The 56804-nt window shown below is 64.4% G+C and carries 50 protein-coding genes and 5 pseudogenes (2 of these 55 running past the window's edge); 28 read left to right on the plus strand and 27 right to left on the minus strand.

Features of this window, described 5'->3' with window-relative positions:
- The 6 genes and pseudogenes from OKW27_RS36020 to OKW27_RS36045 form a co-directional block, all read right to left on the minus strand.
- Nucleotides 1-1293, minus strand: partial view of an acetyl-CoA C-acetyltransferase gene (locus tag OKW27_RS36020; protein ID WP_184066838.1) — the 5' portion only. It extends 9 nt beyond the left edge of the window; 1293 of the gene's 1302 nt are visible here — the first part of the coding sequence; the start codon lies at nucleotides 1291-1293; its stop codon lies beyond the left edge, outside the window.
- A gap of 59 nt (nucleotides 1294-1352) precedes the next feature.
- Nucleotides 1353-2285 carry a MaoC/PaaZ C-terminal domain-containing protein gene (locus OKW27_RS36025; RefSeq protein WP_090804158.1) on the minus strand — a complete coding sequence of 311 codons (933 nt, stop codon included), beginning with the start codon at nucleotides 2283-2285 and terminating at the stop codon, nucleotides 1353-1355.
- Between the two features lie 14 nt (nucleotides 2286-2299).
- Nucleotides 2300-3724 (minus strand): 3-oxoacyl-ACP reductase, encoded by a 1425-nt coding sequence (locus OKW27_RS36030; protein WP_429336253.1) that lies wholly within the window; start codon nucleotides 3722-3724, stop codon nucleotides 2300-2302.
- A 144-nt stretch (nucleotides 3725-3868) separates the two neighbouring features.
- Nucleotides 3869-6367 (minus strand): acyl-CoA dehydrogenase, encoded by a 2499-nt coding sequence (locus OKW27_RS36035; RefSeq protein WP_429336254.1) that lies wholly within the window; start codon nucleotides 6365-6367, stop codon nucleotides 3869-3871.
- 213 nt (nucleotides 6368-6580) lie between these two features.
- Nucleotides 6581-7444 carry a TetR/AcrR family transcriptional regulator gene (locus OKW27_RS36040; protein WP_429336255.1) on the minus strand — a complete coding sequence of 288 codons (864 nt, stop codon included), beginning with the start codon at nucleotides 7442-7444 and terminating at the stop codon, nucleotides 6581-6583.
- A 332-nt stretch (nucleotides 7445-7776) separates the two neighbouring features.
- Nucleotides 7777-9028: pseudogene (locus OKW27_RS36045) on the minus strand (MFS transporter).
- A gap of 372 nt (nucleotides 9029-9400) precedes the next feature.
- On the opposite strand from OKW27_RS36045, the gene OKW27_RS36050 reads away from it, so the two are divergent.
- Both OKW27_RS36050 and OKW27_RS36055 read left to right on the plus strand, forming a co-directional pair.
- Entirely contained in the window at nucleotides 9401-10810 is a 1410-nt protein-coding gene (locus OKW27_RS36050; protein WP_429336256.1) for a 3-deoxy-D-arabino-heptulosonate 7-phosphate synthase, read from the plus strand.
- 118 nt (nucleotides 10811-10928) lie between these two features.
- Nucleotides 10929-11174 (plus strand): hypothetical protein, encoded by a 246-nt coding sequence (locus OKW27_RS36055; RefSeq protein WP_429336257.1) that lies wholly within the window; start codon nucleotides 10929-10931, stop codon nucleotides 11172-11174.
- Nucleotides 11175-11209: 35 nt separating this feature from the next.
- Here the strand turns inward: OKW27_RS36055 and OKW27_RS36060 are convergent, their stop codons facing one another.
- Nucleotides 11210-11611, minus strand: coding sequence for a DUF6566 family protein (locus OKW27_RS36060; protein WP_429336258.1), 402 nt, complete (start codon nucleotides 11609-11611; stop codon nucleotides 11210-11212).
- Between the two features lie 224 nt (nucleotides 11612-11835).
- Here OKW27_RS36060 and OKW27_RS36065 point away from each other — a divergent pair, with 224 nt between their 5' ends.
- The 3 genes from OKW27_RS36065 to OKW27_RS36075 all read left to right on the plus strand — a co-directional run bounded on the left by OKW27_RS36065 (nucleotide 11836) and on the right by OKW27_RS36075 (nucleotide 12813).
- Nucleotides 11836-12210 (plus strand): phage holin family protein, encoded by a 375-nt coding sequence (locus tag OKW27_RS36065; protein WP_429336259.1) that lies wholly within the window; start codon nucleotides 11836-11838, stop codon nucleotides 12208-12210.
- Nucleotides 12207-12509 (plus strand): hypothetical protein, encoded by a 303-nt coding sequence (locus tag OKW27_RS36070; protein ID WP_429336260.1) that lies wholly within the window; start codon nucleotides 12207-12209, stop codon nucleotides 12507-12509. Before OKW27_RS36065 ends, OKW27_RS36070 begins: the two co-directional genes overlap by 4 nt.
- A gap of 115 nt (nucleotides 12510-12624) precedes the next feature.
- Complete coding sequence (locus OKW27_RS36075) at nucleotides 12625-12813, plus strand: hypothetical protein (RefSeq protein ID WP_090805701.1); 189 nt, start codon at nucleotides 12625-12627, stop codon at nucleotides 12811-12813.
- A 229-nt stretch (nucleotides 12814-13042) separates the two neighbouring features.
- Here the strand turns inward: OKW27_RS36075 and OKW27_RS36080 are convergent, their stop codons facing one another.
- Nucleotides 13043-13345 (minus strand): DUF4148 domain-containing protein, encoded by a 303-nt coding sequence (locus tag OKW27_RS36080; protein WP_184029736.1) that lies wholly within the window; start codon nucleotides 13343-13345, stop codon nucleotides 13043-13045.
- A 292-nt stretch (nucleotides 13346-13637) separates the two neighbouring features.
- Nucleotides 13638-14073: pseudogene (locus tag OKW27_RS36085) on the minus strand (SDR family oxidoreductase); the annotation flags it as partial.
- 1 nt (nucleotide 14074) lies between these two features.
- Between OKW27_RS36085 and OKW27_RS36090 the strand changes: the two are divergent.
- From OKW27_RS36090 to OKW27_RS36100, 3 genes and pseudogenes are all read left to right on the plus strand, one after another.
- Nucleotides 14075-14242: pseudogene (locus OKW27_RS36090) on the plus strand (LysR family transcriptional regulator); the annotation flags it as partial.
- 292 nt (nucleotides 14243-14534) lie between these two features.
- Nucleotides 14535-15551, plus strand: coding sequence for a phosphate ABC transporter substrate-binding protein PstS (gene pstS / locus OKW27_RS36095; protein WP_429336632.1), 1017 nt, complete (start codon nucleotides 14535-14537; stop codon nucleotides 15549-15551).
- A gap of 106 nt (nucleotides 15552-15657) precedes the next feature.
- Complete coding sequence (locus OKW27_RS36100; RefSeq protein WP_184066858.1) at nucleotides 15658-16086, plus strand: YciI family protein; 429 nt, start codon at nucleotides 15658-15660, stop codon at nucleotides 16084-16086.
- A 156-nt stretch (nucleotides 16087-16242) separates the two neighbouring features.
- On the opposite strand, the gene OKW27_RS36105 is transcribed toward OKW27_RS36100, so the two are convergent.
- Nucleotides 16243-16974, minus strand: coding sequence for a GlcG/HbpS family heme-binding protein (locus tag OKW27_RS36105; protein ID WP_090804175.1), 732 nt, complete (start codon nucleotides 16972-16974; stop codon nucleotides 16243-16245).
- Between the two features lie 354 nt (nucleotides 16975-17328).
- On the opposite strand from OKW27_RS36105, the pseudogene OKW27_RS36110 reads away from it, so the two are divergent.
- The 9 genes and pseudogenes from OKW27_RS36110 to OKW27_RS36150 form a co-directional block, all read left to right on the plus strand.
- Nucleotides 17329-17460, plus strand: a pseudogene (locus tag OKW27_RS36110) (tautomerase family protein); the annotation flags it as partial.
- 132 nt (nucleotides 17461-17592) lie between these two features.
- On the plus strand, nucleotides 17593-18525 hold the full coding sequence (locus OKW27_RS36115; RefSeq protein ID WP_090804177.1) for a hypothetical protein: 933 nt from the start codon (nucleotides 17593-17595) through the stop codon (nucleotides 18523-18525).
- A gap of 184 nt (nucleotides 18526-18709) precedes the next feature.
- Complete coding sequence (locus OKW27_RS36120) at nucleotides 18710-19138, plus strand: YybH family protein (RefSeq protein ID WP_429336261.1); 429 nt, start codon at nucleotides 18710-18712, stop codon at nucleotides 19136-19138.
- Nucleotides 19139-19231: 93 nt separating this feature from the next.
- Nucleotides 19232-19633, plus strand: coding sequence for a GFA family protein (locus OKW27_RS36125; RefSeq protein WP_429336262.1), 402 nt, complete (start codon nucleotides 19232-19234; stop codon nucleotides 19631-19633).
- A gap of 450 nt (nucleotides 19634-20083) precedes the next feature.
- Nucleotides 20084-21205: an AI-2E family transporter gene (locus OKW27_RS36130; RefSeq protein ID WP_429336263.1), complete on the plus strand. Its 1122-nt coding sequence runs from the start codon at nucleotides 20084-20086 to the stop codon at nucleotides 21203-21205.
- A gap of 29 nt (nucleotides 21206-21234) precedes the next feature.
- Nucleotides 21235-22776, plus strand: coding sequence for a TolC family protein (locus OKW27_RS36135; protein ID WP_429336633.1), 1542 nt, complete (start codon nucleotides 21235-21237; stop codon nucleotides 22774-22776).
- Nucleotides 22773-23909 (plus strand): HlyD family secretion protein, encoded by a 1137-nt coding sequence (locus OKW27_RS36140; protein ID WP_429336264.1) that lies wholly within the window; start codon nucleotides 22773-22775, stop codon nucleotides 23907-23909. The genes OKW27_RS36135 and OKW27_RS36140 overlap by 4 nt, the downstream gene beginning before the upstream one ends.
- A 7-nt stretch (nucleotides 23910-23916) precedes the next feature.
- Nucleotides 23917-24930: a DUF2955 domain-containing protein gene (locus OKW27_RS36145; RefSeq protein WP_429336265.1), complete on the plus strand. Its 1014-nt coding sequence runs from the start codon at nucleotides 23917-23919 to the stop codon at nucleotides 24928-24930.
- Between the two features lie 52 nt (nucleotides 24931-24982).
- Nucleotides 24983-25363 (plus strand): potassium channel family protein, encoded by a 381-nt coding sequence (locus OKW27_RS36150; protein ID WP_090804188.1) that lies wholly within the window; start codon nucleotides 24983-24985, stop codon nucleotides 25361-25363.
- Nucleotides 25364-25486: 123 nt separating this feature from the next.
- Here OKW27_RS36150 and OKW27_RS36155 read toward each other — a convergent pair whose 3' ends face one another.
- From OKW27_RS36155 to imuA, 8 genes are all read right to left on the minus strand, one after another.
- Nucleotides 25487-25954: a protein kinase gene (locus OKW27_RS36155; protein WP_429336266.1), complete on the minus strand. Its 468-nt coding sequence runs from the start codon at nucleotides 25952-25954 to the stop codon at nucleotides 25487-25489.
- Between the two features lie 116 nt (nucleotides 25955-26070).
- Entirely contained in the window at nucleotides 26071-28167 is a 2097-nt protein-coding gene (gene glgX / locus OKW27_RS36160) for a glycogen debranching protein GlgX (RefSeq protein WP_429336267.1), read from the minus strand.
- Nucleotides 28157-30652, minus strand: coding sequence for a glycogen/starch/alpha-glucan phosphorylase (locus tag OKW27_RS36165; RefSeq protein WP_429336268.1), 2496 nt, complete (start codon nucleotides 30650-30652; stop codon nucleotides 28157-28159). The genes glgX and OKW27_RS36165 overlap by 11 nt, the downstream gene beginning before the upstream one ends.
- A gap of 33 nt (nucleotides 30653-30685) precedes the next feature.
- A complete protein-coding gene (locus tag OKW27_RS36170; RefSeq protein ID WP_429336269.1) occupies nucleotides 30686-33082 on the minus strand; it encodes a phosphoketolase family protein in 2397 nt (798 codons plus the stop codon).
- A gap of 233 nt (nucleotides 33083-33315) precedes the next feature.
- Nucleotides 33316-34275, minus strand: coding sequence for an SOS response-associated peptidase family protein (locus OKW27_RS36175; protein ID WP_429336270.1), 960 nt, complete (start codon nucleotides 34273-34275; stop codon nucleotides 33316-33318).
- 47 nt (nucleotides 34276-34322) lie between these two features.
- Nucleotides 34323-37472, minus strand: coding sequence for an error-prone DNA polymerase (locus tag OKW27_RS36180; RefSeq protein ID WP_429336271.1), 3150 nt, complete (start codon nucleotides 37470-37472; stop codon nucleotides 34323-34325).
- Nucleotides 37473-37491: 19 nt separating this feature from the next.
- The gene (locus OKW27_RS36185) at nucleotides 37492-38961 is read right to left on the minus strand and encodes a Y-family DNA polymerase (RefSeq protein ID WP_429336272.1); all 1470 of its coding nucleotides are present in this window, start codon (nucleotides 38959-38961) and stop codon (nucleotides 37492-37494) included.
- Nucleotides 38891-39598 (minus strand): translesion DNA synthesis-associated protein ImuA, encoded by a 708-nt coding sequence (gene imuA, locus OKW27_RS36190; protein WP_184029676.1) that lies wholly within the window; start codon nucleotides 39596-39598, stop codon nucleotides 38891-38893. Before imuA ends, OKW27_RS36185 begins: the two co-directional genes overlap by 71 nt.
- Nucleotides 39599-39679: 81 nt before the next feature.
- Between imuA and OKW27_RS36195 the strand changes: the two genes are divergently transcribed.
- A complete protein-coding gene (locus OKW27_RS36195; RefSeq protein WP_090804206.1) occupies nucleotides 39680-39964 on the plus strand; it encodes a hypothetical protein in 285 nt (94 codons plus the stop codon).
- Nucleotides 39965-39994: 30 nt separating this feature from the next.
- Nucleotides 39995-40402, plus strand: coding sequence for a GFA family protein (locus OKW27_RS36200; protein WP_429336273.1), 408 nt, complete (start codon nucleotides 39995-39997; stop codon nucleotides 40400-40402).
- Between the two features lie 9 nt (nucleotides 40403-40411).
- Here OKW27_RS36200 and OKW27_RS36205 read toward each other — a convergent pair whose 3' ends face one another.
- From OKW27_RS36205 to OKW27_RS36220, 4 genes are all read right to left on the minus strand, one after another.
- Nucleotides 40412-40822, minus strand: a complete 411-nt coding sequence (locus OKW27_RS36205) for a GFA family protein (protein WP_184066908.1) — start codon at nucleotides 40820-40822, stop codon at nucleotides 40412-40414.
- 192 nt (nucleotides 40823-41014) lie between these two features.
- Complete coding sequence (locus OKW27_RS36210) at nucleotides 41015-41329, minus strand: high-potential iron-sulfur protein (RefSeq protein WP_429336274.1); 315 nt, start codon at nucleotides 41327-41329, stop codon at nucleotides 41015-41017.
- 86 nt (nucleotides 41330-41415) lie between these two features.
- Nucleotides 41416-42687, minus strand: a complete 1272-nt coding sequence (locus OKW27_RS36215) for a c-type cytochrome (RefSeq protein ID WP_429336275.1) — start codon at nucleotides 42685-42687, stop codon at nucleotides 41416-41418.
- A 116-nt stretch (nucleotides 42688-42803) separates the two neighbouring features.
- Nucleotides 42804-44531, minus strand: coding sequence for a methanol/ethanol family PQQ-dependent dehydrogenase (locus tag OKW27_RS36220; protein ID WP_429336276.1), 1728 nt, complete (start codon nucleotides 44529-44531; stop codon nucleotides 42804-42806).
- A 369-nt stretch (nucleotides 44532-44900) separates the two neighbouring features.
- Here OKW27_RS36220 and OKW27_RS36225 point away from each other — a divergent pair, with 369 nt between their 5' ends.
- The 3 genes from OKW27_RS36225 (at nucleotide 44901) to pqqD (ending at nucleotide 47706) form a co-directional block, all read left to right on the plus strand.
- Nucleotides 44901-46886, plus strand: a complete 1986-nt coding sequence (locus tag OKW27_RS36225) for a sigma-54-dependent Fis family transcriptional regulator (RefSeq protein ID WP_429336277.1) — start codon at nucleotides 44901-44903, stop codon at nucleotides 46884-46886.
- A gap of 302 nt (nucleotides 46887-47188) precedes the next feature.
- Nucleotides 47189-47263 (plus strand): pyrroloquinoline quinone precursor peptide PqqA, encoded by a 75-nt coding sequence (pqqA, locus tag OKW27_RS36230; protein ID WP_090805708.1) that lies wholly within the window; start codon nucleotides 47189-47191, stop codon nucleotides 47261-47263.
- 161 nt (nucleotides 47264-47424) lie between these two features.
- On the plus strand, nucleotides 47425-47706 hold the full coding sequence (gene pqqD / locus OKW27_RS36235; RefSeq protein WP_429336634.1) for a pyrroloquinoline quinone biosynthesis peptide chaperone PqqD: 282 nt from the start codon (nucleotides 47425-47427) through the stop codon (nucleotides 47704-47706).
- Nucleotides 47707-47805: 99 nt separating this feature from the next.
- Here the strand turns inward: pqqD and OKW27_RS36240 are convergent.
- A pseudogene (locus tag OKW27_RS36240) lies at nucleotides 47806-47955 on the minus strand (glutathione S-transferase family protein); the annotation flags it as partial.
- 285 nt (nucleotides 47956-48240) lie between these two features.
- Here OKW27_RS36240 and OKW27_RS36245 point away from each other — a divergent pair.
- The 6 genes from OKW27_RS36245 to OKW27_RS36270 all read left to right on the plus strand — a co-directional run bounded on the left by OKW27_RS36245 (nucleotide 48241) and on the right by OKW27_RS36270 (nucleotide 53097).
- Complete coding sequence (locus OKW27_RS36245; RefSeq protein WP_090804226.1) at nucleotides 48241-48792, plus strand: RNA polymerase sigma factor; 552 nt, start codon at nucleotides 48241-48243, stop codon at nucleotides 48790-48792.
- Nucleotides 48792-49724: an anti-sigma factor gene (locus tag OKW27_RS36250; RefSeq protein WP_429336278.1), complete on the plus strand. Its 933-nt coding sequence runs from the start codon at nucleotides 48792-48794 to the stop codon at nucleotides 49722-49724. The genes OKW27_RS36245 and OKW27_RS36250 overlap by 1 nt, the downstream gene beginning before the upstream one ends.
- A complete protein-coding gene (locus OKW27_RS36255) occupies nucleotides 49708-50772 on the plus strand; it encodes a catalase family peroxidase (protein WP_429336635.1) in 1065 nt (354 codons plus the stop codon). Before OKW27_RS36250 ends, OKW27_RS36255 begins: the two co-directional genes overlap by 17 nt.
- A 222-nt stretch (nucleotides 50773-50994) precedes the next feature.
- Entirely contained in the window at nucleotides 50995-51879 is an 885-nt protein-coding gene (locus OKW27_RS36260; protein ID WP_429336279.1) for an anti-sigma factor family protein, read from the plus strand.
- A 523-nt stretch (nucleotides 51880-52402) separates the two neighbouring features.
- A complete protein-coding gene (locus OKW27_RS36265; protein ID WP_429336280.1) occupies nucleotides 52403-52957 on the plus strand; it encodes an RNA polymerase sigma factor in 555 nt (184 codons plus the stop codon).
- Nucleotides 52954-53097 carry a hypothetical protein gene (locus OKW27_RS36270; RefSeq protein ID WP_429336281.1) on the plus strand — a complete coding sequence of 48 codons (144 nt, stop codon included), beginning with the start codon at nucleotides 52954-52956 and terminating at the stop codon, nucleotides 53095-53097. The genes OKW27_RS36265 and OKW27_RS36270 overlap by 4 nt, the downstream gene beginning before the upstream one ends.
- Before the next feature lie 112 nt (nucleotides 53098-53209).
- Here OKW27_RS36270 and OKW27_RS36275 read toward each other — a convergent pair whose 3' ends face one another.
- The 4 genes from OKW27_RS36275 to OKW27_RS36290 form a co-directional block, all read right to left on the minus strand.
- Nucleotides 53210-54616 carry a serine/threonine-protein kinase gene (locus tag OKW27_RS36275; protein WP_429336282.1) on the minus strand — a complete coding sequence of 469 codons (1407 nt, stop codon included), beginning with the start codon at nucleotides 54614-54616 and terminating at the stop codon, nucleotides 53210-53212.
- Between the two features lie 28 nt (nucleotides 54617-54644).
- A complete protein-coding gene (locus OKW27_RS36280; protein WP_429336283.1) occupies nucleotides 54645-55535 on the minus strand; it encodes a c-type heme family protein in 891 nt (296 codons plus the stop codon).
- Nucleotides 55532-56524, minus strand: coding sequence for a hypothetical protein (locus tag OKW27_RS36285; protein ID WP_429336284.1), 993 nt, complete (start codon nucleotides 56522-56524; stop codon nucleotides 55532-55534). The genes OKW27_RS36280 and OKW27_RS36285 overlap by 4 nt, the downstream gene beginning before the upstream one ends.
- Nucleotides 56525-56619: 95 nt before the next feature.
- Nucleotides 56620-56804: the 3' portion of a hypothetical protein gene (locus OKW27_RS36290; RefSeq protein WP_429336285.1), read on the minus strand. It continues 43 nt past the right edge of the window; only the last 185 of its 228 coding nucleotides appear in the window; the start codon falls outside the window, past its right edge; it ends in the stop codon at nucleotides 56620-56622.

A 56804-nucleotide genomic window follows, 5' to 3' on the forward strand; every position in this document is an offset into this window, starting at 1 on the left:
CAGAATCGCGACGACCCCCTGGCCGCCCGCCGCGCAGATCGAGATCAGCCCGCGTGCGCTGCCGGCCGGCTTGTCGAGTTGCGCCAGCATCTTCGCGAGCGCGGCGACGATACGTCCGCCCGTCGCCGCAAACGGATGGCCGGTCGCGAGCGAACCGCCGTTCACGTTGAGCCTGGTGCGGTCGATCGCACCGAGCGCGCCGGCGAGGCCAAGCTGCGTGCGGCAATATTCGTCATCCTGCCATGCCGCGAGCGTGCACAACACCTGAGCCGCGAACGCTTCGTGGATTTCGTAGAAATCGAAGTCCTGCAACGTGAGGCCGGCGCGCGCGAGCATGCGCGGCACCGCATAGGCGGGCGCCATCAGAAGGCCTTCCTGCTGGTCGAAAAAGTCGACCGCCGCGGTTTCCGACCAGCTCAGATACGCGAGCACGGGCAAGCCGCGCTCGGCCGCCCACGCTTCGCTCGCGAGCAGTACCGCGGATGCGCCATCGGTCAGCGGCGTCGAGTTGCCGGCGGTCAGCGTGCCCGCGTCGCGGTCGAATACGGGCTTCAGGTTCGCAAGCCTTTCGAGCGACAGGTCGGCGCGCAGGTTGTTGTCGCGCGCGAGGCCTTTGTACGGCGTCATCAGATCGTTGACGAAGCCGCGCGCGTACGCATCGGCGAGCTTGCGATGGCTCTCGTACGCGAGCACGTCCTGCGCCTCGCGCGAGATGTTCCAGCGCTTGGCCATCAGCTCGCAATGCTCGCCCATCGACAGCCCCGTGCGGGGCTCGCCGTTGCGCGGCAACAGCGGCTTGAACAACATGCCGGGCCGCAGCCTGCTGAGCGCGGCGAGACGCTGACCGGTACTCTTGCCGCGATTCGCTTCGAGCAGGATCTTGCGCATGCGCTCGTTGACGCCGATCGGCGCGTCGGACGTGGTATCGACGCCGCCCGCGATGCCTGCGTCGATCTGCCCGAGCGCGATCTTGTTGGCGACGAGGATCGCGGCTTCGAGGCCGGTGCCGCAGGCCTGCTGCACGTCGTAGGCGGGCGTTTCCTTCGCGAGCGTGGTGGACAGCACGGACTCGCGCGTCAGGTTGAAGTCGCGCGAATGCTTGATGACGGCGCCCGCCGCGACTTCGCCGAGACGCACGCCGTGCAGGTCATAGCGATCGATCAGCCCTTGCAGCGTGAAGCTCAGCATGTCCTGATTCGATGCGCTCGCGTACGCGGTGTTCGAGCGGGCAAACGGAATCCGGTTGCCCCCGATGACGGCGACGCGGCGCACGGCAGGTTGCGGGTGGGACATGCTCGGCTCCTTTGGGTCGTTCCCAGATTATTGGTCGATGCGAACGGCGCGCTCGCGGTTCACAGCAGCCGCCACTGCATGCGCCCGCGCAAATGCGGCTTTTCCCCGGCGATATCGCGCACCTCGAGATCGCGCTCGATCAGCGAAGGCGATGCGCTCCACAGCGACGCTTCGCCCGGCAGCAGCATCGGCACCTTGAACTCGGCGCTGAGCGTTGCTTCGGCGAGCGGCTTCGGCGGCTGCAGCGACGACGCCGCGCGCGCGAGCGTCCACATGCCATGCGCGATCGCGCGCGGAAAGCCGAACGCCTTCGCCGACAGCGCGCTGATGTGGATCGGGTTGTAGTCGCCGGACGCGCTCGCGTAGTCGCGGCCCAGTTGCGGCGCGAGCTGCCACCGCGCGATCCGTTGCAGCGCATCGGGGCCGAGCGTCAACGCTTCGAGCGGATGGCCGAGCGCCGGCACCGCGCGCTTCAGGTAGATGCTGTCGCCGTCCCACACCGCCTCGCCGCGCCGATAGATACGCGTATGCACGACGAACGCCTGGCCCTTGTCGTGACGCAGCAGCGCGCCGAATTCGACCTCGATGCGCAGCAGGTCCTTGTAGGCGAGCGGGCGGCGCAGCCGCACGTGATTGGCCAGATGCACGAGACCGAGCGCGGGCCACGGAAACGCGGGGTCGGTCAGCATCAGCAGATGCAGCGGAAACGCGAGCAGGTGCGGGTAGGTCAGCGGCACGCCGTGCTCGGGAATGAAGCCGCACACGCGCGCATAGCGCCACACGGGGCCGGGCTCGAGCACGACGGCGGGGCGCACGAGCCGCAACGGCGGCAGCCGCGTGTCGCGGCCGCGCTTGACGATGCCCGTCAGCGCGCGCCCGTACAGCTTTGCCGGCGCGGGCAGCGTTTCGATGACGACGGTTTTCGGCCGCGCGCCGTCGCCCGGCGCGGGAGCGAGCTGACGGCTGCCGAACGGATCACGCGGTTCGTCCATACCCATGCTCCCGTTCAGGCGCCAATCAGGCTTTGACCGCACACGCGCACGACCTGGCCCGTCACGCCGGCCGAGCCCGGATGCGCGAGCCACGCGATGGTCTGCGCGACGTCGACGGGCTGGCCGCCCTGGCTCATCGAGTTCATGCGGCGGCCGGCCTCGCGGATCGCGAGCGGAATCTTCGCGGTCATCTGCGTTTCGATGAAGCCGGGCGCGACCGCGTTGATCGTGATGCCGCGCGCGCGCAGTGGCGGCGCCATGCTCTGCACCCGGCCGATCACGCCAGCCTTGGACGTGGCGTAGTTGGTCTGGCCGGCATTGCCCGCGATGCCGCCGATCGACGACACTGCGACGATGCGCCCGCCGTCGCGCAAGATGCCGCCCGCGAGCAGCGCGTCGTCGATGCGTTCCTGCGCGCTCAGGTTGATGTCGATCACGCTTTGCCAGACGGCGTCTGTCATCTTCGCGATGGTCTTGTCCTTCGTGATGCCGGCGTTGTGCACGACGATGTCGACGCCGAGCTCGTCGAGCGCGGCGGCGATCTGCGCGGGCGCTTCGGGCGCGGCGATGTCGAACGCGAGCGGGCTGCCGTTCAGCTGCCGCATCGTCGCATCGAGCGCGTCGCGCGCGGACGGAATGTCGAGGCCGATCACATGCGCGCCCTCGGCCGCGAGCACGCTCGCGATCGCCGCGCCGATGCCGCGTGCCGCGCCCGTGACCAGCGCACGCCGACCGGCGAGCGGGTGGCGCCAGTCGAGCCAGTCGAACGCGGGCGCGTCGTGCGGCGGCGCGCCATGTGCCGCGATCCGCACCACCTGACCGGACACATAGGCCGAGCGCGGCGACAGGAAAAAGCGCAGCGTCGCCTCGATGGCGTTTTCAGCGCCTTCCGCCACGTACACGAGATTCGCGGCGATGCCGCGCCGCGCTTCCTTACCGAGCGAGCGCACGAGCCCTTCGAGCGCGCGCTGGGCAGTCCACTGACGCGGGCTCGCGCAGGCCTCGGGCGGCCGGCCCAGCACGACGATGCGTCCACACTTGCCGAGCGAGCGCAGCGTGTCGTGGAAAAAGCCGTGCAGCGGTTCGAGCAGGCTGCTGTCGTCGATACCGCTCGCGTCGAACATCAACGCGGCAAGCTTGCCCGGCGCACCGGCTTCGGCCGGCTCGAAGCGGCCGGTCATCAGGCCGTGGCGATGGGCGAGCGGCACCCACAGCCCGGCGCTTTCGTGCGCGACGCTCGTCATGCCGAGGGTGGCGATCAGACTCGCGAGCGCGTCGAACAGGCGCGGCTCGCGGCCCGCGCCGATCGCGATCAGTCCGTCGAACTCGGGCCGGTCCGCGCGATAGCGCCGCAGCACCTCGGGCTTCGGCAGCCCGAGCGAGCGCGCGAGACGGCCGCCGAACGGCGAGTTGACGAACTTCAGGTAGGAGTCGTTCATGTTATCGGTTGCTCCGCTGGACGCGCCGCAGGCAGCCCCGTGATTTTCAGGGGCGCCGGACGTGTGTCAGTGTGCCTTGAGTTGCGTGACTCCGGTACGGTTTGCCGCGCTGGGTCGGTAGTTTTTTCTGCGTGAGCGCGCGCATCAGGCCAGCAGTTCCAGCGCCTTTTCGAGCGCCTGCTTGCGCTGTTGCAAGCTCGCGAGCAGGTCGAAGTCGGCCGGGAAATCGTCGACCTTGACGACCTGCGCGCCGTAGCGCGCGTAGTCGTCGAGCACGCGCCGCTCGTCCGCGTCGACGAGGCCCTGGCGTTGCGCCGCATCGGTCCATGCGGCGAACTGCGGCAGGCTTTGCGGCAGCGGTTCGAGCAGACCCTGCTTCACCGCCTCGTGCAGCTTCTGCTCGATTTGCGTGAACTGCGGATTGAGCGCGAACGCGAGCTCGCCATAGCCGAGCGCATCGACGTCGGGGTGCGGCACGTACGAGTCGGCGACGAGTCGCTCGCGCGCGGCGCCGGGCGTTTGCATCAGTTCGGCGATCTCGCTGCCGAGCCGGTCCGACGGCTCGCGATGCGGCAGGCCGAACGGGAATGCGAGCACACGCACGAGCGTCGCGGCGACCCGGTTCGGGTAGTTCGCGAGCACGCCGTCGAGCGCGTGCTGCGCCTTGTACAGCGCATCCTCGACGCCCCACCGCACGAGCGGCAGGTCGTCGTGCTGTCGGCCCTCGTCCTCGAAACGCTTCAGCGTCGCCGAGATCAGGAACAGTTGCGACAGCACGTCCCCGAGGCGTCCCGAGATGCGTTCGCGACGCTTCAGATCGCCGCCGAGCACCAACATCGACACGTCGGCGAGCAACGCGAACACGGCCGACAGACGCGTCGCCGCGCGATAGTACGCATGGAGCGGCGCATACGCGCGGCGCGGCTTCGCGATCAGCGCGCCGCCGCTCAGCCCATACACGGCACTGCGCACCACGTTCGACACCGTGAAATTCAGGTGGCCGAAGAACGCCGCGTCGAACTCGCGCAAGGCTTTCGCGCGATCGGGCTCGCGCGTCGCCGTCATTTCCTTCAACACGTACGGATGGCAGCGAATCGCGCCCTGGCCGAAGATGATCAGACAGCGCGTCAGAATGTTCGCGCCTTCGACGGTGATCGAGATCGGCATTTGCTGATACGCGCGCGCCAGAAAGTTCGACGGCCCCATGCAAATACCCTTGCCGGCGACGACGTCCATGCCGTCGTTGATGACCATGCGCGCGCGCTCGGTGATGTGATATTTGGCGATCGCCGAAATGACGGAGGGCTTTTCGCCGAGGTCGACCGCCTGCGCGGACAGGCGGCGCGCGGCGTCCATCACGTACAGGTTGCCGCCCATGCGGCCGAGCGCTTCCTGCACGCCCTCGAACTTGCCGACGGCGGTGCGGAACTGGCGCCGAATCGCGGCATATGCGCCGGTGCCGCGCACGGCGATCTTCGCCATCCCGACGTTCGACGACGGCAGCGAGATCGCGCGGCCCGCCGCCAGACACTCCATCAGCATGCGCCAGCCGTTGCCGACCTGGGCGCGTCCGCCGATCACCCAGTCGAGCGGAACGAACACGTCCTTGCCCGAGTTCGGGCCGTTCTGGAACACCGCGTTCAACGGCCAGTGACGGCGGCCGATGTCGACGCCAGGGTGGTCGGTCGGAATCAGCGCGCAGGTGATGCCGGGTTCGTCGTTCGCGCCGAGCAGATGGTCGGGGTCGAGCGCGCGGAACGCGAGGCCGAGTACGGTCGCGATCGGCCCGAGCGTGATGTAGCGCTTGTCCCACGTGACGCGAAAGCCGAGCGTCTCGCGGCCTTCGTGCAGGCCCTGGCAGACGACGCCGACATCGGGAATCGCGGCGGCGTCGGACCCGGCATACGGGCTCGTCAGCGCGAAGCAGGGGATTTCCTCGCCGCGCGCGAGACGCGGCAGATAGTAGTTCTTTTGCGCGTCGGTGCCGTAGTGCATCAGCAACTCGGCCGGGCCGAGCGAGTTCGGCACCATCACCGACACGGCCGCGGCCGAGCAGCGCGTCGCGAGCTTCATGATCACCTGCGAATGCGCGTACGCGGAGAACTGCTTGCCGCCGTACTGCTTCGGAATGATCATGCCGAGAAAGCCGTGCTGCTTGATGAACTGCCACGTTGGCGGCGACAGGTCCTGCCAGACCATCGTGGTTTCCCAGTCGTTCGCGAGGTCGCACAGCTGCTCGCATTCGATGTCGAGGAACGTCTGCTCTTCGGCGCTGAGCATGGCCGGGCCATAGCCGAGCAGCGTGTCCCAGTGCGGGCGGCCCGAGAACAGCTCGGCGTCCCACCAGACCGTGCCCGCCTCGATCGCGTCGCGCTCGGTCGGCGACATCTGCGGCAGGATCTTGCGGAACGTGTCGAGCACCGGTTTCGCGAGCCATGCGCGGCGCAGCGGTTTGATCGTCAGCACGAGGGCGGGGAGTACGAACACGATCGCGAGCAGTGTCGTCAGCAGCGGGCCGGCCGCGCCGCTCACGAGCGCGGCCGCGACCCAGACGATCAGCGCCGCGAGCCACCATGAGGCGCGGGCCTGAACGTAGACGAGAGCGGATGCGGCGATGACGAGCGCCAGGATGAACCACGGCATGACGTTTCCTCCTCTGTGGTGACGCAATCGCCGGGCCAGCTGCGAGTCGCGCACTTGCGTCGGGCGTTACCGTGTCTTACCGATTCGACTGACGGGCACGGCGCAGCTGCGCAACGTAGATGTACTGCTTGTACTGCTCGGGTAAGCGAGCTCGATCGGGTTCCATGTACGACGTGTGGTGGTTACGTCGAGTGATGACGCCGTGAGACGTCGTCAGGCGGTGCCGTGCAGCCCATGCTGATAGCTTGCCGGCGCCGCTTCCATAGTGCCGCCGCGGCTGTTGCTGTCGAACGTGTCGCGTGCCACTGCGCACGCGGCCGCCTCGCCGCTGGTATGTTCTTGCGCACTGGCGAACGTGCCGTCCACGCCGCCGTCGGTCGCATCGCCGAGCACGGCGCCGAACGCGGCCAGTTGCGTGCCGTCCGGCAGCGGCGCCTTCAGCGCGGAGACCATCAGCGACGCCAGGCGCGCGATGGGCTGCAGATCGTTCATCGACTTACCTTGCGAGAACTCGGCAATCAGGCTGTCGGTATCGGTGCCGGCGAGCACCCCCGACAGCGCGCCGATCGCGAAATGCAAGCGCCAGCCGAGCTCCTCGCGCGGCAGATGCGGCAGCGCGCGCTGGAACGCGTCGAAGAAGCGCATCGCCACCGCTTCGTAATGCGCGTTCAGAAAGTCGCGGATGAACGACGAGGGATCGGTGTAGGCGCGCCCGAGCAGGCGCAGAAACGCTTTGCCGCCGACACGCGGATCGCGCGACAGACGCAGCGCCGGAATGAACATCGCGCCGAGCACGTGCTCGCAGGTCAGGCGCGCGCCGAGCATGACGTCGAAACGGTCGAGCAGCTTCAGGCGCTCCCGGTTCAACTGATCGAGCCGGCGCGACAGCATCGAGTGAATCAGCGATTCCTTGCTGCCGAAGTGATAGTTGACCGCCGCGAGATTGACTTCGGCGCGCGAAGTGATCTGGCGCAGCGACATCGCCTCATAGCCGGATTCGATGAACAGCGTCTCCGCGGCGTCGAGAATGCGTGACTTCGTATCGCCGGCCTGCCGGCCGGGTGTGCGAACTGCCATGTTGCCGTCTCCCAGTTGCCGGGGCTGCCGGCTCGCAAACACGCGATTCAAATCGATATTTGAAACGACCGTTTTTTTAGGATAAGAAAGGATGGTCGGTGCGATCAAGGGACGGGCTCGACGAACTCCTCTAGAAGACCTGTCGGGGAGCCATGCTGGCGAAGCGCGGCGCGTCATGCCGCGCGGAAAATAAAAAGACCGTTCCGAACGAATCGGAACGGCCTCGTGTCGTGTTGCGATGTAATCTGGCCTTGCGCTCGACGACCGGGTTGACCCGGCTCCCACGCGTTGACGCACATTGGCTAGCCGTCTGGTTCGAAAGCCTCAAGCTCTTAAACTCGTCCTCCGACCGCGCTACCCGTCGAGCCCGCGCCGACGACTTCACGCGCGGACTGCGTCATGTCGATGCCGCGGCGCTCGCGACTGAACGGAATCAGCGCGCAGATCAGGATCGCGACGATGCCGACCACGATCGCCAGCACGAGCGCGTAGTTGTTGCCGTGCACTTCGGCGATTTTCGCTTGCAGCGGACCGTTGACCGACGCGATCAGATTGCCGAGCTGATACACGAGGCCGGGGAAGGTCGCGCGGATTTCATCGGGCGAGATTTCGTTCAGGTGCACCGGAATCACGCCCCAGGCGCCTTGCACCGAGATCTGCATCAGGAACGCGCCGAGCGCGAGCAGCATCGGCGTGGTCGAGAAGGCCCACAGCGGCAGCACCGGCAGCGCGATCAACGCGGCGATGAAAATCGCGCGCTTGCGACCGATCTTCTCCGACGCCCAGCCGAAGAACAGACCCCCGCAGATCGCGCCGATGTTCAGCGTGATCGTGATCCACGACACCGTGTGCGCGTCGAACTGGCGCTGTACGCGCAGGAAGGTCGGATACAGATCCTGCGAGCCGTGCGAGAAGAAGTTGAAGGCGGTCATCAGGATGATCGCGTACATCGACAGACCGACGTTCAGCTTGAGCGTCGCGACGAGGCCAGGACGGACCTTCTTCTCGAGCGTCTTGAACGCGGGCGACTCCGGCACGTGCGCGCGAATGTACAGCACGAGCAGCGCGGGCAGCACGCCGACGAAGAACATGCCGCGCCAGCCGATGTATTGATAGAACAGGCCGAACACGATCGACGCGAGCAGGTAGCCACTCGGATAACCGGCTTGCAGAAGACCCGACACGATACCGCGCGACTTCGTCGGCACGGTTTCCATGGTCAGCGCGCCGCCGACACCCCATTCGCCGCCCATCGCGATACCGAACAGCGCGCGCAGCACGAGCAGCGTCATCAGGTTCGGCGACAGACCGGACAGCAGTTCGAGCAGGGGAGAAGCACGCGATGTTGATCATCAGTGTCGGACGGCGGCCGTATTTGTCGGCGAGCCAGCCGAAAATCAATGCGCCGAGCGGGCGCATCATCAAGGTCAGCATGATCGCGACTGTGACCGAAGGAATGTCCGTATTGAATTCCTGCGCGATATCTTTCAATACGAACACCATCAGAAAGAAATCGAATGCGTCGAGGGTCCAGCCTAGATAGGCGGCGATCGTGACGTTTCTCTGTTCCCGAGTCCAGCTCATTGATTGTTCTCCTCAGTCTCCACAAAACCGCGTTTTGATCGCGGACGGCACCGTAGCCCTTGCGCCTTATGGCAAGCGCTTCCCGGCGAGTGTACGCCGAGCATTAAACGTCTGCATGGTTGAAGCCGGTTTTCTCCGTGTTAATCCGGAGAGCAATATTCGTGCTGAATTCGTAGTGCATGTTCAATGTCGGAAAAATGTAATTGCCGGTTCGATCCATGTTTGTATTTTGTAATGTTTATCGGGATTTCCCAGCGCCCATTTTTTATGAAGTTTATGGCAATGGCGTTTTGACGGGGCGGCCCGTGCCGGTCCGCGCGCCGCATCGAACCTTCATGTACAGTTATTTCGCCAACTGATCGACATATCGCTATGTCCTTGACGCCATCGCCTTCGTTGCTCGACGAGATGCTCGACGCTGTCGCGCGTCGCTATCGCCTGCCGGCGCTTGCGGCCGTCTGCGCGCCGACGCAGCAAGCGAGACCCGCCACCGTGCTCGCGCTCGCGATCGAGCAGGCTCGCGAGGCGAGCGCGCGTGGCGAAGCGCCGGATGCGGCGAACCGGCGCTTCTTCGTCGAGGCGCTCGCGCGCATGATTCGGGAGGCGATGCGCGAGGAAGCCGGCGACCCGGTGTTTCAGGCGATGCTGCTACGGCATCGCAGCACGGTGGTGCGCGAGTACGCGTCGCTGGCCGCGCACGCGAGCGTCGATCGCCGGCTGATCTACGCGGCCGTCAATGCGATCGCACATCCGGCCAAACAGCAGCGGCTGCTACCCGGCCTGCAACGCGACGCGCTGGCGCGTCTGCACGCGCTGGCGTTCGCCGAAGCGTGGCCCGAACTGGCCGAAGCCGTGCAAGCTTGCATCGATACGCCGCAAATCGCGCACGACGCGGCGCTGCAACGCGGCCTCGCGCAATTGCTGGAGAGTGCCGCTTTGCAGCGCTTGCGCCGTCTTTACGCGCTCGCGTCCGACGAGCGCGTGCGTCAGTACCAGACGCTGTGGGATCGCCAGGGGCCGCGCCCGGGAAGCTCGACTGCCGTGGCACGAGGCTTGAGCTCGAAGCAGCGCGGCGCCGCGGTCGAGGCATCGGCCGCCGATGCGCTCGACGCGCTCGCGCGGCGCCTCAATGACGCGCACGGTGCGCTCGCCTCGTACCGTGTCGTGAACTCGATGCGCGTGCCGGCCGCGATACCCGCGAGCCACGAGCGCGCGAAAACCGAATGGGACGTGGTGCTGCTGCGGCAGGCACAGCCCCCGGCCGACGCGGCGGCGTGGGACGTCTGCCTGCTCGTCGAAGCGAAGGCATCGGTCGACGCGGCCACCACCGATCTGCCGCGGCTCGTGCGTGGACTGACGCTGCTTGCGCATGCGGACCCGCACACCGTCTACCCGTTTCGGACGCAGCAGGGGACGGTGGGCTTGAGCGGCGCGTCGCTCGCCGCGCTGACGAGCGACGGGGCCGGTCTTCGCAGGACCGTGCTCTATTGCTGCGACGCACCCGTCGAAGCGGCGCCGCGCGTGCTGGGCCCTGCGAGCCGGATGCAGCTGCTGTCGGCGCACGCCAGCCTCGATTTCGCGGCCGCACTGGCGGACGGGCGCGACACCGATTGCGCGGTGCTGGAACCGGTGTGGCATCAGTTGCTCGAATCGCCGAGATGGCGGACGGCGCTCGACCAGTACGCGACGCTGCGCGAGGTCCGCGAATTGATGGTTCATCCGGACGACTTGCGGGCCGCCGTCGGCATCGCCGACGCAAGACGGTTGAGCGCGGCGCGCTAGGCCTGCCAGGTCTGCGTAGGGCCAACGCGAGCGCTGTGCCGCAGTCGCGGCGCGATTGCATTGGAGGTGGCGCGCGCGTTGCTCGTAGCGATAGATCTTCGAGCAAAAAGGAGTGGTGATGGAAACGCTGTCGAAGCGACTGTCGGACACACAGGTGCAGGTTGCCAGCAAGATCTACGGATTTCGCTCGCCACAGGAGGCGGACCGTTTCGTGCAATGTCTACGCGACGGCGACGCGAGCCGCTGCGTCGCGGACGTTCCGCCCGAGACAGCAACCGATGCCTATCCCCCCGGAACCCGCACCGGGTCGGGCGCCGGCATGACGATCGGGCCGCCGCCGGGCGGGCTCGATAGCGACGAGTAACGCGTTTGCGCCGCGCGCGTGTTGCGACGCCCGCGTCAGCGCACCGGCCCCAGCGACGCCGACAGAGGTGCTGAGCCGCTGCCCAGCGTCCGGTCGATCAGATAGCGGCCCTGTTCGATGCCGGCGCGCAACGCTTCCGCCTCGGTAAGCCATTCCGGCGTCACGGGCTCCACGTTGGCCAGATTGGCGGGTATCTCCAGCGGCCGGCCCTCGCGGGAAATCGACACGTCGGCGATCCAGGCGCCTCGCGAGTTCCGATGCGCGGTCACCGTGATCAGCGCGCCGCGGTGCGCGTCATGCATCGCGTGGTGGGAGCCGGGCTCGGCGCGCGCGGCCGGCATCGCGCGTCCGTCCGCGCTAGCCATATCGGAGCCGGTCTCGCCGATGCTTGCGCCGGCGGTGCGGTCAGTGTGATCGGTTGGGGGGAGCGGGGTCATGCTGTCCTCGGCGAGCGAATGATCTGCCTGATTCGAGCAAGCGCTGTGCCGACAGGGCGAACGCGTGCAGGCATCCGTCCAGAAACGGGCACGCGGCGTGCGATCGCTCAGCGCGGGCCCGGCTCTTGCGCTGCGCTCAACGCTGGCGCCGCTTCGCTCTGTCGGCCGAGAGGCGAAGTCTTTGCTGATGGCGGCCGGCGCAAATGAATCGTAAGGAGGACGGAATGTCGATCCATGCGAAGGTCACGAGGTGGCGCAATGTCGGGCGATTCTGCGTCGAACGTGTAACCGACTATAGCGAACTGCTCGCGCTGGAAGTCGAGGAGACGCGAAAGCGTCTGGTGCGCGAGTTGAGCGCACTCGTGGCGTTGGCAGTAGCGGGCCTGTTCACGCTGTCCTTCATTTGCATCGCGATCATCGCCACCGCGTGGCAGACGCCTTACTTCCTTGCGGTGGTCTGGGGCGTTGCCGCCGCGTGGCTGCTCGTGTGCATCGTGTCCTTGCTCGTCTTGCGGGCGCAGAAACCGGCGCAATCGCTTCACGTGCTCAAGGCCGAGATTCATTCCGATCTCGACGCTCTCAGGGAGTCGCTCAAATGAGTCAGCCACATCACGCAAATGAGCTTGCCCGGGTCACCATTCTGGAACGCATGGAGGCATCGCGAGCCGCATTGGTCGCGGCGAACCAGACTGCCGCGTTGCCGGCGGTGCGGGCAGCCTCGCGCTACTCCGCCGGCAATGTGCTCGCGTCGCTCGCCGAGGCGCCGCATGTTGCGCTGCTTCTCGCGCTGGTGATCGGCGGCATCGTGCTGGGGCCGCGCCGCACGCTGTCGATCGCGGGCCGTTCCGGTCTTGCGGCGTGGATCGCCCGCAATGTGCGGCGGTCGATCGCGCAGTGACGCCCTGAGCGAATGCAGCGATCGGACCAGGCAAAGCAGAATCGCCTCAGCGAACCGTGTGCAACCCTACCAGCCTGCTAGACTGGAAGTTCCCCTGCAAGCCATGGAGGGAGATATGACGACCGTCTACGTCGTGAAGACCGGCGAAAAGTTCCTCTGCACCGCAGAGGACGGCGATATCGGCATGGCACCGGAGATTAAGGAAGCCACGTCCTTTCGCTCGTACGAGGAAGCGAATAAAGTCGCGAACGAGCACGCCGACCCCGGATACGAAATCCTGACCATCGACGTTAAGAAACGCTGACGAGGTGTTAGCTGTTCGCGCCAGGCGCTCAGCGAAACAAGGCAGGCAATTCAACAGGCGCCATGCAATATGGCGCTCGACCGGGTGCGTCCGAAATCGTCGTCATGACGGCTTCGGGCATTCAGGCGGCGGCCGAAACCACTCTGCAAGCGCGCATAGCACGACACTCCACGCCGTCCCCGGCGGGGACGGCATGCTCTGCATCGTCGAGCTGGTCAGACGGGCAGGCTTACGATCCGCCAAAGAACACCGGCTTCATCCCACTCGTGCTGGCCGGATTACCCATCTGCTGCGTACCGCTGGTCGCGGGGCCATAGCCGCTGCTCTGGCCTGCGGCAGTGGCGTTGGTGGTCGGCATGTTGGTAGGAAAGTCGACGGTATTCGCATTGGCCGGATTGAAGCCGGCTTGCTCGAGCTGAGCGATTTCTGCCTGCACTTGCGCGTGCGTCAGCGCCCCGTCCGACTGCGCCAGCGATGCAACTGACACAGCCATGACCGCGACCGCGCAAGCTGTGTGGACTAACGTCTTCATGATGGCCCGCCTCCTTGTTGGTTACTCCGGCTGACTCGCGCTTTGCTTTTCGCGGTTCAACTGATCAAAGGTTAGGTGAGGAACCGTACAGTGGTTGTTTATTTTTCATGGTAGGGGGTTCGCCCATCAGCCGACGCTGGTCGACGCTCGCGCCCGAACGCTCCGATGTCGGCCGCGCATCCGGGACCGTACCTCCGGACACGAGCCGACATCATCGAAGCGTGGGTCAAGCAGCCGTTCGCGGGTCGTCGTCGGACATCCGCATTCCCGCGGGTGCCGTCGTCAAGAAAGCTCAGGTGCGCGTAATCGAAGCCCCACCGTCCGCCAACGAAGCGGTACCCGTCACGAAGGACGAATCGTCGGAATCAAGGTAGAGCGCCGAGCGGGCAATCTCTTCCGGCTTTGCGACCCGCTGAGCGCGTGCAGCCCGGTCACGAACGTCTGCGATTCGGCCGTATCGTTCATACGCGATACATCTGCGTGTCCACCGCGCCCGGGAGGATCGCGTTGACGCGCACGCCTTGGGGGCCGTATTCAGCCGCGAGCGCTTGCGTCAGTCCGATCAGGCCGGCTTTGCTCGCGGCATAGGCGGCGGTCCCCGGGAAGGCGAACGAGTAGCCGACGAACGTCGACGTGAAGATGATCGACCCACCGCCTTGCTTGATCATTTCAGGAATCTGATGCTTGGCGCCGACAAACGCGCTCGTCAGGTTGGTGGCCAGCGTCGCTGACCTACGCGCAGGCCGGCTCGTCCAGGTATTGCCTGAATACCGTTTGCCGGATATCGATGTGCTCGCGCTGTATCCGAGCCGTCGCCACGTGAGCGCAAAAGTTCGTGCGGCAATCGATTTCCTGGTCAACGCGTTCTCGGGCGTGCCACCGTGGGACGAGACGTGAAGGGATGTCTGATGTGTGTCGGCTATCCCGAAACCGGATGCCTGCAATTGGGGAAGAGGCCGCCGGGCACGGCGCGTTCGATAGCACGATTCAACTGGAATTCGGTCTGTCACCGTTCTTTAATGTGTCGTATGGCGTGTCATGCAGGAGACCTGACACACCCGATGAAAACTGCACATTGAATTACCGGCACGGTCGCCCTCCAACGAGCTCATGCGGTGGCAGGTCTGGATCAGCGATGTCCCGGAACAAGAACCGACGGGAGACATTCGTGAGAACATCCGACGCCATCATGGCTGGTCTGATCTGCTGTTCATGTGCAGCCGCGGCCTACGCCGCCGACATCAAGGGAGCCGGCAGCACGTTCGCCGCTCCCCTCTACACCCAATGGGCCGCCGACTACCAGAAGTCGGGTGGCAGCAGGGTGATCTATCAGGGCACGGGTTCGTCCGATGGGCTCAAGCAGGTCATCGCCCGGGAAGTCGACTTTGCGGGCTCGGACGCGCCACTGACCGACGATCAACTGACCCGCAACGGCTTGCGGCAATTTCCAATCGTAATCGGCGGCGTGGTAGCCGTCGTGAACCTTCCGGGGCTCAAAGCCGGCGAGGTGATGTTGACGGGGCCGGTCGTCGCCGACATCTATCTCGGCAAGATTCAGTTCTGGGACGACCCGGCAATCGTGCGGTTGAACCCAAAGATCAAGATGCCTAATTACCCGATTGCCGTGGTGCGTCGCCAGGATGGCTCGGGCACGACGCTGATCTGGACTCACTACCTCGCGCAGGTCAGTCCGGAATGGAAGCGCAGGGTAGGCGAAGGCACTAGCGTGCGATGGCCGCTCGGCATCGGCGGCAAAGGCAACGAGGGCATTGCCACGTACGTCGGCTATCTGCCCGGCGCAATCGGCTATGTCGCATGGGATTTCACGAAACAGAACCGCTTGAAGTACGTTGCCATGACCAATGCGGCGGGTAATGTCGTTCAGCCCAGCGCCGCGACCTTCAGGGCAGCCGCGGCGAGCGCCGACTGGTCGGGCTCTCTCTCGCAATCGCTGACCAACCAGCCGGGCAAGGATGCCTGGCCGGTCATGGGCGCGACTTATGTGTTGCTTCCCGCGACGCCGAACAAGCCGGGCCACGACGAAGCCACCTTGAAGTTTTTCGAATGGGCGTTGAGTCATGGTGGGCCGACGGTCAACGCGCTGGATTACATACCGCTTCCGGAGCCGGTCGTGACGAAGATCCGCGCACAATGGCCCGCCGATACAGGCGAAAAGTCGGTGCACAACGCGTTCGCAGTGCCGTGACCAGCAATCGTGTCTGGCGCGTGTCGATTTCCCCTATGATCATTCGTCGTAGTCACTGGAGGCGCCGTTGCCTCAAGACACTTTCGTCTTCTAAGGGAAAACCCAAATGCGCGTCATGGTCATGATCAAGGCAACCCCCGAATCGGAAGCCGGGCAAATGCCGAGTACCGAACTCCTCACGGCGATGGGGCAGTACAACGAGCAATTGGTCAAGGCCGGCATCATGCAGGGCGGCGACGGGTTGAAGCCGAGTTCGGCCGGCGCTCGCGTGAGGTTCTCAGGGAAGGACCGCACCGTCATTGACGGCCCGTTTGCGGAAACCAAGGAATTGATCGCCGGGTACTGGCTCTGGCAGGTTCAATCGATGGACGAAGCGATTGAATGGGTAAAGCGCTGCCCGAATCCGATGGTCAGTGATTCAGAGATCGAGATTCGCCCGTTCTTTGAGCCTGCGGACTTTGGCGAAGCTTTTACGCCCGAGCTTCAAGACGAGGAAAATCGTCTGCGCAGGCAAATTGACGGGCAGATGCGTTGACGATTTTCACCGCATCAGTCTGCGGGTACGAACGCAATCCAGATCCGACTGTCCGAGACGCTACGCGGGCTTCCGATACGTTGTCCGGAAGCCCGATGCCACGGGTCGATGATTGCCGTCGTCAGTGGGTGTCGCCGGCCAACCGTTCGAAGCCGGTCAGTGCGAAGGTATCTGCTCGATCTTATCGGCGCTCAGGTCGCTCGGGAAGCAATGAGGATGCTCAAAGCCGATCGGAGATCCGCTCGTTGAATAGACGATGTTATCCGTGTTGTTCGGGCCTTGGCCGGCGGGTACAGTGCCGAGCCCCGCGAGCTTGCGCATGCGATAGGCGATCGCATGATCGGCGCAGGCGCTATCGCCGCTCACGCCCAATCCTCCGATGACTTTCCCTGCTGCATAAAGCGCGACGCCGCCGCCGAAGGTAATGACGCCGCCAAGCGTGTGTCCGATGCCGCTGCCCTGTTCGAGGAAGCGCGCGTCAAAAGGATTCGAATTATTCAGGCCGTAAAGGGAGCCGCCCGGCTGGGCGGCCGCATAGAGATTTGCCGTCGATAGGGCGAGTGCGTCGTTGCTGAAACCGTTCGCGGTATAAGCCTTCGCGATTGCAATGGCCCGGCTACCGGGCCAGGCGTCGCCGGTCACGATCACCGAACATAGATGCCCCTGCCGATCGACAAGGGCCGCCCACATCCGGTTAGGCTTGAAGATCCCGCCGTTCGCATCGGGCAGGTTCACGACCGTATTCAACTGCTTTTCCACCAATGCGACCGTACCTTGCGGTAGCGTGCATCGGGCTTGTGGGACATCATCATCGCCAGAGGCACGACTTTCGTGCGAAAAGGACGCAATACAAAACGCTGCGACAGCGACGGTAAGCATCTTACGCATGACGATTCTCCTGACGATCGATTTGACAGCAGGCACGCTGTGGGCGAGAACGCGAACAAACAATAGGACAGCCAATGAAATAAACAACTCATCGCTGTCGAATGTCGGTGGCGAGCTCCCGGCAGCGAACGTACCTCGTTGATCCGGGACTTCGTGTAAATAGTGAAGGCCATTATGCAAGGGCAATTGGCCAAAACAGAGTGCCCGTCAGCCATGCTTGCCTGGCGTTCGACACTGCTACGGACACGAGCGACGATCGGCTCGCCGGAGCGTGGTGCGGCGACGGTTTTGATCGATTGGATGGCGCGGCATATAGTTGGCGCGTGCGCAACACTCTCATTGGAGATCGACGCAATGCCTTATCTACAGCTTGATGTAAACGATCACTACTCTGTCGAGAGCAAAAGACTGCTCGCGGCGAAAATGAGTGAGACCTATGCTCGGATGATGTCGGTGGACGTCAGGCGAATCAGCGTAGGCGAGCGATGAGGGTCCGGGTTCCGCGGCCTGTATTTGCGCATGGCCGTATGACGTCGGCGATATGCGGGAACCACGAGGGCGCCAGGATCGGATCCGCCTCCGTTGCGCCACGACCTGAGCCAAAGTAGGAGGAGGACCATGAGCAGGCTTGCGACATCCCCGGCAGGTAATCGGCGGACGCGACCGTGGTGGATTGTCTTGATTACCACGGTGTTCTGTTTCTTATGCCAGAGCGTCGTCGCGCAAGCGGACGACGGCGCGGCTCGCCTGCACGCGAAATATCAAAGTCTGACGCAGCAACTCGCGCACAACCAGTTTCAGCGACCGCTGTACCTCGAATCGCAGGAGTTGCCGTCGGCGCTCAAGGGCGATATTTACGGGGTGCTCAACTATCCTTTCGCGGTGGTCAGCGGCGCGCTCAACGACCCAACTCAGGGCCCGGCCAACTGGTGCGACGTGCTGATCCTGCATCTGAACACCAAATACTGCCATGCGTCGACCAGCGACAGCGGTACGATCCTCACCGTGAACATCGGCAAGAAAACCGAGGAATCGCTTTCGTCGTCGTACCGCGTGCAATTCAACTTTCGTGCGGTAGCGAGCACCCCTGATTATTTTCGCGTCGAGCTCACTGCCGCCAAGGGTCCGCTGAGCACGAAAGACTACCGTATCGTGCTGGAAGCGATACCGGTGGGCGATAACCGCACCTTTATTCACCTGACCTACGCGTACGGATATGGCACGGCGGGACGGATTGCCATGAAAACCTACCTGGCGACGATCGGCAGCGACAAGGTCGGCTTTTCCGCTACGCCCGATTCGTCGACGAGCGAGCCGCAATACATCGGCGGCGTGCGCGGCCTGGTCGAACGCAATACGATGCGCTACTACCTCGCCATCGATGCCTATCTTGGCGCGCTTTCCAGCCCGCCCAACGCCCGCCTCGACAAACGCCTCGCTGACTGGTTCGATGCGACCGAGCAGTATCCGCGGCAATTGCACGAGGTCAGCCGCGCCGACTATATGCAAATGAAGCACGACGAGTATCAACGTCAGCAGATCGCCCAGTGATCCGCGCAGCGGGCGGGGATCTGATCAATGCAACGCAATATCGTGTTGAAGGTTTTTTTCGGGGGGATGTCGATGCGATGGTGCGTCGATCGTCGTTACCTGGTAAGACAATTGGCCAGGAACCTTGGATCTGCCGTTTTGCGCCAAGTCTGGCCGCCATCGTCATCCGACCTGGGAGCACACTGTGAACCGACTCGACAATCCGATCCTGCGAGTCCTGGAGGGCTACAAAGCCGCGATATTGGCAAAAGACGTGGACGCGTTCGTTGCGCTATACGACCGCGATACGGTGGTCTTCGACATGTGGGGGACATGGTCGTACAACGGCATCGCATCGTGGCGCGCCATGGTGGAGGGCTGGTTCGGTTCGCTGGGTACGGAACGTGTGATAGTCGATTTCAGCGCGGCGCAAACGATCGTCGCCGCGGACCTCGCCGTCGTTCACGCCTTCGCGACATATAAAGCCGTCGACGCCGACGGATTGGAACTGCGCTCGATGGACAATCGCCTGACCATGACGCTGAGGCAGCAGGCCGACGGATGGAAAATTGTCCACCAGCACACCTCCTCTCCGATCGAGGTCGGCACGGCGCAGGTAATCTTCAGGCGCTAGCGGTCTGGCGGTTCGACATCGCGCGTCGGCTCGCGAATAATCACGGCTGCGTGACTTTCCAATTTGCAACGTACCTTCTGTTTAAAAGCAGCCATGAAACCATTGCTTGCCGGCCGATGCCTTTGCGGTGCCGTCCATTACTCGGTAAGAGACGAATTCGTCTATGCGTTGAACTGCCACTGTTCAAACTGCCGGCGCGCGACCGGCTCGGCGTTCAAACCCTTCGCGGGAATCGAGCGCGACAAGCTGCGCATCACTCGGGGCGAAGACAGCCTGTTGATTTTCGGCGATGAACGAGCGGCGCATGATGTGCGCTGCAAAATATGTGGAAGCCTGATGTTCTCGGTGGTTCGTCAGGGGCAATACGTTCACGTCACGCTGGGAACACTCACGGACTCGCCCGCCATGTCTCCCACTGCCCACATTTTCGTGGGTTCAAAGGCACCGTGGTATTCGATCACCGACCCATTGCCGCAACACGACGAATTCGGGTGAGTCTCCTTCCTATCGCAACATCGACTCGAAAGGCGCCGTACCAGTCGCCGCCGCCGTGCGACAGCACGATCAGCGGCAGGTGATGGCCTGCTATCGGCGCGCCGGCCGCGACGGTCCGGGTGACGTCGCCCAAGGCGTGCGGCGTGGCCGGCGCATCGGTGGGATACCAGATTCCGGCCGTGAGCGGCGGCTCGGCGGCTGAGCTCCGGACGGCTCGAGGTCTATGAGACCAAAGTCCAATTGAATATTTCAGGCGCGGGTTCAATAGTAGTGAAACGCCGTATTCTGTCGACGACAAAGCCGGCGCGATCCTCTTCCTAAAATGCCGGAATTGCAGGCAGGCCTTGGTATTGGCGTCAAGAACGTTCCAGTGGGTTTGAGTTTTCGCGATTGCAGGCCTATCACGGTGTCGCCGCCGAACTGCGACGGGACCTGGCGGGAGAACAACTTATGCTGCTCACACCGATTCCCCAACGGACTCCGTCCCGAGAGATGCTCGACGTCCTGATCCGCGCCGGACTCATCGCGGTCCTGGCCGTATTCTGTTTTCGGATCTTCGCGCCGTTTCTTAACCTGATGGCCTGGTCGGTGATTCTTGCGATCACGCTCTATCCGCTGCAGGTCCTGCTTCGCTCCATGCTCGGCGGCAAGGATGGCCTGATCGCCACGCTGATCGTCCTTGTCGCGCTCGTCGTGATTCTGGTGCCAACGTATGCGCTGGGTCTCGCGGTAGCCGATTCGGTCGAGAAATCGATAGCCATTGCCAGGAGCGGTAGCTTCCGGATTCCGCCTCCCGCGGACTCGGTGGCGAGTTGGCCGCTGGTCGGCCAGCGTGTGTACGACTTCTGGCAACAGGCATCGACGGACCTGACCGGTCTTGCGCATAAATTCGCCCCGCAGCTGAAGGAGGCCGGGCTCGCTGTGCTTGCAACGGTGACGGGGCTCGGTGCCGGCCTGGTGATATTTTTCGTCGCGCTGATCGTCGCAGGAATCCTGATGGCCCACGGTGAGAAGGGCTATCACAGCGCGGTGCAGATCGCCTCGCGCATCTCGGGCCCCGAGAACGGCGCTCAGATCGCCGACTTGTGCACGGCGACGATTCGCGCGGTGGCCCAGGGTGTAGTGGGCATCGCGTTTATCCAGATGCTGCTGATCGGCATCGGCTTCGTCGTGAAGGGGATACCCGGCGCGGGGTTGCTCGCGCTGGCCGTGCTGCTGCTCGGCATCATGCAATTGCCGGCCACGCTGATCACCATTCCGGTGATCGCCTTCGTGATCGTCACGGACGGCGTGAACACCGCAAACATCATCTTCTCGGTTTACGTGTTCGTCGCGGGCCTCGCCGACAACGTGCTCAAGCCATTGATGCTGGGCCGTGGCGTCGCGGTGCCGATGCCCGTCGTGCTGATCGGAGCGCTCGGCGGCATGGTGACGGGAGGCGTCATCGGGCTATTCGTTGGGCCCGTGATGCTGGCCGTCGGTTATCAGCTGTTCTGGCGCTGGGTCCGAGACCAGCCTCAACCCAGGCAACCCACGCAACCCACGCAGACCCACGAACAGAAGCAGACCTGAAGCTCGAGGATGGCTCCGTGTCACCGTTGATGCGTCCGTACGGGATCGCAGTGCTGTTCGGGGCGGCGGTTGGCCTGAGCGGATGCATGCGGGTGGGCCCGGACTTCAAGCCGCAGCATGAAGCGTGGAGCGAGCACTGGAGTAGCGAATCGATCACGCGGGTCACGCAACCGGGTGCACAGCCCGATGTGCGCCAGTGGTGGCTGATCTTCGACGATAGGAATCTCGAACGTCTGATCGCCGAAGCCGACGCGAACAACGGCGACCTGAAAATCGCCGGACTGCGCGTGCTCGAGGCGCGCGCACAGCTCGGCATCGCGCTCGCGGGACGCTATCCGCAGGTGCAGCAGGCGAGCGCCGATGTACTGGCTTCGGCGCGCAAGCGCTCGGATGGTTTCAATCCGCGCTCGGGCGCCTTCGTGCAGTACGGCGCGGGCTTCAGCATCGGCTGGGAACTCGATTTCTGGGGGCGTTTCAGCCGCGCGATCGAATCGGCCGACGCCGGATTCTTCGCCGCGCAAGCCAACCGCGACGATGCGCTGGTTCTGTTGCACGCGCAGGTCGCGGATACGTATTTCACGCTGCGGGTCGCGCAGGCGCGGCTACGTATAGCTCGCGAGAACGCCCAGTTGCAAAAACGCAGCTACGACATCGCTCAAAAGCTCTTCAAGGCTGGCGAATCCGACGAACTCGACTTCCAGCAGGCGAAGACGCAGTACCTTGGGACGCTGAGCAGCATCCCCGATCTCGAAAGCCAGATCGTGCTTGCGCGTCATGCGCTGTCGGTGCTGATCGGGCGAGCGCCGGGTCCGCTGCCGGAACTCGACGTGCAGTCGGGCAAGGAAGGCGTGGTGCCGCTGGTGGATCATGCGGTGCTGCAGGACGTACCGGCCGATCTGCTGTTGCGCCGCCCTGACGTTCGCGCGGCCGAGTATCAGATGGCTTCGCAGTCGGCGCTCATCGGCGTGGCAAAAGCGGATCTGTACCCGTCGGTATCGTTGCTCGGCACGCTGACGTGGACCGCCAGTTCGCTCGCGGGCGCACCGAGCACACTGCTCTTTGCCGCGGGCCCGAGCGTGACGTGGAACGTGTTCGATTACGGCAGGATCACGAACAACGTGCGCGTCCAGGACGCACGGCTGCAAGAGTTGACGCTCGCTTATCAGAACACGGTGCGCGAGGCGGCGCGCGAGGCCGACGATGCCGCGACGGCGCTGCTCGCCGCCTTGCAGCGCGACACCATTCTGAATGACGCGCAGGGCGCGGCGCGGCGCTCGCTGACGCTCGCCAATACGATCTATCGGGAAGGGTATTCGGACTTCCAGCGGGTCCTCGATGCGCAGCGCGCGCTGTTCGCGCAGCAGGACGCGTACGTGGTCAATCGCAGCAATGCGCTCGGCAGTGTGATCGCGCTTTACAAGGCGCTCGGAGGCGGCTGGGAAACCGAACAGCCGCTCGTCGACGCGGCGACGCGCGCGCAGATGCGGCAACGCACCGATTGGGGCGACCTGCTCGACCAGACGGCGCCGTCTTCCGGTACGCCGGGGCAAGCCGAAGGGGCGTCACGATGAGCGATACCCACGATACCCGCGAGCCTCGAACCGCCGCCCCGCCGAAGTCGTCGACGCCTGCCGCCGACCCTTCGGGCAGGGCGGTCAAATGGGTCGTCTGTCTGATCGTGCTGAGCCTGATCTGGTATCTGCTCGCCGACCGTTTCACGCCGTATACGCAGCAGGCGCGGATTCAGGCCTATGTCGTGCCCGTCGCCGCCGAGGTGTCGGGACGCGTGACGCGGGTGCTCGTCCATAACAACCAGGATGTCAACGCGGGGGACGTGCTGTTCGAAGTCGATAGCGAGCCCTACCGCATTGCCGCTGACCGCGCGCGCGCCGATCTGGAGTCCACGCGCCGGCAGCTCGGTGCCAGCACGGCCGGTATCGAGTCGGCACTCGCGGCGTTGCGGGCCGCCATCGCGAACGAGGTCAAGGCGCGCCAGGACAGCGACCGTCTCGAGCGGCTCTATCGTGAAGACGAGGGCACCGTCTCCCTGCGACGCCTCGAGGTCGCGCGGGCGACGCATGAACAGGCGCTAAGCCAGGTCGACGGGGCCCGTGCCGAAGTCGAGCGGGCGCGGGAGCAGCAGGGCGGAAGCGAGGCGGAGAATGCGCAGTTGCGCAGCGCCGCTGGCGCGCTGGAGAAGGCCGAACTCGATCTCGCCAACGCGCGGATCAGAGCCCGCTCGAGCGGCGTCGTGACCGATCTGCGCACGGAAGTCGGTCAGTTCGCCGCGGCGGGCAATCCGGTCATGACGCTGATCGCGATCCGCGACGTGTGGATCAGCGCCGACATGACGGAGAACAATCTGGGCCATCTCAAACCCGGCACGCGCGTCGAGATCGCCTTGGACGTGCTGCCCGGCGAAGTGTTCGGCGGGCGGGTTCGCAGTATCGGCTATGGCGTGAGTGTGGGGCAGAGCACGCCGGCGGGCAGCCTGCCCACCGTGCAGAATAGCCGCGACTGGCTGCGTCCCGCGCAGCGTTTCCCGGTAATCGTCGAATTCGACGACAGCGAGCGCGCGCGTCTGCGCGATCTGCGGGTGGGCGGGCAGGCCGAAGTGATGGCCTTTCCGACCCAGGGCAATCCGCTCAATCCGCTGGGACACGCGTTCATCCGGCTGATGAGCTGGCTCTCCTACGTCTATTGAGAAGCCCATGCAACCCGTGACCCAGCGCCTCGGTTATCGCGCGATACGTGTGGCCATCGGAACGGCGATCGCTCTTGCCGTCAGCTTTGGACTCGATTTCCCGATACCCGTCGTCGCGCCGGTATTCACGGTTTTTCTGCTGGCCACGCAGAATCGCCCGCTATCGTTGAAGGCCGGCGTGATTCTTTCGCTGGTGGTGGCGTCGACCACCGGCAGCGGCCTGCTCCTCGTTCCGTTGCTTCGTCACTATGCGTTGGCCGGCATCATGATCGTCGGCCTCATGCTGTTCTTCGCGTTTCGTTACGGGCTGCGTGGCGGCAACAATCTCGTCGCGACTTTTCTGGTCGCGGGACTGACGATGATTTCCGCCGCGGGCACGGCCGACTTCGAACTGGCCCTGACGGTCGTCGGCGCGCTGGCGAAGGGACTTCTGCTTGCCGTGCTGGCGTCGACGCTGGCGCACAGATTGTTTCCTGAAAGCATGGGCGCGCGAGAACAGCCCGCTGCGGCAGCGATGGCGGAAGACGAGGCGGCCTATATCGCGCTGCGTGCCGTGCTCGTCGTCATGCCGGCCTATCTGCTCGCGATGACCGACCCGGCGAACTACATGCCGATCATCATGAAGTCCGTCAGCCTCGGCAGACAAACCTGCACGACCTCGGCCCGCGGCGCCGCACGCGATCTGATCGGCTCGACGCTGCTCGGCGGTCTGCTCGCCATCGCGTTCTGGTTTGCGCTGAGGCTGTTCGTGCATTTGTGGATGTTCTTTCTGTGGATGCTGTTGTTCGGCCTGCTGGTGGGACGCAAGCTGTACGGCCTGCAACCCACGCGTTGTTCGCCGGGCTTCTGGCTGAACAGCCTCGTGACGATGATCATTCTGCTCGGGCAATCGGTGCAGGACAGCGTGGCGGGCAAGGATGTCTACACCGCGTTTGCCGTGCGAATGGGGCTCTTTCTGGCCGTAACGGCCTATGCGTATTTGATGCTTCTGCTTTTCGAGCAGCACCGCCGTGCGGAGTGAGGCGGTGCGGCATGCTGCAAAGCCGATCCGGTGATCGCAACAGGAGCGTGCGATGGGAAATGCGACAGGCGATGGCGCGGTCCGTCCTCGGGCCGGCGAGATCCTGAAGGAAATGGCGATAACCCTGTGGTATCTGAGAGCGATTCTGATCGGTCTGCTTCTACTGTTCGTCCTGCTGACGTTTGGCATGGACTACTGGGGCGCGCCCGTCGAGACAGCGAACCGGACACCGTCGCCGCTGGGTGAAACCGTGTACTTCTGCGCGATCACGGCGCTCACCATCGGGTACGGCGATGTCGTGCCCACTTCGGCGTTCGGCCGGATCGACGCCGCATGCCTCGGGCTGATCGGCGTGGTATTCACCGGCTTGATCGTGGCCGCGGCTGTACGAGGTGTGCAGGAGGCCGCGCATCGGGCGGAAAGGACGGGATAGCGAGGCGCGCAACAGAATGAGACGGACTGGACGGTATTGATGGCGGCAGTCAAGGCTGGACGTATTCAGGTCATTCGTGAATGAGGTTCAAGTCCCAGCCTGACTTTTTCTAAACCACATCGGCTAATTGCCTTCCGGCATTTTCGACGAATGATGGCTGGTAATCAGCCACTTGTGCCCATTCCACGCGTAGGTGAACGTATAGCGCGCCTTGACGACCGAGCCGTCCGCGAACTTGAAGGTGTAGAGCCCCGAGTCGATCGCCGTGTTGCATTCGATCATGATGTCGCGGAAGTCGATCGTGCCGACCGGTTTGTTTTCGAGGAAGTGTTTGAAATAGTCGAGCTTTTCGTCGGCGGTCAAACGCGGCTTGTTCGAGACGGTCGGCAGCAGGATCGAGTTCGGCGCGTAGTTCGCCACGACCTTCCGCGGGTCGCCGGTTTTCAGCGAGTCGTTCCAGCGATCGAACAGTGCGGAAATCTGCTTTTCGGAGGTGGGATGGCACGCTTCGGACCTCGCGAATGCGTTGCCATGGGCCACGACCGCAACCATCGCAAAGACGACGGACGGCCCGTCTACGCTGATTCTCATGATGCCCTCCGCGATTGTTGCCGGTGGATGGTTCCGCCAGTAAATCGAAACTGCACACGGCATATCCGCCACAGCATCGACGTTAGAGGACAAGAACCCGGGTCATTTGCGTCGGTTCAGCTCGCTTCTTCCAGAACCACGACGCTGCGCGCCTCCACGCGCGACTGATCGCTTTCGATAGCGCCCTGTTGCGCCGCTTGCACGATGTCATGCGGACTGTCGCGCGCGGTATCGACGATACGCCGCCAGCGCCGCCCGTCGGGCGCCGGCAACTGGACCGTGCGGGCGCAATCGTCCATGTTGAACACCGCGTGCAGTGCCGGCTCGCCCGGCTCTTCGCCGCCCAGCGTGACGGCGAGAAGCCGCGCGCCTGGATCGTGCCAGCCCGGCTCGTTCAGGCGCTCGCCGTGCCATGCCGCATCCGGCCGAGTCTGCCCCGGCGGGGGCCGGCCGGTCAGGAAATGCCGCCGCCGCAAACTTGCGTGGCGCTTGCGCAGCGCGATCAGTTCGCGCACGAAGCGCGACATGGCCGAGCCGGCTTCAGTGGGTGTCCAGTCGAACCAGCTGAGCGAGTTGTCCTGACAATAGGCGTTGTTGTTGCCGCGCTGGCTGCGCAGCACCTCGTCGCCGGCGAGCGTCATCGGCACACCCAGACTGAGGAACAGGATGGCCATCACGTTGCGCGCCTGGCGATGTCGCAGACCGAGAATCTGGGCGTCGCCGGTCCCTCCCTCGGCCCCACAGTTCCACGACAGGTTGTCGGAGCTGCCGTCGCGATTCTCGTCTCCGTTGGCTTCGTTGTGCTTCGATTCGTAGCTGACGAGATCGATCAGCGTGAAGCCGTCGTGGCACGTCACGAAGTTGACGCTGTTGTTGGGCAGCCTGCCGTCGTCCGCATAGAGGTCCGAGCTGCCCGCGATGCAGGTCGCGACCGCCCCGATGAGCCCCGGGTCGCCGCGCACGAAACGGCGAATCACGTCCCGATAGCGGCCGTTCCACTCGGCCCATGCCATGCCGGGAAAGGCGCCGACCTGATACATGCCGGCGGCGTCCCACGCCTCCGCGATCAATGGCACGCGCGACAGCACACGCGAAGACTCGATCGCCCAGGGCAGCGGTGGATCGAACATCAGCTCGCCGCGCTGGTCGCGCGCGAAGACACTCGCCAGATCGAACCGGAAGCCATCGACGCCGAGTTCTTCCACCCAGTATTCGAGGCAGCGCACGATGAACGTCGTCACCAGTGGATGGTTGCAATTGATCGTGTTGCCGCAGCCGGTGTAGTCCCGGTAGCGGCGTCGGTCGGCCGCGTCGAGGTGGTAGAAGATATCGTTGACGAGTCCCTTGAAGTTGATGACGGGGCCCGTCTCGCCCGCTTCGGCCGTATGGTTGAATACGACGTCGAGCAGCACGGCGATGCCCGCGGCGTGCATGGCGTCGGTCAGCGCGCGAAACTCCTGAGGGGCGCGCGCGGGATCGCGGCAGTAGCGAGGATGCGGGCTGTAATAGCTATGCGTGCTGTAACCCCAGTAGTTGCTCAGGCCGAGGGCCGCCGTGGCGGGCGGAACGTCCTGTTCGTCGAAGGCCATCACCGGCAGCAACTCGACGTGGGTCACGCCAAGCTGCGTCAGGTACGGAATCTTTTCGATCAGGCCGGCGAAGGTACCGGGATGCTGCACGCCGCTCGACGGATCACGTGTAAAGCCGCCGACATGCAGCTCGTAGACGATCGCGTCGTCGAGTCCGCGCGAGATACGCCCAGGGGACGAGGGCAGGGGTTCCGTCACGATCGCGCGGTGGGTTTTGTGCCCGTCGGGATTCGGCTGGTCGACCGCAGGCCGCGTCCACAGCACGTCGCTGACCGCGCGGGCATACGGGTCGAGGAGTTCGCGGTCGGGGTCGAACGCGTGGCCGCTAGAGCGCGTATCGCGCGGACCGTCCGCCCGCCACGTGTAGTAGGTGCCGAACGGCAGCGCTTCGACCATCACGTGCCAGTAGTAGAAGGTGCGGTTGCAAGCGGCGGCGAGCGTGATGATCTGGAACGGCTCGGGGCTGTCAGCCGCGTCGTACAGCAACAGCTCGACGCGCGTCGCGTGACGGCAGAAGATGCAGAAATTGATGCCGCCGGGCACCGCCGACGCGCCCACGGGAAACCGCGACCCGGAGCGAACCGCATGAGCACGCACCGATCCCGTTTCAGGGTCATTGATCAAGGGTGATCCTCATCGGGCGGATCTTCCAGATCTTGTCGCAGTATTCGCCGATGGCGCGGTCGGAAGAGAACTTGCCCGAGCGCGCGGTGTTCAGGATCGACATCCGGGTCCAGCGCCGCGTGTCCTGCCAGGCGGCGCTCACGTCGTCCTGACGCGCCACGTAGGCGGCATAGTCGGCGAGCACGAGAAACGGGTCCGCGTGCGTCAGATTGTCGATCAGCGGGCGGAACATCTCGCGCTCTCCTCGCGAGAAATGACCGTCGGCGATCAGTTGCAGCACTTCGCTCAGTTCCGCGTCGTCCTTCACATAGTCCGCGGGGCGATAACCCGCGCGCTTCACACGTTCCACTTCGTCGGCGGTCAGGCCGAACAGGAAGAAGTTTTCGTCGCCGACCTCTTCGCGGATTTCGACGTTGGCGCCGTCGAGCGTGCCGATCGTCAACGCGCCGTTCATCATGAACTTCATGTTGCCGGTGCCCGATGCTTCCTTGCCGGCCGTCGAAATCTGCTCGGACAGGTCGGCGGCAGGGTAGATGAAGTGCGCGTTCTTCACATTGAAGTCCGGATAGAACACGACTTTCAGCCGCCCGTTCACCACCGGGTCGTTATTCACGACTTCGGCGATGCCGTTGATCAAACGGATGATCAGCTTGGCCGTTGCGTAGCCGGGCGCCGCCTTGCCGCCGAACACGAAACAGCGCGGTGTCAGCGCGAGCTGCGGATCACGCAGCAGGCGCCGGTACAGCGTGACGATCAGCAGCGCGTTCAGATGTTGCCGCTTGTATTCGTGGATGCGCTTGACCTGCACGTCGAACAGCGCGGCAGTGTCGACGCCGATGCCCGTGACGCTCCGGATATGCTCGGCGAGCACGGCCTTGTTCGCCTGCTTCACGCTACGCCAATGCTGCTGAAACGTGGCGTCATCGGCATAGGCTTCGAGCTTGCGCAGTCGCGCGAGATCAGTGACCCAGCCAGCGCCGATGGTCTCGTCGAGCAGCCGCGCGAGCGCCGGATTGCAAAGCAGCATGAAACGGCGCGGCGTGACGCCGTTCGTGACGTTGTGAAAGCGCTCGGGCCACAATTCGGCGAAGTCCCGCAGCACGGTCTGCTTGAGCAGCCCGGAATGCAGTTCGGCGACGCCGTTGATCGCGTGGCTGCCGACCGTCGCCAGATGCGCCATGCGCACGAGCTTGTCACCGCGCTCGTCGATCAGCGACATGCGTGCGATGCGCGCGTCGTCGCCTGGATAGCGCTGCCGGACCTCGTCGAGGAAGCGGCGGTTGATCTCGTAGATGATTTCGAGCAGGCGCGGCAGCAGGTTGCGCATCAGCGGCAGCCCCCAGGTTTCGAGCGCTTCGGGCAGCAGGGTGTGATTGGTGTACGCGAGCGCGCGCCGCGTGATGTCCCAGGCCTCGTCCCACGGCACCTGCCTGTCGTCCACCAGCAGACGCATCAGCTCGGCGACGGCGATCGACGGATGCGTGTCGTTCAACTGCACGTTGAACAACTGCGCGAAGTGTCCGACCGGTTCGCCCCTGATTTCGAGCAGGCGCAGCATGTCCTGCAGCGAGCACGACACGAAGAAGTATTGCTGCGCGAGACGCAGGCGCTTGCCGATCTCGGGCTCGTCGTTCGGATACAGCACCTTCGACAGCGTCTCGGAGATGACCTTTTCGTTGACGGCCTCGTAATAGTCGCCGGCGTTGAAGTCCTGCAGGTCGAACGACTCGACCGCCTCGCTCTTCCACAGCCGCAAGGTGTTGCACGTGTTGACGTGATAGCCGGGCATCGGCGTGTCGCAAGCCACGCCCTTGACCTGCCGTGTGGGTATCCAGCGCACGCACAGGTGCCCGCGTGCATCGGTTTCGTCGTGGGTGCTGCCGCCGAACCCCACGTAGTACGCAACCTCCGGGCGCACGATCTCCCATGGATGGCCCTTTTGCAGCCACTTGTCGGTGGTTTCGACCTGCCAGCCGTCGCGAATCTGCTGGTCGAAGATGCCGAACTCGTAGCGGATGCCATAGCCGACGGCCGGTATTTCCAAAGTTGCGAGCGAATCCAGATAGCAGGCCGCGAGGCGGCCAAGTCCGCCATTGCCGAGCCCCGGCTCTTCCTCGAGTTCGAGCAGCATATCGAGGTCGACGCCGAGCGCGCGCAGCGCTTCGCGTGCGTTGGCCTCGATGCCGAGATTGACGAGGTTGTTGCCGAGTTGCGGGCCGATCAGAAACTCGGCGGACAGGTAGCAGGCGACCCGCACATCGCTTCCGGCGTAGGTCTGTACGGAGGTTGCCCAGCGGGCCAGCAGCCGGTCGCGCACGCTATACGCGAGCGCCATGTACCAGTCATGCGGGGAAGCGATCGCCGGATAGCGGCCCCGCAGGCACAGCAGATTGTCGAGCACGCCGCGTTGGAGCGCGGCGGCGCTCAGGCCGGTGCGCGCTGCATCCGCGCTTTGCTGCGAGGTCGTGGTGGGAGCGTCGGCCATGATGCTTTCCTCGGTGCATGCTGCGCGTGACGTTCAGAAGGGCCAGACCCAGTCGACGATCTCGGCGCGGTCCGTGCCATGCGTATGCGCATAGTTCAGGTTGCTGACGATCGCGTTCCTCATGTCTTCCCTGAGATGCGCGGATCTGCCCTGCAAGCGCGGCACGCGGTCGAGCACGTCGATCACCAGATTGAAGCGGTCCACCTGATTGAGAATCGCCAGTTCGAGCGGCGTGTTGATGTTGCCTTTCTCCTTGTAGCCCCGCACGTGCAGATTCTCGTGATTGCGAAAGCGATAGGCGAGCTTGTGGATCAGCCACGGGTAACCGTGGAAATTGAAGATCACCGGCTTGTTGGTCGTAAACAGGCTGTCGAATTCGCGTTCGGTCGAGCCGTGCGGGTGCTCGCTCGCCGGCTGCATCCTGAACAGGTCGACCACGTTGACGAAACGCAGCTTCAGTTCGGGCAGACGCTCGCGCAGGATCGCCGTCGCGGCCAGCGCTTCCTGGGTGGCGACGTCGCCGCACGAGGCCATCACCACGTCCGGTTCGGCGTCCTCGTCGTTGCTCGCGCGCCGCCACACGCCGATGCCTTTGGCGCAGTGCACGACGGCTTCGTCGATGGTGGTGAATTGCAGGTGTTTCTGCTTGTCGGCGACGATCACGTTGATGCAGTCGGTGGTGCGCAGACAGTGGTCGGCGACCACCAGCAGCGTGTTCGCGTCGGGCGGAAGATAGACGCGCGTGACCGAGGGGCTCTTGTTGGTGACGAGATCGATGAAGCCGGGGTCCTGATGCGAAAAGCCGTTGTGATCCTGCCGCCACACGGTCGACGACAGCAGAATGTTTTCCGCCGACACCGACGCGCGCCATGGCACGTGATTGCGGCTGATGTCGAGCCACTTCGCGTGCTGGTTGAACATCGAATCCACCACGTGCGCAAACGCTTCGTAGGTATGGAAGAAGCCGTGGCGGCCCGTCAGCAGATAGCCTTCGAGCCATCCCATCAGCGTATGTTCGGACAGCATCTCCATCACGCGGCCGTCGCGCGCCAGTTCGCCGCCGTCCTCGTCCTCGGGGAGCATCTCGGCCATCCACACCTTCTTGCTGACCTCGTAGATCGACTGCAGACGGTTCGAGGCCGTTTCGTCCGGGCCGAACACGCGGAAGGTGTTCATGTTCGCGCGCATCGTGTCGCGCAGAAATTCGCCGAGTGGCCGCGTGTTCTCCTGCAGCACCTTGCCCGCGTGCTGCACATCCACCGCGTACGCGCGGATGTCGGGCAGCTTCAGTTCGCGGCGCAGCACGCCGCCGTTCGCGTGCGGATTGGCGCTCATGCGCCGCGGGCCTTGGGGCGACAGCGCCTTGAGTTCGGGGATCAGCCGGCCCTCGGCATCGAAAAGTTCGGCGGGCCGGTAGCTGCGCATCCATTCTTCGAGCACTTCGAGATTCGCGGAGTTGTTGCGCACATCGGAAAAAGGCACCTGATGCGAGCGCCACGAGCCTTCGACCTTGTGCCCGTTGATCTGCTTCGGTCCGCTCCAGCCCTTGGGCGTGCGCAGCACGATCATCGGCCAGAGCGGCCGCTCGAGATTGCCGTTCGCGCGTGCCTGCTCATGGATTGCGCGAATTTCGCCGAGCACGGTATCGAGCGTGTGCGCCATCTTCCGATGCATTTCCGCGTGATCCGATCCTTCGACGAAATGCGGGGTGTAGCCGTAGCCGACAAAGAGCGCTTCCAGTTCTCTGCTGCTGATGCGCGACAGGATGGTCGGATTGGCGATCTTGTAGCCGTTCAGATTCAGGATCGGCAGCACGGTGCCGTCGCGGGCCGGGTTGATGAATTTATTCGAATGCCACGCGGTGGCGAGCGGCCCGGTCTCCGCTTCTCCATCGCCGACCACGCAGGCCACGATGAGGTCCGGGTTGTCGAGCACGGCGCCATACGCATGCGACAGGCTGTAGCCAAGCTCGCCGCCTTCATGGATGGACCCGGGCGTCTCCGGCGTCACATGCGAACCGATATGGCCGGGAAACGAGAACTGCTTGAAGAACTTCTGCATGCCCTCGGCATCCGCACTCTTGTCCGGATAGATCTCCGAGTAGGTGCCTTCCAGATAGGTGGGGCCGAGCACGCCCGGTGCGCCGTGTCCGGGACCGGCCATGAAGACGACGTCGAGATCGTCGCGTTTGATCACGCGGTTCAGATGCGCCCAGACGAACGATAACGCCGGGCTCGCGCCCCAGTGTCCGAGCAGGCGATACTTGACGTGTTCGACTTTCAGCGGCTCCCGCAGCAGCGGGTTGTCCAGCAGATAGATCATGCCGACCGAAAGATAATTGCATGCGCGCCACCACGCATCGATCAGCTGAAGTTCGTCGCTGCCGAGCGCGGTCTGCCGCGAAGCGTCCGCCGCGGGATGTTTGCCCATACCGACGTCTCCTGTGCTTGCAGCCGCAACCCGAGGGTGTGGATCGTGTCGGGCGCCGCTGCGCAGGCGCTTCGATGATTGATGGGGTCCGAATCGCGCCTGTTGGCGGACCTCTGCAACCGGGTATTCTTCGCCAGCCGATGAACATCCATAACGCAGAATATGTTACTGCGCGAAGATTGCAAGGATGATCCGACACCGTCTCGCGCGGCCTGCGAAACCGCGTTTTGTATTCAGGCCGCGATCCGATGTTCGTAGAACGGCCGGTCCCGATCATCGAGAATCGCGTACAACGCTGCCAGATCGCGCGGATCGGGATTCAACCACGCGTCGATATGCTCAGGCTTGATCGGAATGATGCAGCGATCATGGCCGGCAGCGGCCACCTCGGGTGGCGGATCATCGGTGATGGCCGCGAAGGACAATAGATCGGGCTCGCCTTTGCCGCTCCAGCGGGACCATAAGCATGCGACCAGCATGTCGTGAGGCGGATTGGGCCGGAACTCGAGCCGGACATTTTCATCTTTCTCGCCGGGCGCCGGTTCGCGGCCTTCCATTCGCGCACGCGAGACGTTCTCATAGAAAGAACTGGCCAGCACGAGTCCATGCGAATAGCCGAATAGCGCTTTCCAGAAACTTTCGAGACTGTCCCGACGAGCGTTGTACGTGCCGGGATAGCGGGTGTCGTACGATGCGGGCTTGCCGGCCAGGCGGCACTGATAGCGCATCGGTTTGACGACGCGCTGGCCGTTCTCCATCACCATCACCGGCGCGTAGTAGCCGGGAAAGATGCGCGAGTCGCTTGCTTTGGGAGCGGTTCGGCCGAGGTCGTCGAGTCGCTCGAGCGTGCGGTCGATCTTGTCTTTGGCGATCCGTTTGCTCTCGGTCGCCGCCCTGGTGACTTTGGTCTGCAAAGAGCGCTCGGCATCGGCGAAGCGGGTGCGCTGTTTGAACAGTTCCTGTTCGAGCTTCACGGTCTGCTGCGATCGGAAGCGCTCGATCAGCGCCCAGACTTCCCGTTGCGCGTCGGACTGCGGTTCCGAGAAGGCGTCTTCCATCGCTTTGGGAATCCTGGCCTGACCGTCCTCTGCGCGTTCGAAGAAAAGACGCGCGAATTCCTCGATGCTCATGTGCGCGCCGAACATGCGGACGTAGCGCCGGTAGTCCGCCAGAATCTGAGCCGAATAGCACATGGATGCCTCCGTTTGCTGTTCCGATGATACGCATTTGCGCGCTCGCGTCAGCAGAAGTCTCTGCTCGTCGTCTGCAACTCGCCCAGCAGATGAGACATGTCGACCAGCCGCTGCGCGACGAGGTGCCGTACTTCTCCCTGACACTGCCATGTGCCGTACACAGCGAGCAGCGCGGCGCCCAACGCTTCTTTGCGCTGTTTTTCGAGCAGACTCGGCCAGATGATCACATTGACGTTGCCCGTCTCGTCTTCGAGCGTGACGAACACGACGCCCTTGGCCGTGCCGGGACGCTGACGCACCGTCACCAGTCCGCAGCCGCGCGCGAGGCGGCCGTCGCGATAGGTCCGCAGCGTCGAGGCCGGCATCAGCCGGTTCGCGAGCAACTGCGGCCGGAGCAGTTCCAGCGGATGGCGGTTGAGCGTCAGGCCGAGCGAACGGTAGTCGGCGACGATGTCGTTCGCTTCGCTCGGTGCGCCCAGTTCGGGCGTTTCGTCCTGAGTCGCCGCGGCCGCGAGCATATCCTTGTCCGGCACCGCGACGACCGACTGCCACAGCGCTTCGCGGCGGTTTCCCGCGAGCGCTGCCAACGCATTCGCATCCGCGAGCGCATGCAGGTCTTTGCGGTCGAGCTGCGCGCGGCGCGCGAGATCGTTGACGCTCGCGAACGGGCGAACCGCGCGCGCGTTCTCGATCCGTTCGGCGGCGCCGTCCTTCATGCCGCGCAGCAGCGAAAGACCGAGACGCACGGCGGGGCGCGTCGCCCCCGCACGGTGTTCGAGCGAGGAGTCCCAACCGCTGATCGTCACATCGACCGGCAACACCGTGACGCCGTGCCGCTGCGCATCCTGAACCAGTTGCGACGGCGAATAGAAGCCCATCGGCTGGCTGTTCAGCATCGCGGCGAGAAAGGCTTCGGGTTCGTGACGCTTGAGCCAGCTGCTCGCATAGACCAGCAGCGCGAAACTGGCCGCGTGACTTTCGGGGAAGCCATATTCGCCGAAGCCCTTGATCTGCTCGAAGATCGCCTCGGCGAAGGCCTGGTCGTAGCCGCGCTCCTGCATGCCGAGCACGATGCGGTCATAGTATTTTTCGAGTCCGCCCTTGCGTTTCCACGCGGCCATCGCGCGTCGCAGCTGGTCGGCTTCGCCGGCGGTGAAGCCGGCCGCGAGAATCGCCACCTGCATCACCTGCTCCTGGAAGATCGGCACGCCGAGTGTGCGGCCCAGCGCGGTCTTCAACGCGTCGCTCGGATAGGTCTCGGGCTCGAAGCCCTGACGGCGCTGCAGATAGGGATGCACGGCGCCGCCCTGAATCGGACCGGGCCGCACGATCGCGACTTCGATGACGAGGTCGTAGAACTTGCGCGGCTGCATGCGCGGCAGCATGCTCATCTGCGCGCGCGATTCGATCTGGAACACGCCGACCGTATCGGCGGCCGAAATCATCGCGTAGGTCGCCTCATCCTCGGCGGGGATGTCCTGCATTTCGAAGCGTTCTCCGCGCTGTTCCGAAACGAGGTCGAGCGTGCGCCGGATCGCCGACAGCATGCCGAGCGCGAGCACGTCGACCTTCAGCAAGCCCAATGATTCGAGGTCGTCCTTGTCCCACTCGATCACCGAGCGGTCGGCCATCGCCGCGTTTTCCACCGGCACGAGCCGGGTGAGCTTGCCGCGGCTGATCACGAAGCCGCCCGAATGCTGCGACAGGTGGCGCGGAAAATTCAGCAGTTGCGAGGCGAGCTTCGCCCAGGCCTGAATCAGGGGCTGGTTCGGATCGAGGCCGGATTCCGCGAAACGCGCGAGCAGATCCCGACTGGTATCGAACCAGTGATGCGACTTCGCGACCGCATCGACGATCTGCGGATCGACGCCGAGTGCCTTGCCCGTTTCCCGCAGCGCACCACGCGGACGATAGGTCGACACCGCCGCCGCGATCGCCGCCCGGTCGCGGCCGTACTTGCGATAGATGTACTGGATCACTTCTTCGCGCCGCTGGTGCTCGAAGTCGACGTCGATATCGGGCGGCTCGCCGCGCTCCTTGCTGATGAAGCGCTCGAACAGCATGTTGCCGCGCGCGGGGTCCACCTCGGTCACGCCGAGGCAATAGCAGACCGCCGAGTTCGCGGCCGACCCGCGCCCCTGACACAGAATGTGCTGGCTGCGCGCGAAGCGGACGATGTCGTAGACGGTCAGGAAATACGGCTCGTACTGCAGGTCCGCGATCAGTTCGAGTTCGTGCTCGATCTGCTGCTGCACGTGATGCGCAATCCCCGCGGGAAAACGCCGCTGCGCGCCGACATAGGTTTCCTGACGAAGATACGAGGCCGGCGTATGGCCGGCCGGCACCAGCTCGTCGGGATACTCGTAGCGCAGCTCGTCGAGCGAAAACGTGCAGCGGCTCATGATGTCGACCGTCGCGGCCAGCGCGTCTTGCGGGTACAGGTTGGCAAGCCGCAACCTCGAGCGTAGATGCTGCTCGGCGTTCGGCGCCAGATCATAGCCGCACTGATGGACCGGTTTGCCGACCCGGATCGCGGTCATCGTGTCTTGCAGCGGCTTGCGCGAGCGCACGTGCATCACGACTTCGCCGAGCGCGACGACGGGCACGTCGCGGCTGCGCGCGACGAATTCGACCGTGCCGCGATGCAGGTCGTCCATCGCGCGTTGATGGAGCACGAGGCCGACCCATGCGCGGCCGGTGAACGTTTCGTCGAGCCATTCGACCTGCGCATCGAGCGCGTCTTCGCTGGCCGGGAAATCCGGCACGAGAATCGCGAGGCAGCCGGGCATGCCGAGCAGGTGGCGATACTCCTTCTCCGGCCGCGACAGATCCTGCGGCGTGAGCCGGTATTCGCCCTTGGGCGCGCGCATGCGCGCCAGCGTGATCAACTCGGACAGATTGCCGTAGCCGTTGCGGTTGCGGGCGAGCAGGATCAGGCCGAACGCCGGCGAACCATCGGCGTTGACGAGCCGGAAATACGAACCGACGATAAACGGCAGCTTCGCTTCTTTCGCCGCGACATGCGCGCGCACGACTCCCGCGAGCGAGCATTCGTCGGTGATCGCGAGCGCGGAGTAGCCGAGTTGCGCGGCACGCTCGGCCAGTTCCTCAGCGTGCGACGCGCCCCGCAGAAACGTGAAGTTGGAAAAGCAGAACAGCTCGGCATACGCCGGCAGCATCGTGAAGGTGGTGTCCATGGCCGCTCATCCGCGCCTATCAGCCGAACAGGCCATGCAGGAACCAGCGTTGCTCTTCTTCCGCGTCGCGGCTGCTCACGCGCTCGCGGTAGATCCAGTAGCAGCTCTGGTCGTCCGCCTGCGCGACGAAGTAGTCGCGCGTGACGAGCTCGCCGTCGAACCAGCCGCTCTCGATGCGCTCGCCCGGCGACACCATGCGCAACGGCGAGCCATAGAACGGGCGGTGCTGGCGCATCAGCAGACGCACGGGCGTGTCGAGCATCCACGTCGGGCGGGGCAGATTCTGCGGCAGCGGGCCGGGCTTGACCGGCTGCGACACCGGCAGCCAGCGGTTCGCGATCTCCGGACGATGATCGGCGCTCGGCGCGGGTTTCAGCACGTTCTCTTCGCCGAGCCGCGCGACCAGCAGTTCGAGCAGCCGCGCGTGATCCTCCTGCGAGCCGCCCGGTTCGGGAAACAGCGTGTCGGACGCGGGCGCGGCCGACTCGACGTTCGACGCGTCGAGCCGCAACGCGATCACGGGCGCGGCGAGCTCGATACGATGCAGCCGCTCCTTGAGCAGGCGCATCAGATGTTCTTCGCGCCAGGTCGGCTCGCCGAGTGCGACGTCGATCGTGGTCGGCTCGATCGCAGCGCGTCCGCGCTCGTGTTCGAGCGACAGGCGAATGCCGGTGAGCGCGAGCTGTTTTGCGCACAGCCATCCGCACAGTTGCACGATCAGGCGCTGCGCGCCGAACACCGCGCCATCCGCGTGTTCGAGCCGGTCCGGCATCTCGATGCGCGCCGAGAACGTGGGCGGCAGTTCGAGCCAGTCGAACAGTTCGGGCGCGGTCCCGAACGCGCGGTCGAGCGAGTCGAGCAGATGTTCGCCGCAGCGGCGCTGCAAGCCGGCGCGGGGCAGGCGGCGCAGATCGGCGATGCGCTCGCAACCGAGGCCCGTGAACCAGTCGGCGAACGGGCGGACTTCGGGCACGGCGAGCATCGGCAGGGCGGACAGGCGCTGGTCGAGCGACGCGAGCTTCAGCACGCGCCGGTTGCCGAACTTCGCGAGCAGCCACGCGCCCTGGCCGGTCGGCGCGGCACTGATGCGCGCGGTGAAGCCGAGCGCGTCGAGGATGGTTTTCGTATCGCGGCACAGCGCGAGCAGGCCGCCGAAGAGCCGCAAACTCGCGCCGATCTCGACGACGACCGTCGCCTCATCGAGCAGCGCGACTTCGGGCGAGAAGCGCATCAGCGCGATACCCACCTCGCGATGGGCTGCCGTTTCACGACCGCTATCGCGCTCATACATCTCGGTCTGCGGCGACAGCGTCAGCACGCCGCCGCGCTTCATGCCCGGACGCACGCCTGCCGAGCGCGCGGCGGGGTCAGCCATGACCACCTTGTCTTTCTCCAGCACCGCGCAGCCATGCGCGGGCTCAGGCGACCACTTCGGTCTGAAGACCTCGAGCGGCAACTTTGGCAGATGAACGGCGAGAAAGACGCGCATGTCGGGAAAGCAGAACGGGAGTGGGTTGAAGGGGAATCGACAGGGGCTCTGCGCGAGCGGGCCCTCGTCGTTTCACGATGTCGATGGTGAGACCTTCGGCCGATGGCCTGAGCGCGAGCCGCAGCAGCGCGGGGGATGCCTCCTGCGCGGTGGCGAGCGGCCGCACCATGATGAAAAGCGTCTCCGACGACTGCGCGGCCAGATGCAGACGGCGCAGCGACGACGCCTGCGCGTACTGCGCCCAGAAGATCAGCGCGCCGCAACTGCCGGCGCGCAGGATCTGCTCGGCGGACCACAGCGCGTCGGCGGTTTTCGGCGCATTGATCCGCAGCACCTGCTGCAGCGACAGGCCGATGTAGTTGAGCCCGAGGCCGTCCGGCGTATGCGGCGGTTGCACGAAGACGAGCGGACGCTCGCCGACGGCGCTGAGCGCCGGCTGCAACAGCCGCAGTTCGCCGACGCCGGCCTGCTGCACGAGCAGATCGACCAGCGCGCCGAGCGGCCAGCCACCGCCGGGCAACTCCGCCGACAGGGCCGGATAACCGGTATCGACGCTGCGGCCGCGGCCAGCGCCAAGCTGGGACGCCCGCCACAAGGACGGGTGAATGGCTTCCGGTGCTGGCAGGGCGGCTGTCATTTGCGAAAATACCTGTATGGATATACAGTATCCTACATGGTTTTATGAGATAGCGAGCAGGCACTTTTGGGGGGCGGGTTCATGGACATGCGAGTGCGCAAGCCAGCCGGGCATCCGATGCCGGAGATCGCGGCGTTCGTGGCCGAACTGAAAGCGGTGTTCGGCGAGCCGGACATCGATGAAGCGATTCGCCGCGGCAAGGCGGGCGAGCCGACCTTTCATGCGCGGGAAAACGGGCGCTCGGCGGGGACGGCGGCGCCGGTTGCGGCGAACGTCTGGCGCGTGGATCGCGCGGTGCGCGACCGCCATTACTGCGAGGGTTGCGACGGCTCGTGCATTGGCAGCGCGAAGTCGTGCCGTCCATAATGGCAGCGGCCCTCAACCCCGGAGAACCCCATGTTGCGCACGTACCTCGGAAGTTGCCATTGCCAATTCGTGAAGTTCGAGGCTCGCATCGATTTCGACGAGGGCACGTCGAAGTGCAATTGCAGCTACTGCAGCAGGCTGCGATTCTGGCACGTGCAGGTTCGCCGGGAAGATTTTCGTCTTCTATCGGATGAAGCCGCGCTGAGCGAATATCAGGGGCACAATGCGGTCGCGCATCACCCGTTCTGCAAACGCTGCGGGGTGCACGTATTCGATCGCATCGATATGCCAAACGGCACAGGGTATCCGTATATCAACGTGAACATCATGTGCCTCGATGAACTCGATCTCGATGCGGCATTGAATGCGCCAGTCACCTATCGCGATGGGCTGCACGACGACTGGGGCAATCCGCCCGCGCAAACACGGCATCTTTGATTGCGCCGGTCAGGGCGCTCTTCGCGGATGGTGGGGAATGTCAGGCTGGTGGGCATCCAGTTGATGGCGTTCGGACGTGAACTGGGCGAACTCGGGCTTGAACCGCGCAGGATCATCGAGCGTGCCGGCATAGAGGGTCACGATGTCCGGCGCATGATGCGGCGTAGCGAATAGCAGGCTGCCGCAATGAGCGCAGAAGTTGCGCGTCGTGGGCATTCCGCTGCCGCCGATCTTCGTATAAGGCCTGACGTCGCCTTTGAACGAAAAGCCGGCGGCTCTCACTACGACGACCGGCAACCCCGCGGAACCTGAAGCGCGCTGACAATCGCGGCAATGGCAGATCAGTTGCGCGAGTGAATCACCGCGAGCTTCGTATTGCACCGCGCCGCACAGGCAGCGCCCCAGCCAGGGTGTCGACATCGATCTTCTCCAGTTCAAATGATCTCGCGGTTTGTTCGGGAGCCTAAGAATAGGTGCGGCGGACCGTAGCTTAGCAGAGCTCGAACGTCGTTCAGCTATCGCATCGAATCAGCGAGCGAAGGGTCCAGGGGCGACGTGTCTTCGCCTGCCGTCGTGGGTGCGCCGCTTTGCGGCGCACCCACGGACCAGCGCTCAAACGCGTGGCGCATAGACGTTGCACCAGCCGTCGGCGGCAACCGATTTGCCGGGGAACATCGGGCACGGTCCTGAAGCCTCGCCCGCTGCGCCAGTGTAGAAACGGCAGTTCGCGCAGGTCTGGCCCGCGTGGTACTTGGGGAACTTCGCGGCGTCGACGCTGCCCGCTTTCGCACGATAGCCGAGCGAGCTGGCCGCGGCGTCGTTTTCATCGACGGCGGGCGGCGCGGCTAACGCGAGCTCGGCGCTGGCGAGCGCGGCACACAGGCCCGCGGCCTGAAGAATGAAGTGTCTGCGGTTGTGAGAGACCATGGTGATGCCCTGAGAAAAGAAATGAGTCGTCCATGCCGCATTCGATTGAAGCGGCGTGGCGTCGTAATGCGGTGCGAAGCAACGTGTTAGTGGCGCGGTCCGGCGTTCAGCGGTGTGGTCGAGGATTGCGCGGCTTGCGCGGTCAGCTTCGCGCTACCGGCGTCGTAGCCATTCGTATAGAGCAGGAAGGCCATCAGATCGGCGTACTCCTCGTCGCTCATCTTGCCGGGATGATCCGCGGGCATGTTGGTCGACATGTACTGGTAAATGCCGCCGATCGTCAGATGCGAGTTCGCCGCTGGCGCGAAGGCCGGTCCGATCAACGACGGCGCGGTGTTGCCTTCGAGCTTCTCGCCGTGGCATTTCGCACACGAATCGGCATACAGATGTTCACCGTGGGTGACCTGATCGTGATCGAACGACGGTGTCTCGGTCGTCGCCGCAACCTTGATGAAGCCGCCGGCGGCAGGCATGCCGCCCACGCGCCATAGGTCCGCACGCGGCGACGCCTGGGTCGGGCCGTCGAGATAGCGCGCGAGATTCGCGTGAGTGCTGGCCGCGGTCGCCGAACCGCTCGCGAGGGTGGTTGGCAGCGCCCAGTTGCGCGTGAGCGCTGCGAGCCGGCCATCGCTGCGCAGACGCGTGAGCGCGTCATCGATGCGCTTTTGCAGCGGCTGCGTGTCGGGCCCCGACGCGAACACCAGATTCCAGTCGGCATAGGGCGACTCGGCGACGGCAACGTCGAAGTGCTGCTGCGGGTGCGCATGCCGATACGCCACCACGGCCGGGTACCAGACGATCGCGCGCTGGGCGCGCCCTTTCGCGAGGGCGTCGACGGTCAGCGCGGAGGTGGTTTCCAGATCGAAGCGCGCGTTCTTCTGCTGGACCGCGATCAGTTGCGACGGGCTCGACCAGGTGGCGGCAATGGTGGTCTTGCCGTCCGGCGCCGCGACGGGGGTGTTGGCCGCATGGGCGCCGCGCAGCGTGACGCTGACGTAACCGGAGTGCAGATAGCTCCCGGAAAAGAGCAGGTGCGAGTCGGAGCCGTCGGCCACGCTCGAACGCGGAAAGCCCGCGATCACGTCGCAGTTGCGCTGCAGCGATGTCGAGAGCTCGCGAGCGGAGATGCCGTCGTCGCCGCCGTCGTCGTCGATGCCGCGCGGCGCGAATGTCGCGGTAATGCCCGCCGCGCTCAACACCGCGCGTGCAACGGACTTGTCCAGCTCGGCCGAAGGGCTGCCGGGCATCGTGCACACGCGGACGCTGGACGACGTCCGCGCGGCCGCCTGGGCGGCAACATGTGCGGCGCCGGCGACGAGCGCGCCGGCGAGAGCAAGGTGAGTGAATCGAATGTTCATGATGGTGCGTTCCTGTAATGGCGGGAACACCGCGCCCGCATGGGCTGCGTGCGGGCGCGGAAAGATGCGGCTGCGAAGGCCGGATGGGCAGAACGATGCGGGTGCGGTGGCTGCGCCTAGCTGCGATCGAGCGCGAACACGTACAGCGTGCCGCCGCGCGGAACGTCCTTCGCGACGTCGGCCATCGGGCCGCCCCAGATCGGATTCGCACCGCCGTAGCCCGCGAGCACGGCCACGTATTCCTTGCCGTCGACTTCGAACACGGAAGGTTGCGCGACGATGCCGCTCGCGAGTTGCGGGCTCTCCCACAGCACCTTGCCCGTCGTCACGTCGAACGCGTACAGATGGCCGTCGAGCGAGCCGCTGAAGGCGAGGCCGCTGGCCGTGGTGGCGACGCCACCGTTCCAGGGCATCCTGGTCCAGTGACCCCACAGCTTCTTGCCCGTATTGACATCGATGGCCTGAAGCTCGCCATAACCCTGGCTGCCCGGTTCAGGCTGGATCTCGAAGCCTTCGCCGAGGTAGGGCAGACCCTCCATGTAGCTGACCGACTTGCCGGACAGGCTCATGCACGCATGCAGCGAGGGCACCACCGCGATGTGCCGCTCGGGATCGTAGGAAGTCGACCACCAGTTCTTGCCGCCGAGAAAGCTCGGACAGGTGTTGATCGTCGTGCCGGCCTTGGGAAACCGGCTGGCGTCCTGAACTGGTTTGCCGTCGGCGGTATAGCCCGTCACCGACAGCGCCTTGACGAACGGCTCCGCGTAGATCAGCTTGCCGGTCTTGCGGTCGATCGCGTGGAAGAAGCCGTTGCGGTCGGCATGGATGATGGCGTCATACTGCTTGCCCTTGTAGTTGATGTTGGCAAGAACCGGCGTGTTGACGCCGTCGTAGTCCCACGTGTCGTTACTCGTGTACTGATAGTGCCACTTCAGGTCGCCGTTCTTCGGATCGAGCGCGAGCAGGGAATCGGAGTACAGATTGTCGCCGGGACGCAGCGCGGCGAGCCACGGTCCCGGATTGCCGACGCCCCAGTACAGCGTCCGCGTGGCGGCGTCGTAGGTGCCGGTCAGCCACGCCGCGCCGCCGCCATGTTCCTGCATGCCGTCGGGCCACGTATCGCCGCCCTTGTCGCCGGCATTCGGGATCGTATAGCGCTTCCAGATGATCGAGCCGTCGTCGGGATCGAGTGCGGCGATATAGCCGCGAATCCCATACTCGCCGCCTGATGTACCGACCACGATCGCGCCGTCGAGCGCGAGCGGCGCGAGCGAGAACGCGTAGCCGAGACCCGGTTCGAACATCTGCTTCTTCCATACGACATTGCCGCTCTGCGCGTCGATCGCGGCTACCTCGCCGCTCAGCATGGCCACGTAGACGTTCTTGCCATACAGCGCGACGCCGCGATTCACTACGTCGCAGCATGCGGTCTTGAACGATTCCGCGCCGAGCTTCGGCTCGTATTTCCAGAGCTTCGTGCCGCTCTTGACATCGAATGCATAGACGTTGTCTTTCGGCGTGCTGACGAAAAGGTAGCCGCCGTTGACGATCGGGGTTGCTTCGAAGCCTTGCTTGAGTTCCGCGGGGAACTGATAGCTCCAGGCCTCCTTGAGCCCGGCGACATTCGATGCATCGATCTGCTTCAGCGGCGAATGTGACTGGCCGCTATAGCTGCGGTAGTAGGTGAGCCAGCCCGGGTCGCTCTGTGCTTGAGCGAGGCGCTCGTAGGTCACGGCGGGGTAGTCCGGGGCGGCGTGCACCGGAGCCACGTTCAGTGCCATCGCGATCGCGATGCTCGCTCCAAGGACAGCCAGCCGGCCTGCGGCGGGCGAACGGTTCTTCATGGTCGTCTCCTGAGTGTTTGTCGATGCAGTGCCGGCAGAGGCGTCGCCCCTGTGTTCCGTGTCGATCCGGTTGCGGTGCCGTTACTGCAAGTCACATGCCATTTTTGTGGGCGAGTCCGAAAGGGCGGCACGCCTGAAACGTGCGGCGGCACATATCGCGCGTAGAGCGCTCCATGTGTTGCATCCCGGTACAACGCCGGGCGATGGAGTGTTGAGAAACAGGACAGTTGCAGCGCCGGCGCGCATCGCTCGGGTCGAGGGCGACGCCAGGATCGCGGGCGAAGCTGTCGCTGAAATGGATGGCCCGGAGCTTGCTTAAGAGTACGGAGAAAAGTCCGGCAAGGTACCAGGCTTTCCAGGAGGGAGACAATGCGCGATGACGTTCACCGGGCCGTGGCTCAGACTGCCATACGGTCCAACGACTTTCCCGTGCCGGCAATTCAGAAAGCGCACGAACGCTCCGAAACGTTTGGTCTGTGCGCGTCGGCGCGGCCGGAATACGAGGTTCTTTCGAACGCGGGTCTCGTGCTCAAACGCGAGCAGAACCGGGTGTTGTGCGCGCATGCGATGCCGGTGATGGAGTCGCTGCACGAGCAGATCGCCGACACGCAAAGCATGATCGTGCTGACCAATGCCGAAGGGCTGATCCTGCATTCGATCGGCGACGACGACTTCCTCGCGCGCGCGGAGAAAGTCGCGCTGCGGCCCGGCGCGAACTGGGCCGAGGACCGCCAGGGCACCAATGCGATCGGTACGGCGCTGGCCGAGCGCTGCGCGATGGTCGTGCACGGCGACCAGCACTACCTGGCGGCAAACCGCTTCCTGACCTGCTCGAGCGTGCCGATTCTCGATCCGTATGGCGACGCGATCGGGGTGCTCGACGTGACGGGCGACTATCGCAGCTACCATCAGCACACGATGGCGCTCGCCAAAATGTCGGTGCAGATGATCGAGAATCATCTCTTTACGACCACCTTTCACGAAACGCTGCAAGTGTCCTTCCATAGTCGTCCGGAGTTTCTGGGCACGCTGATGGAAGGCATCGTGGCGTTCACGAGCGACGGACGCTTTCTGTCGGCCAATCGCAGTGCCCAGTTCCAGCTCGGCATGTCGCTCGCCGGGCTGCGCGCGCATACGCTGTCGTCGCTGTTCCAGACCACGAGCGCGCAACTGATCGATCGCGCGCGTGTGAACCTCGACCCGCACCTGATGCTCAACCTGAGCAGCGGCGCGGTCGTCTGCGCGCGCGTGCAGTTCAGGCGGGCGTCGCTGGCCGAGGGCAGCCGCCCGGTCGCCGTGCACGACGGCGCCCGCTCGGTGGCGCGGGAGGAGCCGCCGCAGGCGGCCGCCGGACTGTCGCGTCTGAGCTATCTCGACACGGGTGACCCGCAGGTCGCCGCGGTCATTGCGAAGGTCAGGAGGGTGATCGGCAAGGACATTCCGATCCTGATCAATGGGGAGACCGGCACGGGCAAGGAACTGCTCGCGCAGGCGATCCACAACGATTCGCCGCGCTGCGCCGGGTCGTTCGTGGCGCTCAACTGTGCTTCGATTCCCGAGACGCTGATCGAATCCGAGCTGTTCGGCTACGAGGAGGGCGCATTCACCGGGGCGCGGCGCAAAGGCGCGATCGGCAAGCTGCTGCAGGCAAACGGCGGCACGCTGTTTCTCGACGAGATCGGCGACATGCCGTACTCGCTGCAAGTGCGGCTGCTGCGCGTGCTGCAGGAACGTGTCATCAACCCGCTCGGCTCGACGAGGAGCATTGCGGTGGACGTCGCGATCATCTGCGCGACGCACCGGGACTTGCGCGAGATGATCGCGCAAAACCGCTTCCGCGAGGATCTCTACTACCGGCTCAATGGCCTCGTGGTGCGTCTGCCGCGGCTGCGCGACCGTACCGACCTCGCGGTCGTGATCCAGAAGATGTTGCTGCGCGAATCGATCGCCAGCGCGAGCGGACGGCCGCTTCACGTCGCACCCGATGTCATGGCGATGTTCGAGCGCTGTCCATGGCCGGGCAACTTCAGGCAGCTTGGCAACCTGCTGCGCACCGCGGCGGCCATGGTCGACGCGGACGGCGAGATCCGGCGCGAGCATTTGCCCGATGACTTCTTCGATGATCTGCGCTGCGGCGTTTCGTCGAGCGGCGCGGCGGATACGCCGGGCTCGGGCAATGCGTTCGCGCGGGAGTGCGCGCGCCTGCAGGACGTGACCGTGTCGGTGATTGCCGCCGCGCTCGCGCGGCATGGCGGCAACGTTTCGGCGGCCGCGCGCGAGCTCGGCGTGTCGCGCAATACGATCTATCGCAAGATGCCCGCGGTCGAGCCGGATCGTGAGGTGGACGACTTCTGAACCCATCGCGCCGCTTTCATCAGCACTTCTGTTTCGCCCACGTGCTGTCACACCGTTGTTGCGTCCCGCAGCAGTGGTGCTCCAAAAATCAACACTGCCCATCTCCCGAACGCGTCGTATGGCGACGCGTTTGTCCCGCTTACGTCAGCGAATTGACGATGTCGGTGCCCATCCCCAGGCGAAGGCTTGTGCGCGAGCCAAACGAGCCTCGCGTGGCGACATCGGCATGTCCTTTGCTTTGAAGGGAACGGCCGCGCATCGAGTGCGGTTCTTCCGTCCCATCGCAAACAAGGAGACATGCCATGCAATGGATCACTCCGTCGTACGCCGAGGTGCGTTTCGGCTTTGAAGTCACGATGTATATCGCCAATCGCTGAGCGGGCTGCGGCATGCCGCCCGCAGTGCCGTAGTGGCGCCGCGGGCGGCGCTCGCCACGCCGGGCACGCCCGAGGCGCAGCAGCGCGCGCTCGATATCCTGCGGTTCAAACTCGATAATTCTCTGGTCGATCCTCGATGCGGTCGAAAAGGCCTGGCCCCTATGAACACGCGTGACGCGGATAGCGGCGTGCCGCTGCGCCCCCGCCTGCGGAGCGTCTTCCGCCTGCAGTGGGAAGCGGCGCAGGACGCCTATGTGCTGCTCTATCCCGAAGGGATGGTGAAGCTCAACACTAGCGCCGGCGCGATCCTCGCTCGTTGCGACGGAGAACACGAGCTCGACGACATCATCGGCGAACTCGAACGGCTTTTCGGCACGTCGGAACTTGCACCGGACGTCTACCGCTTTCTCGATCACGCGCGGCTGCGCGGCTGGCTAGACTGACCTAGCCCACGACCATCCCGGTCCTTCAGTGCGTGTGTGGCGGCTCCTCGTGCCACGCCAGCGTCTCGAATAGCGGCTCGACTGCTTCCTCGTACGCGCTTCGGGCACGGTACCGGGCCCCTCAGCGAAGGTCCATCCGTGCTCGAGCATCAGCCAGTGGACCACCGACATACTGACCATCTCGTTCAAGCCCCTGAGCGCCCGCCCGATCAACGCACGATGTGCCCAAGGGCAAGCCAGGCTGACGTATCGCAATTTCCACAACACATTGGCGCCGGTGAGGACACCGGCGACCATGGATCATGAAGTAAGCGGAGGAAGGCGCGTCGAATGCCGACGCGACCGTCAAAGACGGCGCGCGTGCTTCGCCGATCTGACGCTCATTGCCCGCGGATGATGTTTGCGAGCCGATTGCCGCGCGTCGGCAAACATTTTGCGAACGTTGCACAATACGGCTTGGGGAAACCAGCCGGAATTGGCCAGTCGTTGGCCGCCACGCCCGGCCGCCATCAATCCGCCATTAGCCAGTCAATCATGCCAACAGCAGAGGTTGAGAGTCTGCCCAGTCAACTGCCGGGAATGCTGCCGCGATTATGGGCGTTCTCGCTGCGCCTGTGCGGCAACCAGCACGACGCCGAGGATCTCGTCCAGCGGGCCTGTGTCCGCGGACTCGAACGCGCCCATCAATTGCAGCCAGGCACTTCTCCTCTGAGCTGGATGTTTTCGATCGTTCATTCCACCTGGATCAACGAGCTGAGAGCGCGCAACGTGCGCAACCGCTCGAGCATGGAATGGGACGACGATTTTCTGCAGACCGTTGCTGATCCCGATGCGCGCACGCCGGAAGAGAACCTGCTGAATGGCGAGATCATCGCGGCCGTCAACCGTCTGCCCGAGGCACAACGGATCGTCATGCTGCTCGTGGCCGTCGAGGGCCTGAGTTACGCGGAGGCCGCCGAGGCGCTCGGCGTGCCGATCGGCACGATCATGAGTCGCCTGTCCCGCGCGCGGCAGACCATTGGGGCGCAATTCGGCAATCGTGAAGCCACGGCGGCGCGCTCATCCAGCAGCGAGCGAGAAGTGTGATGACGATCGACGACACCACCCTGTTAGCGTACGTCGACGGAGAATTACCGCCGGACGAACGCGCACATGTCGAGAGCGCGATCGGCAAGTCGGACGACGTGGCATCGCGCCTGTCGATACTGCGGGCCTCGCAATTGCCGTACGCGGAAGCGTTCAGCCAGCAGGCGTTGCCGCCGGTGCCAGAGACATTGCGCCGCAACGTCGACGAACTGATTCGACAGCATCTGGCAGGTGCGTCGGCACAAGGCGCGGTCAATGCCGCCGACGCAATCGATACCGCGACCAGCGGTGAGTCATCGATCCCGTCCGGTGGCAATGTGCATCGGCTGAAGCCGCGCGCATCATTGCCGTGGCTGGCGGCGGCGTTCGTCGCGGGCGTGTTCTCCTGCGGCATCGCGTTCCGTCTGTTGCCGCAACTGACCGGTGGCGGCGCCATCACGACGGCATCGAATGATCCGGGCGTGTCGCCGTGGATCGCTGCGGCGGCCGGCTATCAGCAGCTTTACACACGCGACACCGTCGCCTCGTTGCAACCCGACATGCGCGCGACCGCCGCCACCGCCGCCGATATTCGTCAATACGACAATCTGGCGTTGCAGATTCCCGACCTGCGCAGTCAAGGGCTCTCGTTCAAGCGCGTGCAGCGCCTGAGATTTCGTGGCAAACCGCTCGTGCAGATCGTCTACCTGCCGGAGCATGGCGGCCCCGTCGCGTTATGCGTGCTGAAAGAAGCGAAGGCCGACGCGGCGCCCGCGCGCGATCGCGTCGGCGGCATGGACGTGGTGGCGTGGCGGCGCGGCCAACTCGGTTATGCGCTGATCGGCGAGCACGGCGGCGTCGATCTCGAAGCACTCGGCAAACGCCTTTACGGCGGCGAGGTGTCGACCACCATCGGCCGCACGGACGCGCATGACGATGCCCGGTCGGGCTGATCACCAGCGAGGCCATGGCTTGCTGCTGCGCTGGCTCGCGGTTTTCGCGGCGCCTATGTTACTGCTCGCGCTGTTCGTCTGGTGCGCCGGATGGTTCCCGCCGCGCCTGACTTCGCAGCGGATCGTCGATGCATTCGAAGCGACGACGACGCCGCACCCGGGCTTCCGGCGCAACCACGCGAAGGGCATCTGCATCACCGGACACTTCGACAGCAACGGCAACGGCGCGTCGGTATCGCGCGCAAGCGTGTTCGAACGCGGCAGCTACGCCGTCGTCGGGCGACTGTCGAGGCCCGGCGGCAATCCGCAACAAGACGACGGCGAAGCCCTGGTGCGCAGCTTCGCGTTGCTGATCGCGCTGCCGCACGGCGAGCAATGGCGTCTCGCGATGAATTCGACGCCGATTTTCGCGGTGCGCACGCCGCAGGCGCTATTCGAACAGCTTCAGGCGGAAGCGCTGGATCCGCACACCGGTCAGGCGAACCCCGCAAAAATGCAGGCGTTTCTCGACGGCCATCCTGAGGCCCGCGCGTTTCTCGAATGGGTCCGCTTGCACCCGCCATCGTCCCGCTTCGACAACGCGGCCTATTTCGGTATCAGTTCGTTCCAGACCACCGATGCGCAGGGCGCGAAGCGTTTCGTGCGTTGGGAGGTAGTGCCGGACAGTCCCTGGCGACCTGTCGAAGCACGCGCGCAAAGCGATCCAGATTTTCTGTCGCACGCTCTGATGACGCAACTCGCGAAGGGGCCATTGCGCTGGCATCTGGTGCTGAACGTCGCGATGCCCGGCGATCCGATCGACGACTCGACGCGGCAATGGATCGACTCACCGCAACGCGAGCGGGTCGACGTGGGCACGATCGTCATCGATCGCGCGCAGGCGCAGATCGACGGTCCCTGTCGCGACATCGCGTTCGATCCGACCATCCTGCCCGATGGCATCGCGCCATCCGCCGATCCGTTGCTGGCCGCGCGGTCGTCGACGTATAGCGTATCGTTCAATCGCCGAACTCGGGAGGAGGCCGTTGCCGGATCGAATGGTCATTGAATGTCGTCTCTACCGCGAGGTGTCGGGAGCGACGCCTGAGAAAACGGTTGGCAATAGCAAGTCCTGGCCGGTGATCCACGCTTCATCCGCGCGCTGCGTACGACCTGCGAACAACGCGCAACTACGGTTATCATGGGAATTTGATGACGAACGGGCGGTGCCCGCCCCGCGCGTTGCAGGCGAATGCTGATCGTGCTCAACTTCCTTTAAGCCTATCGTCCTATGAGACCCGACGACAGTAAATTGATCGCGTATGTCGATGGCGAACTTGACCCGTCCGAGGCGGCATCGATCGAAAAGGAACTCGCCGTTTCGCCTGAGTTGCAGGAGAGCGTCGATTTGCTGCGCGCGTCGCAGCTCCCTTATCGCGAGGCGTTTGCAACGCAGAAGCTACCGCCTTTACCGGGCGAATTGCAGCGCCGTATCGAAGCAATGGCGAGCGCCGCACGGCGCGACGAATCGAATCACGCATCCCATCAGCCGATACCCGCAAGAAAGCCGCAGGCGCGGCTGTGGCTTGCCGCGGCATTTGTCGCCGGCGCGTTTTGCGCGGGCCTCGCGATGCGGCTCGGACCTGCATGGCTGGGCGTGCCCGGCAGTGGCGGCGCGATTGTCGCGTCGAACGACGCGACGTCGTGGATCCATGCAGCGGTGGGCTATCAACGGCTCTATACACGCGATACCGTTGCCGACATCACGCCCGACCTCGGCGCGTCGGCGAAGACCGTCACGGCGATCCGGTACGTCGACGGCATTGCATTGCGGGTGCCGGATTTGCGGGAGGCGGGGCTGTCGTTCAAGGCAGTCGCGCGCCTGCGCTTCAACGACAAGCCGCTGATCCAGATCGTCTATCTGCCCGACCACGGCGCGCCGGTTGCGCTGTGTGTGATGAAGGACGCGCGACCGGACCAGGCGATCGCGCAACAGCAGTTGAACGGCATGACCGTCGTATCGTGGCGGCAGAACGATCTTGCCTATGCGCTGATCGGCAAACCGGACTCAACCGATCTGCAGTCGATCGCACAGCGGATCTCGAACAGCAGCGTGGACGCGTTGTTCGCGCTTAACGATGCGCCCGATGCGAAGCCGAGGGATGCGCGTACATGAGCGCGGCGCGATCTGATCGCAGTGCGGGCCATTCCGCGTGACGGCGTCCGGAGTCAAGTTCTGCCGGTTTTTTGCGTGACGGGGTATGACAGGAGAGTCGTAGTGAAACGAAACGATGACCTCGCTGGTCGTTGTTTCGCTCTATTCAGTAAACGGCGACCCGTGAGCCGCGATTCGTAATCGAGGTCATAGCCACAAACGATTGGTCGCAACAGTGGTTTTTGGATAAAGATGCCCTGCGCACGCGTTCGGTCAAAATCGAAATGGAGCGGCGCTGCCTTTGGCCATTCTGCAAGTATCCGCGTTTAAGCCGTTGACGAACTCCATGCAACGGTCCGAGATAAAGAGGTGGCGTCAGATCCGCCAAACCTCTGCTCGGCGAAGAGACCAATCAACCGGTCCAGAGCAATTCTGTCTGGCCTTGTTCCTGATGTGATCGATGTTAGGCCCTGGTTCGACGTGACCCTCAAGCGGCACGTCGAGCCGTCGTTCAAGGGCTCTACTCGAAATTGGCCACTCAACCATGTCCACCACTGTCGTTGAGAGTTTGCCGGACCTTTTACCCGGAATGCTGCCCAGATTGTGGGCTTTCTCGTTGCGCCTGTCCGGCAATCGGCACGACGCCGAAGACCTGCTGCAACGTTCGTGCATACGCGGACTCGAACGGGCGCATCAACTGCAGCCCGGCACGGCACCGCTCAGCTGGATGTTCTCGATCATCCATTCCACGTGGCTCAACGAATTGCGGGCACGCAGCGTACGAGGCCGGGCGAGTGTCGAGTGGGATGACGCATTGCTAGCCGTCTCCGATCCTGCCGCGCGTTCCCCCGAAGATGTGCTGCTGAGCCGTGAGATCATCGCCGCCGTCGGGCGCTTGCCCGAGGCTCAGCGCGTGGTGATGCTGCTCGTCGCGTTCGAAGGATTGAGTTACGCCGAAGCCGCGCACGTGCTCGATGTTCCGATCGGCACGATCATGAGCCGCCTGTCGCGCGCGCGGCAAAGCATTGGCGCGCGCTTCGACAGCGGCGCGGGACCGGCCGCACGTTCGGCTCCACCTCGGGTCGAAGTTGGGCGATGACGATCGACGACGCCGACCTGCTTGCTTATGTCGATCGTACGTTGGCTCACGCGCGCGTGGCCGACATAGAGCGAGCGATGCACGAGTCCGTCGATATTGCGAATCGCGTGATATGGCTGATGGCATCGAAGTTTCCATAACTGAGATCGTTGGCCGGCAAAGCTTGCCCGCATTGCCCGTAGCGCTGCGGTTACGGATCGATCGCCTGATCGCGGCCGCCTGACGATCGATCGGCGGCGCGAGCCGGGAGACTCAGGGTGGCGGGTCGTCGAAGGCACGCAAAAAAGCCTCGCGATCCACCGACGCCGGCAGCGCGTCGGCCAGTCGCGCACGGAAGGTCGCTGCGTCCGCGCCACGCGCGGCCCGCTCGGCGATCACGTGTGCGAACGGTCCGACGTGCGATGCGAGCCGCCGCGCAGCGGCCTCGACGTGCTCGGCATCGAGCGGCACGCACGCCGCGGATGTCGATTCGATGGCCAGCGTGCTGCGCTTCGAGTCATCGCCCGAAGCGATCACGTGCTGCTTGAGCAGCGTATCGAACTCACGACGAGCGGCGTCGTTGGACAAATGGCGCGCAAGCTGAGCCGCCAGTGTTTGCGAGTCGGTCGCGTGCGACGCGGCGCGCCGCACGAGCAGCGAGGCAATGGGGCCGACGTGGCTGGCGAGCCGTTGCTCCAGCTGGGCCAGAAACTCGGGTGGCCAGTCTGGTCTGGCAGCCCCCGCCGGTGGCGCAAGCGTCTGACGGAATGGCTGCGCGCGCACGACGGTATGGTCGGGATCGAGCCGCGCCATGAGCGAGTCGTGCAGCGTCAACAACGCGTTGCGCCAGCTTTGCGCGGACGCGTAGCGGTCGTCCGGCCGTTTGGCGAGCGCCTTCAGCACCATGGCATCGAGTTCGGCGGGCAGGCTTGTGACATGCGTCGATGGGGGCGGCGGCATCTCGTTCATCACCTGATGCATCACGGCGGCTGGCGCGCCGCAAAACGGGCATTGCCCGCTCAGCATCTCGTACAGAACGACGCCGGCGGAAAACAGGTCGCTGCGTGCGTCGATCTCCGCGCCTGCATACTGCTCCGGCGACATGTAGCTTGGCGTGCCGATCATCATGCCGGCCTGCGTCAGGCGTCCTGTATCGAGCTGTGCGATGCCGAAGTCGGTCACCTTGCATTCGCCGCGCGGCGCGATCAGCAGGTTGGCGGGCTTGATGTCGCGATGGATCACGCCGAGTTCGTGCGCATAAGCGAGTGCGTCGAGCAGTTGCGCGAACCACGTGAGCGCATCGAGCAAAGGCATCATGCTGCCATCGCGGGCGTGCTGCGCGAGCCGTTGCGCGAGGTTCTCGCCGCGTACGTATTCGAGCGCGATGAACGCGACGCCTTGCGCCTCGCCATAGTCGAACACGCCGACGATGTGCGGATGCACGAGACGGCCGGCAGCGCGCGCTTCGTTGAGAAAGCGTGCGGTCAGCTCCGCACCGGATGGCTCCGCCGTGCCTTGTCCGTCGTTCAGTGACGGTGTGCGAATCGTTTTTAGTGCTACCTCGCGCTGGATATGCGGATCGGTCGCGAGATAGACCGTGCCCATCGCGCCGCGACCGAGCACCCGTTCGACCCGATAGCGGCCGATCTGTCGCGGAGTCGCGCCGGTTTGGGAAGTCATGGAGTCGTCCACGATGTGTGCGGCACGCTTACTCGTGGCGCTCTTCGATCATCTCGAACGCTGCGACGAGGCTCGTGCGCATCCGTCCGAACGACACCGCGAGCGACGCTATTTCATCGCTGCCGCCGGCCGGCAGTTCGACGTCGCCGAGTTTGCCGAGACTCACTTCGTCCGCGGCGCGCGACAACATCTGCAAACGCCGCGTGACGAGGAAGTGCACCATCGCGTTCAGCACGACGAGCACCACCGCGAATACAGCGGTCAGTGAGACCATCAGGCTGCGCCATACCGCACGGCCGCGCGCGATCGACTCCGACATCGGCACCGACACGAACTCTGCGCCGATCACGTCGTTCATGGTCCAGCCGAAACCATTGGCCGGCCCGTACTTATCGATCATCGTGTGCGGCGCCGCGGACGGCGTGCTGTGACATTGCATGCACGCGGCGTCGGTAATGCGGCTCGGATGGGCGAGAAACAGCAACTGCTCGCCGCCCGGCGTATGACGCTGTCCGGTGGCCTGTTTCAATTCCGGATGGTCGTGCAGATGGGCGATCACTTCGCTTTCCCAGTCGCTTGGCCGGTCGCGCGGGTTGGTCGGATTGAGCATCGCCGACTTGTACGAGAAGTTCGGAAACACGCTCTGCAACGAGTTCAGCATTTCGATCGCCGAGTACGCCGGCACCGACTCGGGCACGAACGAATATTTGATCTGTGTCGCGAGCAGCGGCGTGATGTGTTGCGCCGTGTAGTTCTGCATCGCGCTGGCGGCGTTCAGAAGCACGTCCGCATCGTGACGGGTTTCGTCGAGCGCCTGCTGTTGCAACACACGATCCGCGACGAATCCGATGGCGGTCAGTCCGATCGCGAAGATCGCGATGAACACGAGATTGAACTTGATGGCGAGTGACAGCTTCATGGGCGAACCGGGGCGGATGGGTAAGCGGAACGGTAAGCGGAACGGTAAGCGGAACCGTAGACGGAACCGGTCTGGATTGCGGGGCTCCGTATCACGGCACGCGCTGGCGGCGGAAAGACCAGCGCACGCCAGTCCGGCAAGTCGCGAATGCGCTGCACGACTGCGCGGCGAAACGCGGGATCGGTCAGGCGCGCGCGAAAGCGCGAAGTGAAACGCGTCGATGGATCCCTGCGCGCCGCGAGTTCGCTGTCGAGCCAGTCCGATACGTCGTCGTAAGCGACCGGTCGGATGCTGCCCGGCGGCTCGTTGCGTGGATGGGCCGGCATCGGCAGCACACGCAACGCGTCGCGGAATGTAACGGGCATCGCGGCGACGAAAGCGGGATCAGGGCCTGCTGTCACGGCAATCGTGTCGCTCGCGGCGGGATGCATGGCGAAGCGAGGCGCATCGAGCTTGAGCGGCGCAACATTGCCGTGCGAAGCGCCGATGCCGAGAATGCTGGCCGCGCCGCTCTCACAGAACACTGCGTCGGTGTCCTGGACGTTGGCGTTCCGCTCATTGCCACTCCGATAATTCGTAGCCGTTGCCGCGATGACCAGCACGGCATTGTCCGTGGGCGTGAATCGCGTGCGCGCGGTTTCGATCACAGGCGTGGCGCAATTCGCCGTGTTTGCGTCGCACGCGTGCAGCACCTTCAGCCAGCCGCCGAGCACCGCGATATGCCCGTCGCGCATCAGCATCACGCGAGTGCCATGACCCAGCGCGACGCTATTGCCCGCGTCGTCCTGGATCTGCACGCCTGCGCTCGTCGGCGTTTCGACCATATCGTCAAGCGCAAAGCGCTGCCCGACATCTGCCTGATAACGCCCCGTCTCATGAATGACGGTGACGGGCGCATCGGCCTGCACGAGCGTCCACGCCGCATTGGCATAGGGTGCGAGCAGCAGCAAGGCGAACGGTACAGACCGCTTGAAAAGTCCGAAGATCATTCAGATGAGCCTGGTTGAGCGTTTCAATTGGCGAAGCGCGGTGAAGACGGCGCGTTATATCGCGCGAGTATCAACAGAACAGCCGGCTCGCGGGTTTATTCCAGGGTTTCGATGATCACAAACCCGCCTTCGCGTGTCCCATATGGTGAGCCTGTCTCTGCGTGACGCACGCACGAAAAGATCCAGTCCACGACACAACGGAATATCTGCCCGGCTGGGCTGTTCTGATTTGCGCAGACAGCGGCGAGTGCGATCTGGAACATGAACGCAACAGCTTCGA

It is taken from the genome of Paraburkholderia sp. 35.1, from assembly GCF_050436525.1.
GTDB lineage: Bacteria > Pseudomonadota > Gammaproteobacteria > Burkholderiales > Burkholderiaceae > Paraburkholderia > Paraburkholderia tuberum.

Coding starts and splice junctions, on each gene's coding strand:
- OKW27_RS36025 (WP_090804158.1), bottom strand. CDS start 2,285: ATGGACGAACCGCGTGATCCGTTCGGCAGCCGTCAGCTCGCTCCCGCG.
- OKW27_RS36215 (WP_429336275.1), bottom strand. CDS start 42,687: ATGAACATTCGATTCACTCACCTTGCTCTCGCCGGCGCGCTCGTCGCC.
- OKW27_RS36210 (WP_429336274.1), bottom strand. CDS start 41,329: ATGGTCTCTCACAACCGCAGACACTTCATTCTTCAGGCCGCGGGCCTG.
- OKW27_RS36270 (WP_429336281.1), top strand. CDS start 52,954: ATGACGATCGACGACGCCGACCTGCTTGCTTATGTCGATCGTACGTTG.
- OKW27_RS36165 (WP_429336268.1), bottom strand. CDS start 30,652: ATGGCCGACGCTCCCACCACGACCTCGCAGCAAAGCGCGGATGCAGCG.
- OKW27_RS36225 (WP_429336277.1), top strand. CDS start 44,901: ATGCGCGATGACGTTCACCGGGCCGTGGCTCAGACTGCCATACGGTCC.
- OKW27_RS36135 (WP_429336633.1), top strand. CDS start 21,235: ATGCGTCCGTACGGGATCGCAGTGCTGTTCGGGGCGGCGGTTGGCCTG.
- OKW27_RS36050 (WP_429336256.1), top strand. CDS start 9,401: ATGTCCTTGACGCCATCGCCTTCGTTGCTCGACGAGATGCTCGACGCT.
- OKW27_RS36130 (WP_429336263.1), top strand. CDS start 20,084: ATGCTGCTCACACCGATTCCCCAACGGACTCCGTCCCGAGAGATGCTC.
- OKW27_RS36220 (WP_429336276.1), bottom strand. CDS start 44,531: ATGAAGAACCGTTCGCCCGCCGCAGGCCGGCTGGCTGTCCTTGGAGCG.
- OKW27_RS36075 (WP_090805701.1), top strand. CDS start 12,625: ATGACGACCGTCTACGTCGTGAAGACCGGCGAAAAGTTCCTCTGCACC.
- OKW27_RS36140 (WP_429336264.1), top strand. CDS start 22,773: ATGAGCGATACCCACGATACCCGCGAGCCTCGAACCGCCGCCCCGCCG.
- OKW27_RS36245 (WP_090804226.1), top strand. CDS start 48,241: ATGCCAACAGCAGAGGTTGAGAGTCTGCCCAGTCAACTGCCGGGAATG.
- OKW27_RS36030 (WP_429336253.1), bottom strand. CDS start 3,724: ATGAACGACTCCTACCTGAAGTTCGTCAACTCGCCGTTCGGCGGCCGT.
- OKW27_RS36105 (WP_090804175.1), bottom strand. CDS start 16,974: ATGCGTAAGATGCTTACCGTCGCTGTCGCAGCGTTTTGTATTGCGTCC.
- OKW27_RS36115 (WP_090804177.1), top strand. CDS start 17,593: ATGAGCAGGCTTGCGACATCCCCGGCAGGTAATCGGCGGACGCGACCG.
- OKW27_RS36100 (WP_184066858.1), top strand. CDS start 15,658: ATGCGCGTCATGGTCATGATCAAGGCAACCCCCGAATCGGAAGCCGGG.
- pqqD (WP_429336634.1), top strand. CDS start 47,425: ATGAACACGCGTGACGCGGATAGCGGCGTGCCGCTGCGCCCCCGCCTG.
- OKW27_RS36265 (WP_429336280.1), top strand. CDS start 52,403: ATGTCCACCACTGTCGTTGAGAGTTTGCCGGACCTTTTACCCGGAATG.
- OKW27_RS36170 (WP_429336269.1), bottom strand. CDS start 33,082: ATGGGCAAACATCCCGCGGCGGACGCTTCGCGGCAGACCGCGCTCGGC.
- OKW27_RS36145 (WP_429336265.1), top strand. CDS start 23,917: ATGCAACCCGTGACCCAGCGCCTCGGTTATCGCGCGATACGTGTGGCC.
- OKW27_RS36060 (WP_429336258.1), bottom strand. CDS start 11,611: ATGACCCCGCTCCCCCCAACCGATCACACTGACCGCACCGCCGGCGCA.
- OKW27_RS36185 (WP_429336272.1), bottom strand. CDS start 38,961: ATGCGCGTCTTTCTCGCCGTTCATCTGCCAAAGTTGCCGCTCGAGGTC.
- OKW27_RS36125 (WP_429336262.1), top strand. CDS start 19,232: ATGAAACCATTGCTTGCCGGCCGATGCCTTTGCGGTGCCGTCCATTAC.
- OKW27_RS36065 (WP_429336259.1), top strand. CDS start 11,836: ATGTCGATCCATGCGAAGGTCACGAGGTGGCGCAATGTCGGGCGATTC.
- OKW27_RS36055 (WP_429336257.1), top strand. CDS start 10,929: ATGGAAACGCTGTCGAAGCGACTGTCGGACACACAGGTGCAGGTTGCC.
- OKW27_RS36285 (WP_429336284.1), bottom strand. CDS start 56,524: ATGATCTTCGGACTTTTCAAGCGGTCTGTACCGTTCGCCTTGCTGCTG.
- OKW27_RS36275 (WP_429336282.1), bottom strand. CDS start 54,616: ATGACTTCCCAAACCGGCGCGACTCCGCGACAGATCGGCCGCTATCGG.
- OKW27_RS36200 (WP_429336273.1), top strand. CDS start 39,995: ATGTTGCGCACGTACCTCGGAAGTTGCCATTGCCAATTCGTGAAGTTC.
- OKW27_RS36205 (WP_184066908.1), bottom strand. CDS start 40,822: ATGTCGACACCCTGGCTGGGGCGCTGCCTGTGCGGCGCGGTGCAATAC.
- imuA (WP_184029676.1), bottom strand. CDS start 39,598: ATGACAGCCGCCCTGCCAGCACCGGAAGCCATTCACCCGTCCTTGTGG.
- OKW27_RS36280 (WP_429336283.1), bottom strand. CDS start 55,535: ATGAAGCTGTCACTCGCCATCAAGTTCAATCTCGTGTTCATCGCGATC.
- OKW27_RS36035 (WP_429336254.1), bottom strand. CDS start 6,367: ATGCCGTGGTTCATCCTGGCGCTCGTCATCGCCGCATCCGCTCTCGTC.
- OKW27_RS36175 (WP_429336270.1), bottom strand. CDS start 34,275: ATGTGCTATTCGGCTCAGATTCTGGCGGACTACCGGCGCTACGTCCGC.
- OKW27_RS36255 (WP_429336635.1), top strand. CDS start 49,708: ATGCCCGGTCGGGCTGATCACCAGCGAGGCCATGGCTTGCTGCTGCGC.
- OKW27_RS36260 (WP_429336279.1), top strand. CDS start 50,995: ATGAGACCCGACGACAGTAAATTGATCGCGTATGTCGATGGCGAACTT.
- OKW27_RS36070 (WP_429336260.1), top strand. CDS start 12,207: ATGAGTCAGCCACATCACGCAAATGAGCTTGCCCGGGTCACCATTCTG.
- OKW27_RS36150 (WP_090804188.1), top strand. CDS start 24,983: ATGGGAAATGCGACAGGCGATGGCGCGGTCCGTCCTCGGGCCGGCGAG.
- OKW27_RS36195 (WP_090804206.1), top strand. CDS start 39,680: ATGGACATGCGAGTGCGCAAGCCAGCCGGGCATCCGATGCCGGAGATC.
- OKW27_RS36040 (WP_429336255.1), bottom strand. CDS start 7,444: ATGGCAGTTCGCACACCCGGCCGGCAGGCCGGCGATACGAAGTCACGC.
- OKW27_RS36155 (WP_429336266.1), bottom strand. CDS start 25,954: ATGAGAATCAGCGTAGACGGGCCGTCCGTCGTCTTTGCGATGGTTGCG.
- pstS (WP_429336632.1), top strand. CDS start 14,535: ATGGCTGGTCTGATCTGCTGTTCATGTGCAGCCGCGGCCTACGCCGCC.
- OKW27_RS36180 (WP_429336271.1), bottom strand. CDS start 37,472: ATGGACACCACCTTCACGATGCTGCCGGCGTATGCCGAGCTGTTCTGC.
- OKW27_RS36080 (WP_184029736.1), bottom strand. CDS start 13,345: ATGAAGACGTTAGTCCACACAGCTTGCGCGGTCGCGGTCATGGCTGTG.
- OKW27_RS36250 (WP_429336278.1), top strand. CDS start 48,792: ATGACGATCGACGACACCACCCTGTTAGCGTACGTCGACGGAGAATTA.